This window comes from Brevundimonas sp., from assembly GCF_013912005.1.
GTDB lineage: Bacteria > Pseudomonadota > Alphaproteobacteria > Caulobacterales > Caulobacteraceae > Brevundimonas.
Genome location: NZ_JACESB010000007.1, coordinates 1 through 53,495, shown reverse-complemented (window position 1 = coordinate 53,495; position 53,495 = coordinate 1). Strand labels below are relative to the sequence as shown.

General features: G+C 72.3%; 60 protein-coding genes, 1 tRNA gene and 1 pseudogene (1 of these 62 running past the window's edge). 32 read left to right on the top strand and 30 right to left on the bottom strand.

Annotated elements, in window-relative coordinates; genetic code table 11:
• The 8 genes in view from H2038_RS07070 to lpxB are tightly spaced (at most 40 nt apart) and all read left to right on the top strand, a layout consistent with a single transcriptional unit that may run on beyond the window.
• Positions 1–581, top strand: the 3' end of a protein-coding gene (locus H2038_RS07070) for an RIP metalloprotease (RefSeq protein WP_292110908.1). It extends 634 nt beyond the left edge of the window; only the last 581 of its 1,215 coding nucleotides appear in the window; its start codon lies beyond the left edge, outside the window; it ends in the stop codon at positions 579–581.
• A 32-nt stretch (positions 582–613) separates the two neighbouring features.
• The gene (gene bamA / locus H2038_RS07065; protein WP_292110905.1) at positions 614–3,019 is read left to right on the top strand and encodes an outer membrane protein assembly factor BamA; all 2,406 of its coding nucleotides are present in this window, start codon (positions 614–616) and stop codon (positions 3,017–3,019) included.
• Between the two features lie 40 nt (positions 3,020–3,059).
• Positions 3,060–3,647: an OmpH family outer membrane protein gene (locus H2038_RS07060; protein ID WP_292110903.1), complete on the top strand. Its 588-nt coding sequence runs from the start codon at positions 3,060–3,062 to the stop codon at positions 3,645–3,647.
• Positions 3,648–3,657: 10 nt separating this feature from the next.
• Entirely contained in the window at positions 3,658–4,674 is a 1,017-nt protein-coding gene (lpxD, locus tag H2038_RS07055) for a UDP-3-O-(3-hydroxymyristoyl)glucosamine N-acyltransferase (protein WP_292110900.1), read from the top strand.
• Positions 4,671–5,135 carry a 3-hydroxyacyl-ACP dehydratase FabZ gene (fabZ, locus tag H2038_RS07050; RefSeq protein ID WP_292110898.1) on the top strand — a complete coding sequence of 155 codons (465 nt, stop codon included), beginning with the start codon at positions 4,671–4,673 and terminating at the stop codon, positions 5,133–5,135. Before lpxD ends, fabZ begins: the two co-directional genes overlap by 4 nt.
• Positions 5,132–5,920 (top strand): acyl-ACP--UDP-N-acetylglucosamine O-acyltransferase, encoded by a 789-nt coding sequence (gene lpxA / locus H2038_RS07045; protein WP_292110894.1) that lies wholly within the window; start codon positions 5,132–5,134, stop codon positions 5,918–5,920. Before fabZ ends, lpxA begins: the two co-directional genes overlap by 4 nt.
• Positions 5,917–6,750 carry a UDP-2,3-diacylglucosamine diphosphatase LpxI gene (gene lpxI, locus H2038_RS07040; protein ID WP_292110893.1) on the top strand — a complete coding sequence of 278 codons (834 nt, stop codon included), beginning with the start codon at positions 5,917–5,919 and terminating at the stop codon, positions 6,748–6,750. Before lpxA ends, lpxI begins: the two co-directional genes overlap by 4 nt.
• The gene (gene lpxB, locus H2038_RS07035) at positions 6,747–7,922 is read left to right on the top strand and encodes a lipid-A-disaccharide synthase (protein ID WP_292110890.1); all 1,176 of its coding nucleotides are present in this window, start codon (positions 6,747–6,749) and stop codon (positions 7,920–7,922) included. Before lpxI ends, lpxB begins: the two co-directional genes overlap by 4 nt.
• Here lpxB and H2038_RS07030 read toward each other — a convergent pair.
• Positions 7,919–9,055, bottom strand: coding sequence for a transcriptional regulator (locus H2038_RS07030; protein ID WP_292110888.1), 1,137 nt, complete (start codon positions 9,053–9,055; stop codon positions 7,919–7,921). The genes lpxB and H2038_RS07030 overlap by 4 nt on opposite strands.
• A gap of 86 nt (positions 9,056–9,141) precedes the next feature.
• Here H2038_RS07030 and H2038_RS07025 point away from each other — a divergent pair, with 86 nt between their 5' ends.
• The gene (locus H2038_RS07025) at positions 9,142–9,642 is read left to right on the top strand and encodes a hypothetical protein (RefSeq protein ID WP_292110885.1); all 501 of its coding nucleotides are present in this window, start codon (positions 9,142–9,144) and stop codon (positions 9,640–9,642) included.
• A 16-nt stretch (positions 9,643–9,658) separates the two neighbouring features.
• Here H2038_RS07025 and gltA read toward each other — a convergent pair whose 3' ends face one another.
• Together gltA and gltX are read right to left on the bottom strand one after the other, a co-directional pair.
• Positions 9,659–10,960, bottom strand: a complete 1,302-nt coding sequence (gene gltA, locus H2038_RS07020) for a citrate synthase (protein WP_292110882.1) — start codon at positions 10,958–10,960, stop codon at positions 9,659–9,661.
• 68 nt (positions 10,961–11,028) lie between these two features.
• The gene (gltX, locus tag H2038_RS07015; protein ID WP_292110879.1) at positions 11,029–12,450 is read right to left on the bottom strand and encodes a glutamate--tRNA ligase; all 1,422 of its coding nucleotides are present in this window, start codon (positions 12,448–12,450) and stop codon (positions 11,029–11,031) included.
• Between gltX and H2038_RS07010 the strand changes: the two genes are divergently transcribed.
• Positions 12,449–14,626, top strand: a complete 2,178-nt coding sequence (locus H2038_RS07010) for a ComEC/Rec2 family competence protein (RefSeq protein WP_292110875.1) — start codon at positions 12,449–12,451, stop codon at positions 14,624–14,626. The two genes, gltX and H2038_RS07010, sit on opposite strands and share 2 nt — an antisense overlap.
• A gap of 86 nt (positions 14,627–14,712) precedes the next feature.
• On the opposite strand, the gene lexA is transcribed toward H2038_RS07010, so the two are convergent.
• The 5 genes from lexA to H2038_RS06985 form a co-directional block, all read right to left on the bottom strand.
• On the bottom strand, positions 14,713–15,405 hold the full coding sequence (gene lexA, locus H2038_RS07005; RefSeq protein ID WP_292110873.1) for a transcriptional repressor LexA: 693 nt from the start codon (positions 15,403–15,405) through the stop codon (positions 14,713–14,715).
• A gap of 83 nt (positions 15,406–15,488) precedes the next feature.
• Positions 15,489–15,698: a hypothetical protein gene (locus H2038_RS07000; RefSeq protein WP_292110871.1), complete on the bottom strand. Its 210-nt coding sequence runs from the start codon at positions 15,696–15,698 to the stop codon at positions 15,489–15,491.
• Between the two features lie 114 nt (positions 15,699–15,812).
• Positions 15,813–16,604, bottom strand: coding sequence for an indole-3-glycerol phosphate synthase TrpC (gene trpC / locus H2038_RS06995; protein WP_292110867.1), 792 nt, complete (start codon positions 16,602–16,604; stop codon positions 15,813–15,815).
• Positions 16,601–17,635: an anthranilate phosphoribosyltransferase gene (gene trpD / locus H2038_RS06990; protein WP_292110865.1), complete on the bottom strand. Its 1,035-nt coding sequence runs from the start codon at positions 17,633–17,635 to the stop codon at positions 16,601–16,603. Before trpD ends, trpC begins: the two co-directional genes overlap by 4 nt.
• A gap of 1 nt (position 17,636) precedes the next feature.
• Positions 17,637–18,227, bottom strand: coding sequence for an aminodeoxychorismate/anthranilate synthase component II (locus H2038_RS06985; protein WP_292110863.1), 591 nt, complete (start codon positions 18,225–18,227; stop codon positions 17,637–17,639).
• Between the two features lie 99 nt (positions 18,228–18,326).
• Between H2038_RS06985 and H2038_RS06980 the strand changes: the two genes are divergently transcribed.
• On the top strand, positions 18,327–18,521 hold the full coding sequence (locus H2038_RS06980) for a hypothetical protein (protein ID WP_292110860.1): 195 nt from the start codon (positions 18,327–18,329) through the stop codon (positions 18,519–18,521).
• Here H2038_RS06980 and trpE read toward each other — a convergent pair.
• Positions 18,497–19,990, bottom strand: a complete 1,494-nt coding sequence (gene trpE / locus H2038_RS06975; protein ID WP_292110857.1) for an anthranilate synthase component I — start codon at positions 19,988–19,990, stop codon at positions 18,497–18,499. The two genes, H2038_RS06980 and trpE, sit on opposite strands and share 25 nt — an antisense overlap.
• Positions 19,987–21,924, bottom strand: coding sequence for a peptidyl-prolyl cis-trans isomerase (locus H2038_RS06970; RefSeq protein ID WP_292110854.1), 1,938 nt, complete (start codon positions 21,922–21,924; stop codon positions 19,987–19,989). Before H2038_RS06970 ends, trpE begins: the two co-directional genes overlap by 4 nt.
• Positions 21,925–22,051: 127 nt before the next feature.
• Between H2038_RS06970 and tpiA the strand changes: the two genes are divergently transcribed.
• From tpiA to H2038_RS06955, 3 genes are all read left to right on the top strand, one after another.
• Complete coding sequence (gene tpiA / locus H2038_RS06965; RefSeq protein WP_292110851.1) at positions 22,052–22,801, top strand: triose-phosphate isomerase; 750 nt, start codon at positions 22,052–22,054, stop codon at positions 22,799–22,801.
• A gap of 78 nt (positions 22,802–22,879) precedes the next feature.
• The gene (gene secG, locus H2038_RS06960) at positions 22,880–23,293 is read left to right on the top strand and encodes a preprotein translocase subunit SecG (protein ID WP_292110849.1); all 414 of its coding nucleotides are present in this window, start codon (positions 22,880–22,882) and stop codon (positions 23,291–23,293) included.
• Between the two features lie 89 nt (positions 23,294–23,382).
• Positions 23,383–25,035, top strand: a complete 1,653-nt coding sequence (locus H2038_RS06955; RefSeq protein WP_292110847.1) for a CTP synthase — start codon at positions 23,383–23,385, stop codon at positions 25,033–25,035.
• A gap of 4 nt (positions 25,036–25,039) precedes the next feature.
• Here the strand turns inward: H2038_RS06955 and H2038_RS06950 are convergent, their stop codons facing one another.
• From H2038_RS06950 to H2038_RS06905, 10 genes are all read right to left on the bottom strand, one after another.
• The gene (locus tag H2038_RS06950) at positions 25,040–25,186 is read right to left on the bottom strand and encodes a hypothetical protein (RefSeq protein WP_292110845.1); all 147 of its coding nucleotides are present in this window, start codon (positions 25,184–25,186) and stop codon (positions 25,040–25,042) included.
• 65 nt (positions 25,187–25,251) lie between these two features.
• A complete protein-coding gene (locus tag H2038_RS06945) occupies positions 25,252–25,428 on the bottom strand; it encodes a hypothetical protein (protein WP_292110842.1) in 177 nt (58 codons plus the stop codon).
• 37 nt (positions 25,429–25,465) lie between these two features.
• Positions 25,466–26,077 (bottom strand): bifunctional phosphoribosyl-AMP cyclohydrolase/phosphoribosyl-ATP diphosphatase HisIE, encoded by a 612-nt coding sequence (gene hisIE, locus H2038_RS06940; RefSeq protein WP_292110839.1) that lies wholly within the window; start codon positions 26,075–26,077, stop codon positions 25,466–25,468.
• The gene (hisF, locus tag H2038_RS06935; RefSeq protein ID WP_292110836.1) at positions 26,074–26,841 is read right to left on the bottom strand and encodes an imidazole glycerol phosphate synthase subunit HisF; all 768 of its coding nucleotides are present in this window, start codon (positions 26,839–26,841) and stop codon (positions 26,074–26,076) included. Before hisF ends, hisIE begins: the two co-directional genes overlap by 4 nt.
• Positions 26,838–27,563 (bottom strand): 1-(5-phosphoribosyl)-5-[(5-phosphoribosylamino)methylideneamino]imidazole-4-carboxamide isomerase, encoded by a 726-nt coding sequence (gene hisA, locus H2038_RS06930; RefSeq protein WP_292110834.1) that lies wholly within the window; start codon positions 27,561–27,563, stop codon positions 26,838–26,840. Before hisA ends, hisF begins: the two co-directional genes overlap by 4 nt.
• Positions 27,560–28,162, bottom strand: a complete 603-nt coding sequence (gene hisH, locus H2038_RS06925) for an imidazole glycerol phosphate synthase subunit HisH (protein WP_292110832.1) — start codon at positions 28,160–28,162, stop codon at positions 27,560–27,562. Before hisH ends, hisA begins: the two co-directional genes overlap by 4 nt.
• Positions 28,159–29,589: an imidazoleglycerol-phosphate dehydratase HisB gene (hisB, locus tag H2038_RS06920; protein ID WP_292110829.1), complete on the bottom strand. Its 1,431-nt coding sequence runs from the start codon at positions 29,587–29,589 to the stop codon at positions 28,159–28,161. Before hisB ends, hisH begins: the two co-directional genes overlap by 4 nt.
• Positions 29,586–30,908, bottom strand: coding sequence for a histidinol dehydrogenase (hisD, locus tag H2038_RS06915; protein WP_292110826.1), 1,323 nt, complete (start codon positions 30,906–30,908; stop codon positions 29,586–29,588). The genes hisB and hisD overlap by 4 nt, the downstream gene beginning before the upstream one ends.
• Entirely contained in the window at positions 30,908–31,789 is an 882-nt protein-coding gene (gene hisG, locus H2038_RS06910) for an ATP phosphoribosyltransferase (RefSeq protein ID WP_292110823.1), read from the bottom strand. Before hisG ends, hisD begins: the two co-directional genes overlap by 1 nt.
• A gap of 9 nt (positions 31,790–31,798) precedes the next feature.
• Positions 31,799–32,110: a YerC/YecD family TrpR-related protein gene (locus H2038_RS06905; protein ID WP_292110820.1), complete on the bottom strand. Its 312-nt coding sequence runs from the start codon at positions 32,108–32,110 to the stop codon at positions 31,799–31,801.
• A 164-nt stretch (positions 32,111–32,274) separates the two neighbouring features.
• Here H2038_RS06905 and H2038_RS06900 point away from each other — a divergent pair, with 164 nt between their 5' ends.
• Complete coding sequence (locus tag H2038_RS06900; protein ID WP_292110818.1) at positions 32,275–32,739, top strand: peptidase S1; 465 nt, start codon at positions 32,275–32,277, stop codon at positions 32,737–32,739.
• A 98-nt stretch (positions 32,740–32,837) separates the two neighbouring features.
• Positions 32,838–33,479 (top strand): hypothetical protein, encoded by a 642-nt coding sequence (locus H2038_RS06895; protein ID WP_292110816.1) that lies wholly within the window; start codon positions 32,838–32,840, stop codon positions 33,477–33,479.
• Here the strand turns inward: H2038_RS06895 and H2038_RS06890 are convergent.
• From H2038_RS06890 to H2038_RS06870, 5 genes are all read right to left on the bottom strand, one after another.
• Entirely contained in the window at positions 33,476–34,132 is a 657-nt protein-coding gene (locus tag H2038_RS06890; RefSeq protein ID WP_292110812.1) for a hypothetical protein, read from the bottom strand. The two genes, H2038_RS06895 and H2038_RS06890, sit on opposite strands and share 4 nt — an antisense overlap.
• A gap of 92 nt (positions 34,133–34,224) precedes the next feature.
• Positions 34,225–34,848, bottom strand: coding sequence for a DUF1190 domain-containing protein (locus H2038_RS06885; RefSeq protein WP_292110810.1), 624 nt, complete (start codon positions 34,846–34,848; stop codon positions 34,225–34,227).
• A gap of 5 nt (positions 34,849–34,853) precedes the next feature.
• The gene (locus H2038_RS06880; protein WP_292110808.1) at positions 34,854–35,264 is read right to left on the bottom strand and encodes a DUF350 domain-containing protein; all 411 of its coding nucleotides are present in this window, start codon (positions 35,262–35,264) and stop codon (positions 34,854–34,856) included.
• A gap of 24 nt (positions 35,265–35,288) precedes the next feature.
• A complete protein-coding gene (locus tag H2038_RS06875; protein ID WP_292110806.1) occupies positions 35,289–35,936 on the bottom strand; it encodes a YjfK family protein in 648 nt (215 codons plus the stop codon).
• Positions 35,937–35,945: 9 nt separating this feature from the next.
• Positions 35,946–36,989 (bottom strand): potassium channel family protein, encoded by a 1,044-nt coding sequence (locus H2038_RS06870; protein WP_292110804.1) that lies wholly within the window; start codon positions 36,987–36,989, stop codon positions 35,946–35,948.
• A 331-nt stretch (positions 36,990–37,320) separates the two neighbouring features.
• On the opposite strand from H2038_RS06870, the gene H2038_RS06865 reads away from it, so the two are divergent.
• Genes H2038_RS06865 through H2038_RS06855 form a run of 3 tightly spaced genes read left to right on the top strand, consistent with a single transcriptional unit; the run spans position 37,321 to position 39,696 of the window.
• Positions 37,321–37,767, top strand: a complete 447-nt coding sequence (locus H2038_RS06865) for a DUF2170 family protein (RefSeq protein WP_292110801.1) — start codon at positions 37,321–37,323, stop codon at positions 37,765–37,767.
• Positions 37,768–37,784: 17 nt separating this feature from the next.
• The gene (locus H2038_RS06860; RefSeq protein WP_292110800.1) at positions 37,785–38,528 is read left to right on the top strand and encodes a PspA/IM30 family protein; all 744 of its coding nucleotides are present in this window, start codon (positions 37,785–37,787) and stop codon (positions 38,526–38,528) included.
• Between the two features lie 4 nt (positions 38,529–38,532).
• A complete protein-coding gene (locus tag H2038_RS06855; RefSeq protein ID WP_292110797.1) occupies positions 38,533–39,696 on the top strand; it encodes a glutathionylspermidine synthase family protein in 1,164 nt (387 codons plus the stop codon).
• A gap of 20 nt (positions 39,697–39,716) precedes the next feature.
• Here the strand turns inward: H2038_RS06855 and H2038_RS06850 are convergent, their stop codons facing one another.
• Together H2038_RS06850 and H2038_RS06845 are read right to left on the bottom strand one after the other, a co-directional pair.
• Positions 39,717–40,508 carry an SDR family oxidoreductase gene (locus H2038_RS06850; RefSeq protein ID WP_292110795.1) on the bottom strand — a complete coding sequence of 264 codons (792 nt, stop codon included), beginning with the start codon at positions 40,506–40,508 and terminating at the stop codon, positions 39,717–39,719.
• Positions 40,505–40,831: a nuclear transport factor 2 family protein gene (locus H2038_RS06845; RefSeq protein WP_292110792.1), complete on the bottom strand. Its 327-nt coding sequence runs from the start codon at positions 40,829–40,831 to the stop codon at positions 40,505–40,507. Before H2038_RS06845 ends, H2038_RS06850 begins: the two co-directional genes overlap by 4 nt.
• A gap of 55 nt (positions 40,832–40,886) precedes the next feature.
• Here H2038_RS06845 and H2038_RS06840 point away from each other — a divergent pair, with 55 nt between their 5' ends.
• Positions 40,887–41,345, top strand: coding sequence for a winged helix-turn-helix transcriptional regulator (locus H2038_RS06840; protein ID WP_292110790.1), 459 nt, complete (start codon positions 40,887–40,889; stop codon positions 41,343–41,345).
• An 83-nt stretch (positions 41,346–41,428) separates the two neighbouring features.
• On the opposite strand, the gene H2038_RS06835 is transcribed toward H2038_RS06840, so the two are convergent.
• Positions 41,429–41,515: transfer RNA gene (locus H2038_RS06835), tRNA-Ser, on the bottom strand.
• Positions 41,516–41,786: 271 nt separating this feature from the next.
• On the opposite strand from H2038_RS06835, the gene H2038_RS06830 reads away from it, so the two are divergent.
• The 5 genes from H2038_RS06830 to H2038_RS06810 are packed head-to-tail and all read left to right on the top strand — an operon-like array spanning position 41,787 to position 45,805.
• Positions 41,787–42,566, top strand: a complete 780-nt coding sequence (locus tag H2038_RS06830; RefSeq protein ID WP_292110788.1) for a septal ring lytic transglycosylase RlpA family protein — start codon at positions 41,787–41,789, stop codon at positions 42,564–42,566.
• Positions 42,567–42,604: 38 nt separating this feature from the next.
• Positions 42,605–43,231 carry a dTMP kinase gene (tmk, locus tag H2038_RS06825; protein ID WP_292110786.1) on the top strand — a complete coding sequence of 209 codons (627 nt, stop codon included), beginning with the start codon at positions 42,605–42,607 and terminating at the stop codon, positions 43,229–43,231.
• Positions 43,228–44,208, top strand: coding sequence for a DNA polymerase III subunit delta' (locus H2038_RS06820; RefSeq protein ID WP_292110783.1), 981 nt, complete (start codon positions 43,228–43,230; stop codon positions 44,206–44,208). The genes tmk and H2038_RS06820 overlap by 4 nt, the downstream gene beginning before the upstream one ends.
• Positions 44,205–44,993 carry a TatD family hydrolase gene (locus tag H2038_RS06815; protein WP_292110780.1) on the top strand — a complete coding sequence of 263 codons (789 nt, stop codon included), beginning with the start codon at positions 44,205–44,207 and terminating at the stop codon, positions 44,991–44,993. The genes H2038_RS06820 and H2038_RS06815 overlap by 4 nt, the downstream gene beginning before the upstream one ends.
• Positions 44,990–45,805 (top strand): MBL fold metallo-hydrolase, encoded by an 816-nt coding sequence (locus H2038_RS06810; protein ID WP_292110778.1) that lies wholly within the window; start codon positions 44,990–44,992, stop codon positions 45,803–45,805. Before H2038_RS06815 ends, H2038_RS06810 begins: the two co-directional genes overlap by 4 nt.
• Here the strand turns inward: H2038_RS06810 and H2038_RS06805 are convergent.
• Both H2038_RS06805 and hemB read right to left on the bottom strand, forming a co-directional pair.
• Positions 45,792–46,853 carry an AI-2E family transporter gene (locus tag H2038_RS06805; protein ID WP_292110775.1) on the bottom strand — a complete coding sequence of 354 codons (1,062 nt, stop codon included), beginning with the start codon at positions 46,851–46,853 and terminating at the stop codon, positions 45,792–45,794. The genes H2038_RS06810 and H2038_RS06805 overlap by 14 nt on opposite strands.
• Before the next feature lie 53 nt (positions 46,854–46,906).
• Complete coding sequence (hemB, locus tag H2038_RS06800; RefSeq protein ID WP_292111141.1) at positions 46,907–47,914, bottom strand: porphobilinogen synthase; 1,008 nt, start codon at positions 47,912–47,914, stop codon at positions 46,907–46,909.
• Positions 47,915–48,126: 212 nt separating this feature from the next.
• Between hemB and H2038_RS06795 the strand changes: the two genes are divergently transcribed.
• The 7 genes and pseudogenes from H2038_RS06795 to H2038_RS06765 all read left to right on the top strand — a co-directional run.
• On the top strand, positions 48,127–49,266 hold the full coding sequence (locus tag H2038_RS06795; protein WP_292110772.1) for an isobutyryl-CoA dehydrogenase: 1,140 nt from the start codon (positions 48,127–48,129) through the stop codon (positions 49,264–49,266).
• A gap of 8 nt (positions 49,267–49,274) precedes the next feature.
• A complete protein-coding gene (locus H2038_RS06790) occupies positions 49,275–50,327 on the top strand; it encodes an enoyl-CoA hydratase/isomerase family protein (protein WP_292111139.1) in 1,053 nt (350 codons plus the stop codon).
• A gap of 62 nt (positions 50,328–50,389) precedes the next feature.
• A complete protein-coding gene (locus H2038_RS06785) occupies positions 50,390–51,175 on the top strand; it encodes a hypothetical protein (RefSeq protein WP_292110770.1) in 786 nt (261 codons plus the stop codon).
• 12 nt (positions 51,176–51,187) lie between these two features.
• On the top strand, positions 51,188–51,745 hold the full coding sequence (locus H2038_RS06780; RefSeq protein ID WP_292110765.1) for a hypothetical protein: 558 nt from the start codon (positions 51,188–51,190) through the stop codon (positions 51,743–51,745).
• Positions 51,742–51,978, top strand: a complete 237-nt coding sequence (locus tag H2038_RS06775) for a hypothetical protein (protein WP_292110762.1) — start codon at positions 51,742–51,744, stop codon at positions 51,976–51,978. The genes H2038_RS06780 and H2038_RS06775 overlap by 4 nt, the downstream gene beginning before the upstream one ends.
• 66 nt (positions 51,979–52,044) lie before the next feature.
• A pseudogene (mmsB, locus tag H2038_RS06770) lies at positions 52,045–52,953 on the top strand (3-hydroxyisobutyrate dehydrogenase); the annotation flags it as partial.
• 125 nt (positions 52,954–53,078) lie between these two features.
• On the top strand, positions 53,079–53,495 hold a 417-nt coding region (locus H2038_RS06765), incomplete at its 3' end, for an aminotransferase class I/II-fold pyridoxal phosphate-dependent enzyme (RefSeq protein WP_292110756.1).

Below are 53,495 nucleotides of genomic sequence, written 5' to 3'. Positions count from 1 at the left end.
CCCTCACCGCGACCCCCGAGCGGCGGCTGGAGCAGGACGAGATCGCCGGCCGGGTGCGCATCGCCCGCATCGGCCTGGGCATGTACCCGCTGCCGCAGGACTACAGCTTCCGTCGCCTCAATCCGATCGAGGCGGCCGGGAAGGGCGTCGAGACGATCGGCCGGGTCGTGGGCTCGACGTTCCGGTACCTCGGGCGGATCTTCGTCGGGAAGGAATCCGGCGATCTGCTCAACGGGCCGCTGGGCATCGCGAAGGCCGCCGGCGGGGTGACCCAGCAGGCGGTGTCGGTCGAGGCGGCGCCGCCCCTCGTCGCCGCCTACCTCGCGCTCACCCTGGTCCAGTTCGCCGCCATAGTTTCGGTCGGAATGGGGATTGTTAATCTCCTGCCGATTCCGGTTCTCGATGGAGGGCATCTGATGTTCTACGGCTACGAAGCCGTGGCGCGCCGTCCCGTGCCCGCCCGCGTGCAGGAGGTCGGCTATCGCGTCGGTCTTGCTTTGCTGGCGGGATTGATGTTGTTCGCAACCTGGAACGACCTGCAGAAGCTGAGTCTGTTCAAATTCCTCGGCGGGCTCGCCTGATGAGCCGACGCCAGCCCCCGATGGTTCCCCGCATGATCCGAAAAGACGCGTCCGCCCTTCGTTTCGCCCGCGCCGCGAGCCCCAGCCTGCTGGCCCTGGCTGTCGCCGCCGGTCTGGCCGGCCCTGCGCTGGCGCAGACCCCGCCCGATCCGGCGGCGGCCGAGCCCGTCCAGACCGCCCCGGCGGCCCCCGAGCAGCTCCGTGTCAACCGCATCCTGGTGCGGGGCAACCAGCGCATCGACCAGACGACGGTCCTGTCCTACCTCCCGATCCAGCCCGGGGACGCGGTCGATCCGGCCGTGCTGGACGTGGCGGTCCGCACCCTGACCCGGACGCAGCTGTTCGCCGACGTGCAACTGGGCGTGCAGCCCAACGGCGACCTGGTGGTCGAGATCGTCGAGAACCCGATCATCAACCAGGTCGTGTTCGAGGGGAACAGCGCCGTCGGGGACGACAAGCTGGAGGAGGAGGTCACCCTCCGTCCCCGCGGGATCTACACCCGGGCCCGGGTGCAGGAGGACGTCGGCAAGATCGTCGAGCTGTACCGGCTCTCGGGCCGCATTTCGGCGACCGTGACGCCGAAGATCGTCCAGCTGGAGCAGAACCGCGTCGACGTGGTGTTCGAGATCGACGAGGGGCCGGAGACCGGCGTTCGCGCCATCACCTTCCTCGGCAACGAGGCCTTCCCGGACAACGACCTGCGCGAGGTGATGGTCACCAAGCAGTCGCAGTGGTGGCGGCTGTTCACCAGCAACGACAACTACGACCCGAACCGGCTGGACTACGACCGCGAGCAGCTGCGGAAATTCTACACCAACCGCGGCTACTATGACTTCCGGGTCGTGTCGGCGATCAGCGAACTGGCGCCGGACGACGGCTCGTTCGCCATCACCCTGACGCTGGACGAAGGCGACCGCTACAACTTCGGCAAGGTCGAGGTGGTCACCGAAAACGACCGGCTCAACGCCGACTTCCTGCGTCTCCTGCTGCCGATCCGCGAGGGCGACCTCTACGAGAGCGACAAGATCGAGTCGGCCGTCGACGCCCTGACCTTCGCGGCCGGTTCGGCCGGTTACGCCTTCGTCGAGATCGAGCCGAACTACCGGGCCAATCCGGAGACCGACACGGTCGACGTGACCTTCAACATCCGTGAGGGCCAGCGGGTCTACGTCGATCGCATCAACGTCGTCGGCAACACCCGCACCCTCGACCACGTGATCCGCCGGGAGATGATGCTCAGCGAGGGCGACGCCTTCAACCGGACCCTGCTGGAGCGCTCGCGCAACAACCTGCGCGGCCTGGGCTTCTTCAAGGACGTCACCGTGGAGGAGGCGCGCGGCTCCGCCCCTGATCGCTCGGTCGTCAACGTCACCGTGACCGAGCAGCCGACCGGCGAGCTCTCCGTGGGCGCCGGCTTCAGCTCCGTCGACTCCTTCGTCGTCAACCTCGGCGTGACCGAGCGGAACTTCCGCGGGCGCGGCCAGAACGTGGTGGCGCGGCTGGAATGGGGCTCGCTGCGCCAACAGATCGACTTCCGCTTCACCGAGCCGAGATTCCTCGGCCGCGATCTGCGCGCGGGCTTCGACGCCTTCCACTCGCGCTACGACCTCAGCGAGTACTCGTCGTACGACTACCGCTCGACTGGCGGCGGCCTGCGTCTCTCGTACCCGCTGAACGGCTACACCCTGCTCAGCACGCGCTACTTCCTGAAGAGCGACGAGATCATCGTTCCCACGAACTACTGCGGCGCCAGCGGCTCGGGCTCCAACGCCCTGTGCGACCAGGTCGGGTCCTTCCTCAATTCCTCGGCCGGCTACACCCTGTTCGTCGACCGGCGGAACGATCCCGTTCGCCCGACGCGGGGATGGACCGGCTCCCTGCGCCAGGACTTCGCCGGCATCGGCGGCGACGTGAACTATGTGCGCACCGAGGCGGACGTGTCGGCCTACTGGGGGATTTCGCCGGAGTGGGTGGTCAGCGCCAGCGCCTCGACCGGCTACGTCACCGGCTGGGGCGGCGATCCGATCCGGATCAACGACCGCTTCTTCAAGGGCGGCAACAGCTTCCGCGGCTTCGAGACCGCCGGCATGGGACCGCGGGATCTGACCACGACGGACGCCCTCGGCGGCAACTTCTACGCCATCGGCACCCTGGAGCTCACCGTCCCCAACGGTCTCCCGGAAGAGTACGGCATCCGCACCTCCCTGTTCGCCGACGTCGGGACGCTGGGCCTGCTTGACGATCGCTACACGGTCAACTCGCAGGGGCTGCCGGACTCCAACATCGTCGACGAACTGGCGCTTCGCGCCTCCGCAGGCGTCAGCATCCACTGGCGCTCCCCGATGGGGCCGATCCGCTTCGACCTCAGCCACATTCTCGGCAAGGAAGACTACGACAAGACCGAGACCTTCCGCTTCTCGACTTCCACCCAGTTCTAGGCACGCGGCCCGCAGGGTCCGTCAAACAGGCAGACTACCCATGAAAATCCTCACCATCGGCGCGGCCCTCGCCGCCATGGCCCTGGCCGGAACCGCCCAGGCCCAGGAAGCGCAGCAGCTCCGTCACGGCGCGCCCATTCCGGGCCTGTGCGTCCTCAACCTGCAGGGCGTCTTCGGCCGTTCGACGGCCGGCCAGGGTCTGGCCTCCCGCCTGCAGCAGCTGCAGCAGGAAGTGGCCGGCGAACTGGCGCCGTACCAGCAGGCGATCGAAACCGAAGGCCAGGCGCTGGAGACCAGCGGCGCCAGCCTGTCCGAGGCCGAGCGCCAGCAGCGCGCCGGCGCGCTTCAGCAGCGCTATACCGAATACCAGCAACTGCGCCAGACGCGCGTGCAGGAGCTCGAGTACACGGAGTTCGTGCAGCGCCGGGCCCTCGCCGCCGCCGCCGATCCGATCGTTGCGGCGGTCTACCAGGAGCGCGGCTGCAGCATCCTCCTGAACCGCGCCGAGGTGTTCCAGCTGAACCCCGAGATGGACATCAGCGAACTCGTCCTCCAGCGCCTGAACAGCCAGGTCCCGAGCCTGCCGGCGTTCAACCGCATGCCGGTCCCGGTTCAGCAGCAGCAGTAATCGACGCACCGTGCCCGATCCGCGTTTCTTCGAAAGCCTGCCGGCGCGGCGCGTCGACGAGCTCGCGGAGCGGATCGGGGCGGAGGTCGCGCGCGGCGGAGACCGGATCGTCTCCGCCGTGGCGCCGCTGGCGGTCGCCGGCCCGGCCGACGTCGCCTTCCTGGCCGACCGGCGCTTCCTCGACCAGGTGGGGGCGACCGCCGCCGGCTGCCTGATCCTGCCGGCCGCCGCCGTCGAGGCGGCCCCGGCGGCCGCTGCGGTGGTGGTGTCCCGTGAGCCGCAGGCCGCCTGGGCGCGCGCCTCGGCCCTCCTGCACCAGCCTCTCGAAATGACGGCCATTCCGCTGGCGGAAGCGGCCGAGGACGACAGCGTCGTCGCCGATCCCGGCGTGGTGATCGGGCGGGGCGCCCGCATCGGCCGCGGCACGCGCATCGGCGCGAACACGGTCATCGGGCCCGGCGTGCAGATCGGCCGCGACTGCCGCATCGGCCCCAACGTCAGCATCGCCTGCGCCCTGGTCGGCGACCGGGTGAAACTGTACGCCGGGGCCCGGATCGGCGAACCCGGCTTCGGCGCGGCGGGATCGGCCGGGGGGCCGATCGACATCCCCCAGCTCGGCCGGGTGATCCTGCAGGACGGCGTGACCGTCGGCGCCAACAGCTGCATCGATCGCGGGGCCTACGACGACACCGTGATCGGCGAGAACACCAAGATCGATAACCTGGTGATGATCGGCCACAACTGCGTCATCGGCCGGAACTGCCTGCTGGCGGGGCACACCGGCATCGCGGGGTCGGTCAAGGTCGGGGATGGCGCCGTCTTCGGCGGCAAGGCCGGCGTCGGCGACCACATCGCCATCGGCGCGGGGGCCCGCGTGGCGGCCGGCGCAGGCGTGCTGTCCGACATCCCGCCGGGCGAAACCTGGTCCGGCTATCCGGCCCGGCCCCTGCGTCAGTTCTTGCGCGAGACCGTCTGGGTGTCCAAACAGGCGTCCGCAAAGGCCCGCGCGGGAAAGACGGACGAATGAGCGACGACGGAAAGATCGACTACGCCGAGGTGATGCGGCGGCTGCCGCACCGGTATCCCTTCCTGCTCATCGACAAGGCCGAGGATTTCGTCGCCAACACCTCCATCGTCGGCATCAAGAACGTCAGCCACAACGAGCCCTTCTTCCCCGGCCACTTCCCGATCGATCCGGTGATGCCGGGCGTGCTGATCGTCGAGGCCATGGCCCAGACCGGGGCCCTGCTGATGTCCAAGACGCTGGACGTGTCGGTCGAGGGCAAGGTGATCATGTTCATGTCCATCGACGGCGTGCGCTTCCGCAAGCCGGCGCGGCCGGGCGACCAGCTGCGCATGGAGGTGAAGGTGACCAAGGCGCGGGGCGACGCCTTCAAGTTCCGGGGCGAGACCTTCATCGACGGCAAGCTGGCGGCCGAGGCCGAGTTCATGGCCATGGTGGTCACAGTGGCGGAGCCGGCGGCGTGAGCATCCATCCCACCGCCACCGTCGACGCGAAGGCGGAGCTCGCCGACGGCGTCGAGATCGGCCCCTGGTGCACGGTCGGGCCGGGCGTGATCCTGTCGGAGGGCGTGCGGCTGGTCAGCCATGTGGTGGTTCAGCAGGACACCACTGTCGGGCCGCGCACCGTCATCCACCCCTTCAGCGTCATCGGCGGCGACCCGCAGCACGGCGGCTACAAGGGCGAGCCGGTGCGGCTGGAGATCGGCGCCGACAACGTCGTGCGCGAGCATTGCACCTTCAACCGCGGCACGCCCGGCGACCGCAAGCTGACGACGATCGGCTCGAACGGCCTGTTCATGACGGGCGCCCACGTGGGCCACGACGCCATCGTCGGCGACCACGTGACCATGGCCAACCACGCCACGCTTGGCGGCCATTCGCGCGTCGGCAGCCGGGTCTTCCTCGGCGGCCTGTGCGCGGTGCACCAGTTCGGCCGGGTGGGGCAGGGGGCGATCGTCGGCGGTCTGGCGGCGGTGACCCGCGACGTCATCCCCTACGGCTCGGCCTGGGGCAATCACGCCAGCCTGCACGGGCTCAACCTGGTCGGGCTGAAGCGCAAGGGCTACGGCAAGGACGCCATCCGCCGCCTGCTGGCCGCCTATCGCGACCTGTTCGAGCGCGACGACGCGCCCTTCGCCGAGCGGCTGGACGCCGTCGAGGCGGGCTACGCCGATCTGCCGGAGATCATGGACATCGTCGCCTTCATCCGCGACGGCGGCCGGCGGCCGCTGTGTCTGCCGGAACAATGAGCGGCAAGCTGGGCCTGATCGCCGGCGGCGGCGCCCTGCCGCTGTCCGTCGCCGCCCGCTGCGAGGCCGAGGGACGGCCCGTGTTCGTGGTCCGGCTCGCCGGCTTCGCCGACCCGCATCTCGCCCATTATCCGGGCATCGACGCCGGCATGGCGGAGATCGGCCGCATTCTCTCGGCGATGAAGAAGGCCGACTGCCGGGCGGTCTGCCTCGCCGGCATGGTCAACCGGCCGGACTTCCGCACCCTGAAGCCCGACTTCAAGGGCGCGACCCTGCTCCCCGGCATCATCAAGGCGGCCAGCCAGGGGGACGACGCCCTGCTGCGCAAGATCCTGTCGGTGTTCGAGGCGGAAGGCTTCGCGGTCGAAGGGGCGGACGACATCCTCGGCGGCGAAACCCTCCCCGCCGGCGCGCTCGGCGCCCTGCAGCCGACGGCGGAGCAGCTTTCCGATCTCAGGAAGGCGCTGCATGTAGCGGAAAAGTCAGGCGAACTGGACATCGGCCAGGGGGCCGTCGTGTGCGAAGGCCTGGTGCTGGCGGTCGAGGCGCAGGAGGGCACGGACGCGATGCTGATGCGCGTGGCCGGCCTGCCGGCGGACCTGCGCGGCGCGCCGGGCGCGCCGAAGGGCGCCCTCGCCAAGGCGCCGAAGCCGATCCAGGACCTGCGGGTCGACATGCCGGTCATCGGGGCCCGCACGGTCGAGCTGGCGGCGGCGGCGGGTCTGGCCGGGGTCGCCGGGATCGCCGGCAAGCTGATCGTCATCGACCGGCCCGCGATCATTGCGGCGGCCGACCGGCTGGGCCTCTACGTCTGGGGCGAGACCCGGTGAGCCGGCCGCTGAAGATCATGCTGGTCGCCGCCGAGGCCTCGGGGGACGACCTCGGGGCCGGCCTGGCCCGTGCGCTGAAGGCCCGGCTGGGGGACGACATCGCCTTTGTCGGCGTGGGCGGGGCCAAGATGGCGGCCGAGGGCGTGGCCAGCCCGTTCGACATCCGCGAGCTCTCCGTCCTCGGCTGGCTGGAGGGGCTGAAGGCGTACGGCGCGGTGAAGCGGCGGGTCGCCGACACCGCCGCCCTCGCCGTTTCCGAGGCGCCCGATGCGGTCGTGCTGATCGACAGCTGGGGCTTCACCATCCGGGTCGCCCGGGCGATCCGCGCCGCCCTGCCTGACGTGCCGCTGATCAAGTACGTCGGCCCCCAGGTCTGGGCGTCCCGGCCGGGGCGGGCGAAGACCCTCGCCGACAGCGTCGACCACCTGCTGGCCCTCTACGCCTTCGACGCGCCCTGGTTCGAGCGCGAGGGGCTGCCGACGACCGTGGTCGGCTCCCAGGCCCTGCACGTGGACATGAGCGCCGCGGATCCGGCCCGCTTCCGGGCCGAGCGGGGGATCGATGCGGACGCCGATCTGCTGCTGGTCCTGCCCGGCAGCCGGCCGTCGGAGATCCGGCTGATGACGCCGGTGTACGAGGGCGCGGTGGCGCGGCTGCGCCAGGGCGATCCGGCGCTGGAGATCGCCGTGGTGGCGGCGGGCCCGGTGGTCGGGGAGGTCGCCGGCCGCGTGGCCTCCTGGCCGTTTCGGGTCCACCTGGTGCAGGAGGCGGAGAAGTACGACGCCATGCTGGCGGCCACGGTCGCGCTCGCCACCAGCGGCACGGTCTCCTCCGAACTGGCGCTGGCCGGCGCGCCCATGGTCATCAGCTACCGCTTCCAGCCGCTCAGCTACGCGATCATGAAGCCGTTCTTCACGGGCAAGTACGCGACGCTGTTCAACCACGCGGCGGACGAGGAGATCGCCCGGGAGCTGATCCAGAAGGATGCGACGCCGGAGAAGCTGGCCGCGGAGGCCGCCCGGCTGCTCGGCGATCCGGAGGCGCGGCGGGCGCAGGCGATCCGCCAGACCCGGGCCCTCGACCTGATGGGGCGCGAGGGCCGCCATCCGTCGGAGATCGCCGCCGATGCGGTGCTCGCGGTGATCCGCCAGAAGTCCGGCCGGACCCTCTAGTCGACCGGGGTGGGGCGCAGCAGGGCGCGCCAGCCGTCGCCGTGCAGGGCGCGCCGGGCGAGGATCATCGCCGCCACGAGGCAGGCGCTGAACAGGGCGCCTTCCAGGGCGCCGGTCAGGCTCTGGCTGACCGGGCCGTAGCCCGTCTCCCCGACCAGCGCGCCGATCTGGTCGAGGCGCAGGCGCGATCCGGGGAAGCGGCCGGCCAGCTGCGCCAGACTGCCGCCCATCAGGGCCCCGCCCGTCAGCGGGATGACGGCTCCCGCCGCGCCCCCCGCGAGGGCCGCCGCGGTCACGCTGCGACGCAGGCGCAGGGCGTCCGGGCCGCGGTTCGCCAGCCAAGCCCCCACGCCCACCGCCGCGCCCAGCAGGGCCCCCTCGGGCGCGCCGGTGATGTTCCCCGGCGTCTGCCCGAACAGCAGGCTGAAGGCGTCGCCGGCCACCAGCTTGACCGCGGCGCCGACCACCAGTCCGCCGAGGGCGCCGCCGAGGATGCTCCACGGCCCCGGGCGGCCGGCGGCGAAGCCCGACCAGGCGATGCCGAGCCCGACGCCGAGACCGCCGATCAGGCCCACGAAGACGGTCAGGCAGATCAGCACCAGCAGGATCGACACCGCCCCCATGCCCGCCTGCAGCGGCTGGGAGGCCCCGATGAAGCCGTAGAGCAGCCCGCCCAGCACCCCGGCGCCGCCGCCGCCGGCCATGCCCGCGGCCGCGAGCAGGGCGATCAGCGGCGCGGGGGCGATCCGCTCCGCGGCCGGCGGTCCGGCGGGCGGCGACGCTGTGGTCGACGGGACCGGGGCGGGGGCCTCGTCAACCCGCTCCACCGCAGCGATGAAGCGGTAGCCGTGCTTGGGCACGGTCTCGATGAAGCGCGGCCGGCCGGCGTCGTCGCCGAGCTGCCGGCGCAGGGTGCGGATGCACTGCGTCAGCGCCTCGTCGGTGACCGGGACGCCGCGCCAGACCTCCTCCAGGAAACGATCCTTGGAGACCAGACGGCCGTGCTCGCGCACCAGCAGGGCGAGGGCGTCGAGATAGCGGGCGTTCAGCTCGACGGATTCATCGTGCCGACGCAGCTGGCGGTCGTGCGGGTCGAGCAGAAAGCCCTCGAAGCGGAACCGGCCCGGCGCCATGTTTCAGCACAACCTCATCACTTGCTCATGCCGCTCAGCGGGCGCGAAGGCAGGCTCGAACCTCCCCCAGCGACGGAGGCAAGGCAATGCTTGATCAGGCGGAAATCGGCGGATTGAGAGAGGGACGGCGGTGGACCATCGCCAGCGCCGAGGGCGGCGCGGGGCTGCGGGGGCTTTCGATCCAGGTCGACCCGGTCGGAACCGAGCGGGACGACCTCATACTGGTCCCCGGGCCCGTGCGCCGCGCGGCGTCCGGATCCCTCGTCTGGTGCGGCGACCTCAGGAGCCGCGCGCGGGACGTCTGCCACCATGTGGCGGTGGAGATCCGCCTTCTCGACCGGTGCGGCCGCCGCGTCGGCGGGCTGGAGGCGCGTGCGGCGCATCTGGCCCCCGGGGCCGGACTGGCGCTCGAGACGCCGCTCGACCGGGAGGCGACGCGCCTTCAGGTCCGCCTGCTCCGCTGGCGAACGCGCGACATCGGCGTCGAGCTGGGGCCGCTTCCGCCGCAGGATCTGCCCCTGCCGCACCGCCGGGACGTCCGGAACGACGAAGGCGCCGGAGCTCCCGCTCCGACGCCCTCGTTCTGAGCCTGGCCGCAGGCGATCAGCCGCGGTTCTGGATCGGCACGTAGTCCCGCTCCGTCGGGCCGGTGTACAGCTGACGCGGGCGGCCGATCTTCTGCGACGGGTCCTCCATCATCTCCTGCCACTGGGCGATCCAGCCGACGGTGCGCGCCAGGGCGAACAGGACGGTGAACATCGAGGTCGGGAAGCCCATCGCCGACAGGGTGATGCCCGAGTAGAAGTCGACGTTCGGGAACAGCTTGCGCTCGATGAAGTACTCGTCGTTCAGCGCGACCTTCTCGAGCTCGCGGGCGACCTGCAGCAGCGGGTCGTTCGGATCGCCGACGGCCTCCAGCACCTCGTGGGCGCTCTGCTGCATCACCTTCGCGCGCGGGTCGTAGTTCTTGTAGACCCGGTGGCCGAAGCCCATCAGCTTGTATTTCTTGGCCTTCACGCCCTCGATGAACTCGGGGATCCGGTCCGGCGTGCCGATCTCCTTGAGCATGTTCAGCGCCTCCTCGTTGGCGCCGCCGTGCGACGGGCCCCACAGGCAGGCGATGCCGGCGGCGATGCAGGCGAACGGATTGGCGCCCGACGAGCCCGCCAGGCGGACGGTCGAGGTGGAGGCGTTCTGCTCGTGGTCGGCGTGGAGGATGAAGATGCGGTCCATGGCCCGCGCCAGCACCGGATTGACCACATAGTCCTCGGCCGGCACGGCGAAGCACATGCGCAGGAAATTCTCGGCGTAGTTCAGGTCGTTGCGCGGCGACACGAACGGCTGCCCGACCGAGTACTTGTAGGCCCGGGCGGCGATGGTCGGCATCTTGGCGATCAGGCGGATGGCCGAGATGTTGCGCTGGACCGGATCGTGGATGTCCAGGCTGTCGTGGTAGAAGGCCGACAGGGCGCCGACCGTGCCGACCATGATCGCCATCGGGTGGGCATCGCGGCGGAAGCCCTCGAAGAAGCGGTCGAACTGCGAGTGCAGCATCGTGTGCATGGTGATGCTGTTCTCGAACGACTCGTACTCCGCCGCCGTCGGCAGCTCGCCGTGCAGCAGGAGGTGGCAGACCTCGACGAAGTTCGACTTCGAGGCCAGCTGGTCGATCGGGTAGCCGCGGTGCAGCAGCACGCCCTTGTCGCCGTCGATGAAGGTCAGGGCCGACTCGCAGCTGGCGGTCGAGGTGAAGCCCGGGTCATAGGTGAAGGCGTCGGTGGCGCCGTACAGCTTGCGGATGTCGATGACGTCGGGACCGGTGGAGCCCGAGAGCACCGGCAGATCGACGGACTTGTCGCCGTAGGTGAGCTTCGCCGTGCCGGCGGCCTTGGCTTGTTCGGTCATATGCGCCCCTTCGCGATTCTGCGGCGGCCCGGCGCGGGGAGGCGCCGGCCGCGTTTCGATTGTGAACGTCACTTAGTCTGTTGCAGCGCATCGTCCAAGCGCCCGAGGGCTTCTTCCCGCCCCAAAGCCGCCAACGTTTTCGCGATATCCGGCGACGGGGACCCGCCGGCAAGGGCGGCGCGGACGGCCGGGCCGATCTTGCCGAAGCCCACGGCCTCCTCCCCGGCGAAGGCCTTCAGCTCCGCCTCGAGAGCGAAGACGTCCCAGCTCGCGAACAGCGCCAGCCGATCGCGCAGTCGCCCGATCCGCTCGCCGGACTCGCCGGACAGCAGGGCGCGGCCCTTGTCGTCGAGGGCGAGCGGGCGGGACTTCAGCACGAAGGCGGTCTGGTCGGCGAGTTCGAGGGTGGTCTTCGCCCGGTCCTTCACGAAGGGCATGGCCTGCAGCAGCCGGGCTTCGTCGTTCTCGCCGAGGGCGTGGCCGCGCGCGAGGTGGACGTCCAGCGTGAGCTTGGCCAGGCGATCGTCCTCGGCCATGCGGATCCAGTGGGCGTTGACGTGGGCCAGCTTGTCGAAGTCCAGCCGGGCGGGGGCCTTGCCCACGCCGGACAGGTCGAACCACGCCCGGGCCTGCTCGTCCGAGAACAGCTCGTCGTCGCCGTGGCTCCAGCCGAGCCGGGCGAGATAGTTGCGCATGGCCTCGGGCAGGTAGCCCATCTCGGCGTATTCGTGCACCGCCTGCGCGCCGTGGCGCTTGGAGAGCTTGGCGCCGTCGGGGCCGTGGATCAGCGGGATATGGGCGAACACCGGCCGCGGCCAGCCGAGGGCGTCGTAGATCAACGATTGACGAGCGGCGTTGTTGAGGTGGTCGTCGCCGCGGATGACGTGGGTCACGCCCATGTCGTGGTCGTCGACCACCACGGCGAGGTTGTAGGTCGGCGCCCCGTCGGAGCGCAGGATCACCAGATCGTCCAGGGCCGCGGAGTCCCAGCGCACCTGTCCCTGCACGGCGTCCTCGACGACCACGGCGCTGTCGAGCGGCCGGCGGAAGCGGACGGTGTGCGGGCGGGCGAGGTCGTCGACGGTCGGCTCGCGGTCGCGCCAGGGCGACTCGAAGGGCCGGCCCTCCGCCTTGGCGGCGTCCCGCAGGGCGCCGGTCTCCTCGGCGGTCAGGAAGTCGCGGTAGGCGCAGCCGCTTTCCAGCAGCAGGTCGACGACTTGGCGGTGCCGGTCGGCGCGGGAAGCCTGGAAGACCGGTTCCTCGTCGGCGAACAGCTCCAGCCAGGCCAGACCGTCGAAGATCGCCTTCACCGCCGCGTCGGTGGAGCGCTCGCGGTCGGTGTCCTCGATGCGGACGAGAAACTTTCCGTTGCGCCCGCGCGCGTACAGGTAGTTGAATAACGCCGTTCTGGCGCCGCCTATGTGAAGATAGCCGGTCGGCGAGGGGGCGAAGCGGGTGACCACTTCGGGCTTCGGGTCAGGTGAGGTCATGGCGGGTCGGTCCGTTCGGGCGGCCCTTATAGCGCCCGACGCGGCGAAGCCCACCCCGGCGGCGCGGGCGCGGCGCTTCCTGCGGGACCAGATCGCCGCCCAGGCCCTGCGCTGGCGGCTGTGGGCCCCGGTGGCGTTCGGCGGCGGCTGCGCCGTCTACTTCGGCCTGCCGTCCGAGCCGCCGGTCGCGCCGCTCGTGATCGTGGCGGCGGCGGCGGCCGGCGTCTGGCAGGCGGTCCGGCGGCGCGGGGCCGGACGGGCGTGGACCCTGCCGCTGATGCTGCTGGCCTGCCTGGCCCTCGGTCTGGCGACGGCGCGGCTGCGCACCGAATCCGTCGCCGCCCCCGTCGCCCCCGCCAGCGACGGCCCGACGGTCATCGAGGGCTGGGTGGTGGACGTCGACAGCCCCGGGGCTGCCGGACCCCGCGTCGTGCTGGCGCCGGTGCGGATCCGCGGCCTGGCGCCGGAGGCCACCCCCGTCCGCCTGCGCGCCACCCTCCGCGGCGAGGCGCCGCCGCCGGGGACGCCGGTGCGTCTCTACGCCATCCTCAATCCGCCGCCGGCCCCCGCCAGCCCCGGGGCCCACGACTTCGGGCGGGCCGCCTTCTTCCAGCGCATCGGCGGCGTCGCCCTCGCCGTCGGCGAGACCCGGCCGGCCCTGCTGCCGGAGCCGCCGTGGCGGCTGCGGCAGGTGATGGCGGTGAACGCCGTCCGCTACGATCTCGCCCGGCGGATCGTGGCGCGCCTCGGCCCCCGGACAGGCGGCGTCGCGGCGGCCATGACCACGGGTCACGAGGCCTGGCTCGACCCGGACGAGGTCGAGGCGATGCGCGACTCCGGCATCGCCCACATCCTGTCGATCTCCGGCCTGCACATGGCGGTGGTCGGCGGCTTCGCCTTCTTTCTCGTGCGGCTGCTCGTCGCGGCCTGGCCGTGGTTGGCGCTGCGCGCGCCCGGCAAGAAGGTGGCGGCGGTCGCCGGCCTGCTGGCGGTGAGCGTCTATCTGGTGGTCTCCGGCGCTCCGCCCCCGGCCGAACGGGCGGCGATCACCGCGGGCATCGCCTTCGTCGCCGTGCTGCTGGACCGGCAGGCGATCACCATGCACGCCCTCGCCGTCGCCGCCCTCGTCGTGCTGGCGCTGCAGCCGGAGGCCATCGTCACGCCCGGCTTCCAGATGTCCTTCGCGGCCACCGCCGCCCTGGTCGCCCTGGTCGAGGCGTGGCCGCGGCGGCCGAAGGAGATCTCGGCCCCGTGGCCGATCCTGGCGGTGCAACGCATGGGCGCCTGGCTGGGGGCGGCGGTGCTGGCCAGCCTCGTCGCGGGCGCGGCGACCGGACCGTTCGCCATGCAGCACTTCAACCGGGTGGCCATGTACGGCCTGGCGGCGAATCTGACGGTGGCGCCGCTTTCGGACTTCCTGGTCATGCCCGCCCTGGCCCTCGGCGCCCTGCTGGAGCCCGCGGGGCTGGGCGGGCCTTTCCTGTGGCTGGCGGGGCAGGGGATCGACGCGACCCTCGCCGTCGGCCGCCAGGCGGCGGGGCTTCCCGGCGCGGTGCGCACCGTCGCCAGCGCGCCGGACGCCGCCCTGCCGGTCGCCTTCCTGGGCGTGCTGTTCATCTGCCTGTGGCGCGGACCGCTGCGCTGGCTCGGGCTGCCGTTCGCCTGCGCCGTCCTGCTGTGGCCGCGCCCCCCGGCCCCGGACCTGTGGATCGGGGACGGCGGGACCCAGGCCGCCTATGTGAGGGGCCGCGAGGCGGTGGTTGTCCGCCCCGGCGTCCGTGAGTTCGCGGTCGACGTCTGGTCGCGACGGCGGGGCCTGACGGCGGCGGCGCGGCCGGCGGAAGGATGGGCCTGCTCACGCCTCGCCTGCGCGCCGACCGCCCTCGAAGCCGGACCGGTGGCCCTGTGGTGGGGGCGCCGGCCGCCGCAGCCGGCGGAGATCGCCGGGATGTGCCGGTCCGCCGCGGTCGTCGCCGTCCGCGCCGAGGTCGCCGCCCTGCCGGCGGTCTGCGACGGCAGGCTGGTGCTGGACGGCGTCGACTTGGCGCGCGGCGGGGCCGTGGAGCTGTGGCGGGACGGGCCGCCGGCGGCGGGCCGGTGGCGGGCGTCGTGGACGGCGGACGCCCGGGGCGACCGCCCGTGGTCCCGGATGACGGCCGCGCCGTCTCCGGGATGACAAGGGGCCTCCCGCTCGAAGGGAAGCGCCGTCCCTGTCATCCCGGCCGAAGCGCAGCGGAGAGCCGGGACGGGGCCGCAGCGCGATCAGTGGTAGCGGCGGATGAGTCCGACCAGCTTGCCCTGCACCGCCACCTGGTCGGCGCCGAAGATCTTGGTCTCGTAGTTGCGGTTGGCGGGCTCGAGCGCGATCGACGCGCCCTTCTTGCGCAGCCGCTTCAGCGTCGCCTGCTCGCCCTCGACCAGGGCGACGACGATCTCGCCCGAGTTGGCGTGGTCGGTCGATTTGATGATCACCATGTCGCCGTCGAGGATGCCGGCCTCGATCATCGAATCGCCCTCAATCTCGAGCAGGTAGTGCTCGCCGGCGCCGAGCATGGCCTCCGGCACCGGGTAGCGGGCCCGCTCGTGCTCGATGGCGTCGATCGGGGTGCCTGCGGCGATCTTGCCCATCAGCGACAGTTCGCGGGTGTCGTTGGCCGGTTCGGCCGGGGCCGGCCGGCCGCCGCCCTCGATCACCCCCGGGGTGAAGCCGGGCCGGCCGCGCGGGGCGCCGGTCGTCGCCTGCTCGGGCAGCTTGACCACCTCCAGCGCCCGCGCCCGGTGGGCCAGCCGGCGGATGAAGCCGCGCTCCTCCAGGGCCGTGATCAGCCGGTGAATGCCCGACTTCGACGCCAGGTCGAGCGCCTCCTTCATCTCGTCGAAGGACGGGGAGACGCCGGTCTCCTTGATCCGTTCGTGGATGAACATCAGCAGTTCGTGCTGTTTGCGCGTGAGCATGGAGACCTCGAGGCGAATCCCGTTCCGGGAACGCTAACGGAACAAACCGCAAACGTCCACAAGGTGTTCCTGTGCTGTTCCGGTTAAGGTCCGGTTACCGGCTGCGAGGCGGCTTCCCGCCGTCGGCTTCGCCAGCGGCGAACGTGGAGCGCCGTGCGCCAGCCGCTGAGATGGGCCGCCGCCAGCGACGCCCACCCGAAAGCCGCCTCCAGCCAGTCGGCGCCGCCGAGACCGACGGTGAATGTCCGTGCGCCGAACAGAAGAATCGCCAGCGCAGCGAAGGCCAGCGCCATCCGGTCAGGCCTTGGGCCCCGTGCCAGGTGAAGATCGGTCACCGGAGCTCCTGAAGCGATCAGCGTCGGGCAGACTGCAGAAACGGGGGCGGCTGTTCAAGCTGGAGTTGCGCGTCAGGCCAGCAAACTTCGCGTCGCCGCCTCCACGTCCGCCTGGCGCATCAGGCTTTCGCCGACGAGGATGGCCTGGGCGTGGGCCGCCGAGACGCGCGCCACGTCGTCCGGGGTGAAGATGCCGCTTTCGGCCACCAGCAGGGCGCGGACCGGGCTGAGCATGGCCAGCCGCTCCGTCGTCTCGAGGTCGACTGCGAAGGTGCGCAGGGAGCGGTTGTTGATCCCGACCAGGTCGCCGCCCAGACGGCAGGCGCGTTCCATCTCGGCCTCGTCGTGGGTCTCGACCAGGGCGTCCATGCCGAGGCGTTCGGCCTCGGCCAGCAGTTCGGCGGCGAGGGCGTCGTCGATCATGGCGAGGATGATCAGGATGCAGTCGGCCCCCAGCGCCCGGCTCTCGGCCACCTGCCAGGGATCGACGAGGAAGTCCTTGCGCAGGCAGGGCAGGGCGGTCGCCGCGCGGGCGGCGGCGAGGAAGGCGTCGTCGCCCTGGAAGCTCGGCCCGTCGGTCAGCACCGACAGGCAGGTCGCGCCGCCGCGCTCATAGGCCTGCGCCAGGGCCGGCGGGTCGAAGTCCTCGCGGATCAGCCCCTTCGAGGGGCTGGCCTTCTTGATCTCGGCGATCAGCGCCGGCCGGCCGGTGGCCTCGACATGCCGCTCCAGCGCCGCACGGAAGCCGCGCGGGGCCGCCGCCGCGCGGGCGCGCGCCTCGACGGCGTCCTGCGACAGCGCCGCCTTGCGCGCCGCCACGTCCTCCCGCTTGTAGGCGGCGATCCGCTCCAGCACGTCGGTCATTGCGGCGACTCCTCGACCGGCAGGTGGCTCACCTCGATGAGCCGGGTCAGCGCCCGGCGGGCGGCGCCGTCGTCCAGCGCCGTCGCGGCGAGCGCGGCGCCCTCGCGCAGGTCCCCGGCCCTGTCCGCGACCACCAGGGCGGCGGCGGCGTTCAGCAGCACGATGTCGCGATAGGCGCCCGTCGCCCCCTCCAGCAGGGCGCGCAGGGCGGCGGCGTTCGCTTCGGGGTCGCCGCCCCGCAGGGCGCCGATGTCGGCGCGCGGCAGCCCGGCGTCCTCCGGCGTGACGGCGAAGCGGCGCACGCCGCCGTCCTTCCACTCCGCCACCTCGGTCGCGCCGGTGGTGGTCAGCTCGTCCAGCCCTTGGCCGTGCACCGTCCACGCCCGCCGGGCCCCGAGCCGGCCCAGCACCTCCGCCAGCGGCTCCAGCAGGGCCGGGTCGTAGACGCCCATCACCTGCCGCCGCGCCCCGGCCGGATTGCACAGCGGCCCCAGCAGGTTGAACACGGTGCGGAAGCCGATCTCGGCCCGGACGGGTCCGACGTGGCGCATGGCGCCGTGATAGGTCGGGGCGAACAGGAAGGCGATGCCCGCCTCGTCGAGGCAGCGGCGCTGCTGCGCCGGCGTGGCCGCCAGGTTGACGCCCAGCATGGCCAGCACGTCCGACGATCCGGATTTCGAACTCATCGCCCGGTTGCCATGCTTGGCCACCTTCAGCCCCGCGCCGGCGAGGACCAGGGCGGTGGCGGTGGAGATGTTCCAGGTGTGCTGGCCGTCGCCGCCGGTGCCGCAGGTGTCCACCACCTCATACGGGTGGTCCAGGGTCAGCGCCGCCTCGCGCATGGCGGTGGCGAAGGCGACGATCTCCTCGACCGTCTCGCCGCGGATGCGCAGGGCGGTGACGGCGGCCGCCACCTGGCCCGGGGTCGGCTCGCCGCGCAGGCAGGCGGCGAAGAAGGCGTGCGCCTCCCCGCCCGACAGCACGCGGCCGTCGACCAGTTTCGCCAGCAGGGGCTTGAAGGCGTCGGCCACCTCAGACCATCGCCCGGCGCTTCACCGCCGCCAGGTCGAGGAAGTTGGCCAGCAGGTCGTGGCCGTGCTCGGTGGCGATCGATTCCGGGTGGAACTGGACGCCGTGGATCGGCCGGGTGCGGTGCGACAGGCCCATGATCTCGCCGTCGGCGGTCCAGGCCGTGACCTCCAAGGCCTCCGGCAGGGTCTCCCGGCGGACCGCCAGCGAATGGTAGCGGGTCGCCGTGAAGGGCGCCGGCAGGCCGCCGAACACGCCCTTGCCCTCATGCTCGATGGGGGAGGTCTTGCCGTGCATCAGCGCCTTGGCGCGCACCACCTCTCCGCCGAAGGCCTGACCCATCGCCTGGTGACCGAGGCAGACGCCGAAGATCGGCATGGCCTCGGGGGCCGTGGCGAGGAGGTCGAGACAGATCCCGGCCTCGTTGGGCGAGCAGGGGCCCGGCGACAGCAGCACCGCCTCCGGCTTCAGCGCCCAGGCCTCCGCCGCCGTCAGGTCGTCGTTGCGCACCACGCGCGTCTCCGCGCCCAGCTCCGCAAGGTAGTGGACCAGGTTCCAGGTGAAGCTGTCGTAGTTGTCGACGACGAGGATCATGCGGCGCTTCTAGGGGCGAAGGCGCGCGCCGCCAAGGCGCAGATCGGCAAGGCTTCGTTAACCATGATCGTCCGAAGTGCGGTCTCGAGGGAGGGGCTCATGGCCGAGGATGGAATCGCCCGCGCACGCCGGCTGCTGGAGCCGCCGTCGAGAAAGTCCGCGGCGCTGCCGGCGCTCGGGGCCGCGGCCCTGGCCGCGACAGCGGCGGTGATGATGGCGGGAGTCATGGTTCTGGGACCGGGCGTGCGCTTCGACAGGTCGGCGACCGCTCAGCCCCTGTCGCCGAACGGATAGCGCCAGGCCTCGCCCGCCGCCCGCATCGGGGCGCGCGCCTTGGCCTGGGTCTCGGCGTATTCGGCCGCCGGGTCGCTGTCGGCCACCACGCCGGCCCCCGCCTGCACGTGGGCCCGGCCGTCGGCGAACAGGGCCGTCCGCAGCACGATGCAGATGTCCGCCTCGCCCCCGGCCGAGATGTACCCGACCCCGCCGCCGTACCCGACGCCGCGCTTCAGGCTCTCCAGTTCGTCGATGATCTCCATCGCCCGCACCTTGGGCGCGCCCGACAGGGTGCCGGCGGGGAGGGCGGCGAGCAGGGCGTCGACGGCGTCGAGCCTGGGATCGGCCACGCCCTGCACGTCAGAGACGATGTGCATCACCGAGCTGTAGCGCTCGACCACGAAGCTCTCGGTCACCTCGACCGTGCCCGGGGCGGAGACGCGGCCGACGTCGTTGCGGCCGAGGTCGAGCAGCATCAGGTGCTCGGCGCGCTCCTTGGGATCGGCGAGCAGTTCCGCCTCGAGCGCCCGGTCCGCCTCCGGCGTCTCGCCGCGGGGGCGGGTGCCGGCCAGCGGACGGATGGTCACCCGTCCGTCCTTCAGGCGGACCAGGATCTCGGGGCTCGAGCCGGCCAGCTGGAAGCGGCCGAAGTCGAGGAAGAACAGGTAGGGCGACGGGTTCTGGCGCCGCAGGGCGCGGTAGAAGGCGAACGGATCGCCGACCCAGGGCGCCGAGAAGCGGTGGCTGAGCACCACCTGGAAGATGTCGCCGGCGGCGATGTAGTCCTTGGCCCGGTCGACCATGGCCGAGAAGGCCGCCGCATCGACCGGGGTCGTGAACGCCGGGGCCGGCGTCTCCACGGCCGCCGGCAGGGGCGGGAGCGGACGCCGCAGTTCCTGCTCGAACGCGTCCAGCCGCGCGACCGCCGCCGCCTCGACCGCGCCCGCGTCCGCCTCGTCGTCGAACCAGCACGGCGCGACGAGCACGATCTCGTGCTGCACGGAGTCGAAGATCGCCACCACCGAAGGCCGGGTCAGCACCGCGTCCGGCAGGTCCAGCGGGTCGGGATTCGGCGCGCCCAGCGGCTCCAGCAGCCGGACCATGTCATAGCCGAACACGCCGAACAGCCCGGCCGCCATCGGCGGCAGGTCGTCCGGCAGATCCAGCCGGGAGGCGGCCATCAGCCGCCGCAGGGAGGCGAGGGCGTCGTCACCGTCCGGCGCGAACCGCTCCGCCGCGATCGCCGCGCCGCGGGCCAGCTCCGCCCGGCCGTCGCGGCAGCGCCAGACCACGTCGGGATCGCGCGCGATGATCGAATAGCGGCCGTTGACCGCGCCGCCCTCGACCGACTCGAGCAGCAGGGCGTGCGGCCGGCCCCAGCCGACTTTCAGGAAGGCCGAAACCGGCGTCTCGAGATCGTCGACCAGCCGGCGGACGAGGACCCGCGGGCGTCGTGGTCCGGCCGGACCGTCCGTCTCCGGCGTCATTGCGCCGGGGCGGGCGAGCCGGCGGCCGGAGCCGCGTCGGCCGCGGCCGGCGTCGCCGGAAGGCCGAGGGCGCGGCGCGCCTCCTCGAGGTCGTACTCGGCGCCCACCCGGTCCGCGGCGACGCGGATGGCCGTTTCGCCCAGGGCGTTGAGGTTGTCGGAGCCCATGCGGGTGCGGAACTGCTCGGCCATCGGCGCGGCCAGGGTCGGATTCGGCGGGGTGATGCGGTCGGTGCGGCCGATCACGAAGCTGTCGGCGGCCTGCTGCTGCGAGAACACCTCGTTGCGCGCGGTGGTGAACAGGCCGGCCAGCACGCCTTGCCCGCGCGCCTGGTCCTGGCGGCTCACGCCGCTGGCCGAGTTGACCTCGGCGCCGACCGAACGGGCGACCGCGGCGAGATCCTCGCCCCGGCGCACGCGGGCGGCGAGAGCGTCGACGCGGGTGCTCAGCAGGCGGGCGTTCTCGCGCGCCGTCCAGGCGGTCGCCAGCTGGGCGCGCACCTGCGGATCGGACAGGGACGGCAGCGCCGGCGGGGTGATCTCGTCGACCCGCACCACGAAGTACTGGCCGCCGCCGGCCTCGACGACCTCGCTGACGGCGTTGGCGCCCAGCGACCACATCGACTCCAGCAGCTGCGGCGGGGCGGTGAAGCCCGGCTGGGTCAGGCTGCGGCCGTCGCGGGTGACCGGCGGAATCTTCAGGGTGCGGGCGCCGACCTCGGCCACCGCCGCCTCCAGCGACTTCCCTTCCTGGCGGGCCTTGTCGTAGGCCTCGACGCGCTCGTAGACGGCCGCGCGGGCGGCTTCCTGGCGCAGTTCCTGGATCACCTGCTCGCGCACGTCCTCGAGGGTCGCGGGCTGGCCGGGGGTGACCCCCGTGACGCGGGCGACCACGAAGCCGACGCGGGCCTGGACCGGGTCCGAGACCTGTCCCTCGTTGAGGCCGAACACGGCGGCCGCCACGGCCGGATCGCTGACGGCGCTGCGCGGCGTGTCGGCGTACTCCGCCGGCTGCAGGTTGTTGGCCTGGCCGACGGCCGCGGGCGTCTGGCCGGCGCGCAGGGCGGCGGCGATCCGCTCCGCCGCCGCCCGCGTCGGCGCGGTCAGCGTCGTGAAGGTGCGGCGCTCCGGTTGCGACAGGGCTTCCCGCCGGAACTCGAACCGCTCGCGGATGTCCGCTTCGGAGACCGCCGCCGGCGCATCGGCCGGGTTGTCGAACAGCACCAGGGTGCCCGACCGGAACTCCGGCAGGCGCATGCGCTCGGCGTTCTGCTGCATGAAGGCGGCGAGTTGCGCGTCGGTGGGGGCGGGCGCGCGGCCGGCCATGGCCTGGGTGACGGTGAACCAGCGGCCGTCGCGGGTCTCCATCGCCTGGTTGGCGAGCACGGCCCCGTAGATCCGCGGCAGGCGGGCGCCCGCGCCGACCGCAGCCCCGAAGTGCCGCGTCATCACCTCGTCGCGAAGCTGCTCCTCGAACATCTCCGGCGTGGCGTTGTTCTCGGCCAGGACCGAGCGGTACTGCTCCTCGCTGAACCGGCCGGTCACCGAATCGAAGAAGCCGGGCGCCTGGCGGATCTGGCGCAGCACCAGCTCCTTGCCCGGGCGAACGCCGGCGTTCCAGGCCCAGGCCATGAAGCCCAGCTGCTGCGAGCGCTGTTCCAGGTACTGGACCAGCTCGCCGCCTTCGCCGACCAGCTGCTCAAAGCTGACCGCCTGCCCCGACTGCTGCTGGGCCGAGGCGCGGATGCGCTCCATGTCGGTCCGGAAGGCGGCGGCGTCGACGCTGCGGTCCCCGGCGGTGATCACATGCCGCGGGCCGAGGTTGGCGAGGATGTCCATCTGCGAGCCGCCGGTGATGAGCAGACCCAGCGCGAGCAGCACGAGCAGGCCGATGGCCCACGGTGACTTGGCGAAGTTGCGGAACACGCTGAGCATGATCGATCCTGGCGGAAGGGCGGCGAAGGTAAGCCGCTCCGGCCTATAGGGGTTGATCGACCCGCACGGCAAGACGAAGGCGCCGCCGCGGCTTGGCTTCGGCCGCCCGGGCGCCTAAACAGGCCGGATGAAACAATCCGTGAAGCTGATCGCCGGCAACTGGAAGATGAACGGTCTCGGCGCGAGCCTGGCCGAGGCGCGGACCCTGCAGACGGAGCTGGAGGCGCAGGTCCCGGCCTGCCGCGTCGCCCTGTGTCCCCCCGCCACCCTCGTCGAGCGCATGGCCTCGCTGCTGAAGGGCGGCCGGGTCGAGGTCGGCGGCCAGGACTGCCGGGCCGAGCGCGCCGGCGCCTACACCGGCGACGTCTCGGCCGAGATGCTTCGCGACGCGGGCGCGACCCTCGTCATCCTCGGCCACTCCGAGCGGCGGCAGGGCTATGGCGAACGGGACGGCCTTGTCGCCGCCAAGGCGGCCGCCGCCCTCGAGGCCGGGCTGGCCCCGATCGTCTGCGTCGGCGAGACGCTGCAGGAGCGGGAGCAGGGGCGGGCGGTCGAGGTGGTCCGCGAGCAGGTGCTGAACTCCCTGCCGCAGGCGCTGGCCGGGCGCGACTTCGCCGTCGCCTACGAGCCGGTGTGGGCGATCGGCACCGGCCTCACGCCGACCCTGCAGCAGATCGAGGAGGTGCACCGCGCCGTCCGCGCCGCCATCCTGGAGCGCCTCGGCCTCGGCGCCGCCGCCGCCCCGATCCTGTACGGGGGCTCGGTCAAGCCGGACAACGCCGCCGACATCCTGGCCGTGCCGGAGGTGGGCGGAGCCCTCGTCGGCGGCGCATCCCTGAGGGCGGCGGATTTCCTGCCCATCGTGCGCGCCGCCTGACCCCTAGCCCGGGCGCCCTGGCCATGATAGACGCCGCCGCTTGATCGGCGCGGGTCCGCGCCACACATATCGGCCGCCATGCTCCAGACCATTCTCCTCGTCGCCATGATCCTCATTTCGGTCGCGCTCGCCGGCGTGATCCTGCTGCAGCGGTCGGAAGGCGGCGCGCTGGGGATGGGCGGAGGCCCGTCGGGCTTCATGACCGCGCGCGGCGCCGGCAACCTGCTGACCCGCACCACCTGGATTCTCGCCGGCCTGTTCTTCGCCTGCGCCATCGGCCTGACGATCGTCGGCAACCTGGAGCGGGCCAGCCGCTCGATCGTCGACGCGGACGCCGTGGGCGAGTTGGCGGCCCCGCCGCCGTCGACCTCGGCCCCGGCCGCCGATCCGGCCGCCCCGGCCCAGCCGGCCGCGCCGTCGCTGCAGGACCTCGAGTCGAGCCTGACGGGCGCCGCCGCGCCCGCCCCGGCGCAGCCCGCGCCGGCCGAATAAGGGTGGGCGGGGCGTTTATCCCCGCCTTCCTGTCCCGCCCCCAATGTCTCCGGAGTAGCGGCGCCGAATCGGCGCTAAGGTGATTCCCCATGCCTCGTTATGTGTTCATCACCGGCGGCGTGGTCTCCTCCCTGGGCAAGGGCCTCGCCTCCGCCGCTCTCGGCGCGCTTCTCCAGGCGCGCGGCTACAAGGTCCGGCTGCGCAAGCTCGACCCCTATCTCAACGTCGATCCGGGCACGATGTCGCCGTACCAGCACGGCGAGGTCTTCGTCACCGACGACGGGGCCGAGACGGACCTCGACCTTGGCCACTACGAACGCTTCACCGGCGTCTCGGCGGCGAAGTCGGACAACATCACCACCGGCCGCATCTACCAGACCATCCTCGAGAAGGAGCGGCGCGGCGACTATCTGGGCGCGACGGTCCAGGTGATCCCGCACGTCACCGACCAGATCAAGCAGTTCTGCCTGTCCCCGGCGCTGACCGATGAGGGCGAACCGGTGGACTTCGTGCTGGTCGAGATCGGCGGCACGGTCGGGGACATCGAGGGGCTGCCGTTCTTCGAGGCCATCCGCCAGCTGGGCCAGGACCTGCCGCGCGGCCAGTCCTGCTTCGTCCACCTGACCCTGCTGCCGTTCATCAAGACGGCCGGGGAGATGAAGACCAAGCCGACCCAGCACTCGGTCAAGGAGCTGCGCTCCATCGGCATCCAGCCCGACATCCTGCTGTGCCGCTGCGAGCAGCCGATCCCGCCGGACGAGAAACGCAAGATCGGCCTGTTCTGCAACGTCCGCGAAAGCGGCGTCATCCAGGCCATGGACTCGGCGGACATCTATGCGGTTCCGCTCGACTACCACCGCGAGGGCCTGGACGCGGAGGTGCTGGCGCACTTCGGCATCGGCGACGCGCCGGCCCCCGACCTGTCGGGCTGGGAGGAGATCGTCCGCCGCCGTTTGCAGCCGGACGGCGAAGTGACCGTCGCCGTGGTCGGCAAGTACACGGTGCTCAAGGACGCCTACAAATCGCTGATCGAGGCCCTGCACCACGGCGGCGTCGCCAACAACGTCAAGGTCAACATCGACTGGGTCGAGGCCGAAACCTTCGAGGGCGATCGCGAGGCCTGCGACGCGCGCCTGCAGGGGGCGCACGCCATCCTCGTTCCGGGCGGCTTCGGGGCCCGCGGCGCCGAGGGCAAGATCCAGGCGGCCCGCTTCGCCCGCGAGCGCAACATTCCCTATTTCGGCATCTGCTTCGGCATGCAGATGGCGGTCATCGAGGCGGCGCGGAATCTCGCCGGGTTCCCCCGGGCCTCCTCGACGGAGTTCGGGCCCACCGAGGAGCCGGTGGTCGGGCTGATGACGGAATGGACCCAGGGCAACGAGCGGGTGAAGCGCAACGCCGGCGGCGACCTCGGCGGCACCATGCGGCTGGGGGCCTATGACTCGACCCTGCAGCCCGGCTCCCGCATCGCGGAGATGTACGGCTCCACGACCATCAGCGAACGCCATCGCCACCGCTACGAGGTCAACATCAACTACCGGGAAGCGATCGAATCGAAGGGCGGCCTCGTCTTCGCCGGCCTGTCGCCGGACGGCGTTCTGCCGGAAACCGTCGAACGTCCGGATCACCCGTGGTTCGTCGGCGTCCAGTACCACCCGGAGCTGAAGAGCCGGCCGTTCGCGCCGCACCCGCTGTTCGCCGGCTTCATCGCCGCGGCGGTGGTGCAGAGCCGGCTGGTCTGATCGATCAGCGGGTCGCTTCCGTCGGCGGCTTCTTCAGGCCCTCGAAGGGCTCGCGCAGCCGGCAGCGGGTGCAAACCTTGGTGCCGGGCGTGCTGCGGCTGTCCACGAAGACATGGCCCTTGATCAGGCAGCGAAGCGCGTTGAGCTGCATGGCGAGGTCCCCCGGAGACACACTGCGCGCTCGTCACGCTCCAGGCAAGCGTTGCCGTAACGCTGTTACGGGCCGCCGGCCACACTGCCGGCGACGGCCATGGCCAGCGCCTCGAGATCCAGTTCGCCCGCGACCGCGACGCGGCCCGATTCGCCGGGCGTCAGCGTCAGCCGTCCGTCTCCCTCGGCCTGCCGCCCCAGCTCGGTGCGAAGGGCGGCGACGATCTGGGCTTCCATGTCCATGGAGCGGGAACGGAGCCGACGGGCGCGCGGTTCCGCGTCAGCCCGCCCGCGCCCGCTGCGCCAGCACGTCGAGCACGTCCGACAGCGCCATGCCGCGGGCGTGCAGGAGGACCAGCAGGTGGTAGACCAGGTCGGCCGCCTCGGACGCCAGTTCCTCGTCGGGCCCGGCCGCGCCGGCCAGCGCCGTCTCGACGCCTTCCTCCCCGACCTTCTGGGCGACCCGCTTCGGCCCCTCGGCCAGCAGCCGCGCGGTCCAGCTCTGCGCCGGATCGGCGGCCGCGCGGGCGGCGATCGTCGCCTCCAGCCGCGCCAGCCCTCCGACGCCCGGCGCATCGGCCGCGCCGAAGCAGCTGGGGGTCCCGAGGTGGCAGGCGGGGCCGAGCGGCCGGACCGCCAGCACCAGGGCGTCGCCGTCGCAGTCGGCGGTGATCGCCGCGACCTTCAGCCGGTTTCCGGAGGTCTCGCCCTTGCGCCAGCGTCCGCCGCGCGAGCGGGAGAAGAAGGTCGCCTCGCCCGAGGCGACGGTCTCCTCCAGCGCCGCCCGATCCATGTAGGCGAGCGTCAGCACCTGCAGGGTGGCGGCGTCCTGCACCACCACGGGCACGAGGCCGCCGCCCTTGGCGAAGTCCACCCGGTCGATGTCGATCATGGTCTCACCTCCACGCCGGCGCAGCCGAGGAACGCCTTGAGTTCGGGGATGGGCAGGGCCCCCGAATGGAACACGCTCGCGGCCAGCGCCCCGGACACGTCCGCCTGCTCGAACGCCTCCAGGAAGTGCCGGGCCTCGCCGGCGCCCCCCGAGGCCACCAGCGGAATGGTCAGCCGGCTTCGCGCGGCCTGCAGCTGCGGGATGTCGTAGCCGCGGCGCACCCCGTCCTCGTCCATGCAGTTGAGCACGATCTCGCCGGCCCCGAGCGTCTGCGCCTCGACGATCCAGTCGAGCGTCCGCCGGCCGGCCCCGCGGCTGCGGTTCGGGTCGCCGGTGTACTGGTGCACCATCCAGACATCGCCCACGCGGCGGGAGTCGACGCCGACCACCACGCACTGGGCGCCGAACCGCTCCGCCATCTCCGCGATCAGTTCCGGCCGCTCCAGCGCCGGCGTGTTGATCGACACCTTGTCGGCGCCGTTGTCGAGGCAGCGGCCGGCCTGCTCGACCGTGCGGATGCCGCCGGCGACGCTGAAGGGAATGTCCAGCAGCCGGGCGATGTCGCGCACCCAGCCGTAGTCCAGGGTCCGGCCCTCGGGGCTGGCGGCGATGTCGTAGAAGACCAGCTCGTCGGCCCCGGAGTCGCGGTAGCGGGCCGCCAGCTCGGCCGCATCGCCCATGTCGCGATGGCCCTCGAAGCGGACGCCCTTGACCACGCGGCCGTCCTTGACGTCGAGGCAGGGAATGATCCGGCGCGCCGTCACGCCGCGAGCGCCTGTTCGACGGTGAAGCGGTTCTCGTACAGGGCGCGGCCGACGATCGTCCCGGCGCAGCCGGCGTCGCGCGCCGCAGCCAGGTCGGACAGGGCGGCCACCCCGCCCGAGGCCTGCACCTGCAGGTCGGGGCGCCGCCGCACGATCTCGCCGAGCAGGTCGATGTTCGGCCCGGTCAGGGCGCCGTCGCGGCCGACGTCGGTGACCAGCAGGTGCCGCGCGCTGCCCGGCGGGTAGCGGTCGAGCGCGGCCCACAGGTCGACCTCCGCCGCCTCGGTCCAGCCCTTGAGGGCCGGCACGTAGCGGTCGCCGTCGGCCTTGACGTCGAGGGCGAGGGTCAGCCGGTCCGGTCCGAAGCGCGCCAGCCAGGCGGCCACCGTTTCCGGCCGGCTCACCGCCAGGGAGCCGACCACCACCCGGGCCACGCCGGCCCCGAGCAGGGCCTCCACGTCCGCCTCCGAGCGCACCCCGCCGCCGGACTGGATGCGCACGGCGACCGAGCCGGCCAGTTCGCCGATCAGCCGGTGCTGCACCGCGCGCCCGGCCTCGGCCCCGTCGAGGTCGACGATGTGGACCCAGCCGGCCCCGGCCGCGGCGAAGGCCGCGAGCCGCGCCGCGGGACGGTCGTCGTAGCGGGTCGCCTGGTCGAACCGCCCGTGCAGCAGGCGGACGCAGGCGCCGTCCCTCAGGTCGATGGCGGGGTAGACGATCACGCGGTCAGCTCCAGGAAGTTCTCGAGAATGCGGGCCCCGGCAGCGGCGGAGCGCTCGGGGTGAAACTGGCAGCCCATGCGCCGGCCGCTGCGGACCACCGCCGGGACAACCCCGCCGTAGTCCGCCGCCGCCACCGTGGCCGGGCCGTCGGGACAGACGTAGCCGTGGACGAAGTAGGCCCAGCTTCCGGCCGGCACGCCCGTCATCAGCGGGTCGTCCCGCCGCAGGTCGAGCCGCGACCAGCCCATGTGCGGAACCGGCAGGGCGGGGCCCGGCTCCAGCCGCCGCACCCGGCCGGGGATCAGGCCCAGCAGCTCCACGCCGCCGCCCTCGTCGCTGGCCTCGAACAGCAGCTGCTGGCCGAGGCAGACGCCGAGCAACGGACGGTCGAAGGCGCGGATGGCCTCGTCCAGCCCCAGTTCCCGGAGCCGCGCCATGGCGTACCCGGCCTGTCCGACCCCCGGCAGGATCAGGCGGGGCGCATCGGCGACCGCCTCCGGCGTGTCGACCAGTCGCACCTGCGCCCCCAGCCGCTCCAGCGCGAACTGCACCGAGGCGATGTTGCCGGCGCCGTAGCTGACGACCGCGACCTCGCTCACAGGACCCCCTTGGTCGAGGGCACGGCCTCGCCCTCGACGCGGATCGCCTGACGGAGGGCGCGGCCGAACGCCTTGTAGACGGCCTCGGTCTTGTGGTGGTCGTCCTCGCCGGTGACGGAGACGTGGATGGCGGCGCCGAGGTGTTCGGCCAGCGAGCGGAACACGTGCGCCGTCAGGTCGGTGCGGTAGTCGCCGAGGAAGGCGGTGTCGAAACGCCCCACGAACACCGGATAGGGCCGGCCGGACAGGTCGATCGACACCTTCGCCTCGGCCTCGTCCATGGGCAGGACGAAGCCGTAGCGGGCGATGCCGCGCCGCTCGCCCAGCGCCTGCTTCAGCGCCTGGCCCAGCGCGATGGCGCAGTCCTCGACCGTGTGGTGCGGATCGATGTGCAGGTCGCCCTCGCATGCCAGCCGCAGTGAGAAGCCGCCGTGCGCCGCCACCTGTTCGAGCATGTGGTCGAAGAAGCCGACGCCGGTGCCGATCCGCACGGGGCCGGGGGAGTCGAGGTCCACCGCGCAGACGATGCGGGTCTCCCTGGTGTCGCGGACGACCTCCGCCGTGCGGCGCGCGCCCGGCGCCGCCGCCGCCGCCCCCAGGGCCAGCAGGAGTCGGTCGTTGACCTCGGCCTTCGCCGACACCGGCAGGCGGAGCGCGTCGCCGTCCCGCTCCGCCGCGACGCCGTACCGGGCGAGGGCGGCGGTCGCCGCCCCGGCGTCCGCCGGCCGCAGGCGGATGGCGGGGCCGGGCTCTTCCTCCGCCGGGGCCGCCAGCGCCAGCGCCTTCGCCAGCCGGGCCCGCTCGGCGCGCACCGTGGCGATCCGCGCCGTCGTCTCGGCCATCCGCGACGGATCGAGCGCCTGCAGCGCCAGCCGGATCGACGGGGCGGGCAGGGCGTGCGGCTCCAGCATGGCCGCCAGCCGGGCCAGGGTCCCGGGCTGCGCGAGCACCGCTCCCACGCGCGCGCCGGCCAGGCCCCAGGCCAGCGACAGGCTGCGCAGCACCACGAGATTGGGCCGCTCCGGGATGATCGTCGCGGCCGAGACGGCGCCGGAGAATTCGACGGCGCCCTCGTCGACCACCAGCAGGGCGGGCGCCACGGCGGCCGCCTGCGCCGCCGCCGCCGCCGGATCGCCGCCGCCGCGGATCACGACCGCGCCCGCGCGGGCGTCGGCCGGCGCCGGGTAGATGGCCGCAAGCGCCCGGTAGGGGGCCTCGTCCGGCGCCTGCACGGCTGCGCCCTCGCGTCCGGCGAGTCGCCACACCAGCTCCAGCCCGTGGGTCGCTCCGCGCACCGGCAGGATGCTGTCGACCGGCGCGCCGTAGATCTCCGCCATGCGCGCGGCGAGCGTCGCCGGCGTTCCGGGGTAGGTATCCAGCCCGACGTCGCCGCTGACGAGGGGCGGGAAGGGAGCCGGGAGGGTCATTGGCCCGCCTCCGTCGCCAGGGCGCGCAGGTCGGCGGCCCGGGCGTGCGCCTCCAGCCCCTCCAGCCGCGCCAGCACCGCCGCCGCCGGCGCCAGCGCCCGGGCGCCGCCGGCGTCGACCCGCTGCACCGACATCGAGGTCATGAAGCTGGCGGTGGTGATGCCGCCGAGGGTGCGGGCGCCCCCGTCGGTGGGCAGGACGTGGCTCGGCCCCGCGGCGTAGTCGCCCAGGGTTTCGGCCGCGTACCGCCCGACGAAGACCGCGCCCGCCGCGGTCAGGCGCGGCACCAGGGCCTCGGGGGCCGCCGTCTGCAGCGACAGGTGTTCCGGGCCATAGGCGTTGGCGACGTCGCAGGCCTCAGCCAGATCACGCACCCGGATGAGCCGCGCCTCGGCGAGGGCGGCCCGGGCGATCTCCGCCCGGGGCAGGCCGGCGAGCTGGGTCTCGACCTGGTCGAGCACATCGACGATCCGCCCCTCGCTGTCGCTGACCAGCAGCACCTGGGCGTCGGCGTCGTGCTCGGCCTGGCTGAGCAGGTCGGCGGCGACGAGGACCGGATCGGCGTGGCGGTCGGCGATCACCATCAGCTCCGAGGGGCCCGCCGGCATGTCGACCGCCGGCCCTCCGGGCCGCGCCGCCGCCTGCTTCTTGGCCTCGGCCACCCAGGCGTTGCCGGGCCCGAACAGCTTGTCGACCGGCGCGATCTCCCCGTCGTCGAACGCGGCCCCGAAGGTCAGGGCGGCGATGGCCTGGGCCCCGCCGATCAGCCACAGGGCGTCGAGCCCCGCCTCGGCGGCGGCGACGATCATCGCCGGATGGACCTCGCCCTCGCGCGGCGGCGGCGTCACCGCCACCCGCCGCCCGACGCCCGCGACGGCGGCGGGAATGGCAAGCATGAGGAGGGAGGAGAACAGCGGCGCCGTGCCCCCCGGGACATAGAGCCCCGCCGCCCGGATCGGCCGCCACACGAGGCGCGAGCGCACCCCGGGGGTGGTCTCCACCTCGGCGGAGTCCTCCGGTCGGGTCGCCTCGTGGAAGATCCTGACGTTCTCCGCCGCGATGCGCAGGGCTCGCGTCGCCGCCGGGGGGAGGGCGGCGCGGGCCGCGGCCTCCGCCTCCGGCGTGATCGCGATGCGGCGGGGCGGGGCGCCGTCCAGCCGGACGCTCCAGTCGGCGACGGCTGCGCCGCCGCGGGCCTGCACGTCGTCGAGGATGGCGCCGACGCGCTCCACCAGGGCGGCGTCGCTGCGATTCGAAGGCCGCGCCAGCGCCGCCCGCCGGCCGTCCGCGTCGAGGCTGTTCCAGTCGATCCGCCGCATCACATCATCTTCTCGATCGGGAGGACCAGAATGGCCGAGGCCCCGGCCGCCTTGAGCTTCTCCAGGGTCTCCCAGAACACCGCCTCCTGGCAGACGGCGTGCACGGCCACCGCGTCGTCGCGGCCCGAGAGCGGCATCACCGTCGGCGCCCCGGCGCCCGGCAGGATGGCGGCGATCTCGTCCAGCGCGCCCCGCGGCGCATTGAGCATCACGTACTTGGCGCCCTGGGAGGCGACCACCCCGGCCATCCGCTCGACGATGCTGTCCAGCAGGTCGCCCAAGGCCGGCTCGGGGGCGGCCGGGGCGCGAATCAGCACCGCCTGGCTGTCGAGCACGGTGTCGTGGGCGACCAGGCCGTTCGCCTCGAGGGTCGCGCCCGTCGACACGAGGTCGCAGATAGCGTGGGCCAGCTTCAGTCGCGGCGCCACCTCGACCGCCCCGCGCATGGTCACGATGTCGGCCTCGACGCCCTGCGACTGCAGCCACCGGCGCAGCACGCGCGGGTAGGAGGTCGCGATCCTCTTCCCGGCCAGCGACGCCGGGCCCGCATAGTCGGGCGACGGCGGCGTCGCGATCTTCAGGGTGCAGCGTCCGAAGCCGAGGGGCATCACCACCTCCGCGTTGGGCCCGCCGTTGCGACCCTCCTCCAGAACGTTCTCGCCGACGATGCCGAGGTCGCAGACCCCGTCCGCCACGAAGGTCGGGATGTCGTCGTCGCGCACCCGCAGCAGGTCGATCGGATAGTTCTCGACCCGGTAGAGCAGGTCGTTGTTGCCCTTGACCACGCGCAGGCCCGCGTCGCGGACAAGGTCGAGGCTGCGCTCGGCCAGGCGGCCGGATTTCTGGACGGCGATACGCAGCCGCCCTTCGACAGTGCTCATGATTGGAACTCAGGCTTTCAGACGGTCCAGCACCAGGCGGTAGCCCTGGTGCGGCATTTCCTTGAGGAACCGGGCGACCCGGACGACGGTGGTGGGGCTGGCGTGCGCCTCGGCGGCGATCTCGCGGTAGGAGCGGCCGCCGCGGTCGAGCAGGCGCGCCACATGCCAGCGCTCCGCGAAGGCCCGCAGCTCCGCCGGCGTGCACAGATCGGTCAGGAAGGCGTCGACCTCTTCGCGGGTCTTCAGCGTCAGCAGGGCGTCGTAGAGATCGATCCGGCTGCGCGCCGCAGTCGCCGCGCCGGCGGGGAGGGTGTCGGTCATGGCGTTCCACTATGCTGTAACAGTGAAACATGCAAGCGCCTTTTGCACCTGCGGCGGAATTCGGCATGCGCAGCGACGCCAGCCGCGTGCGCGTCTTGACGCCCGGCTCCGCGGAAGCCAGACGTAGCGCTGTTCGGCCGCTGAGGGCCGAGGGGGAATCCAACATGAAGTCCATCGTCTGCGGCCTCGTTCTGGCCGCTGCCCTGTCGCCCGCCGTCGCCCACGCGCAGAACGCCGGCCTGACCGCCAACTTCGGCGAGATCCGCCTGAACGCCGGCTTCACGCCGGATCCGTACCGGGTGTCCATCACCGCCGGCGGTTCGATCGACGCCTATGACGACACCGACCTGCCGGGCGCCTGCGTGGGCAACATCAGCGCCGCGCCGGACTTCGAGGTGACCTACAGCGCCGGCAGCCTGCCGCTGGTGTTCCGCACCCGCTCCTCGACCGACACCACCCTGATCATCAACGGCCCCGACGGCCGCTGGTACTGCGACGACGACAGCTGGGGCGACGGCGACGCCGAAGTCCGCTTCAACCGGCCGCAGAGCGGGACCTACGACATCTGGGTCGGCACCTTCGGCGGCGGCACCGCTTCGGCCACCCTGCTGATCACCGAAACGCCCTGACGGCGCGGCGGCGGGACGGACCACGCGCCGTCCCGCCCCTTCGCCAGGCTCCTCAACAGGGGTGCGAGAATCGGCGACGCTGACGCTATCGTCCGCCGATGGTTCCGCTCGCCGCCCTGCTGATGCGCCGGCTTCGGTCGTCGCGCCCCGCTGCGCCGGCGGGCGCCGACGAGGTCAGGCTTCTGGCCGACCCCGAGGCCGAAACCCTGGCCCGGTCCGCGGCCGTACTGGCCGCCATCAACCAGTCGGCCGCCGCCCTCCGCCTTGTCCGGAGCGGCGCTTCCGCAGCGGACCCGACCTCGCCGCAGGCGCTCACCCGGCTGGCCCTGCTGCGCTACGGCGTCGTCCAGTTCGTCGATGCGCTCGAGGCGGCCGAGGGCGGCGCGCCAGATCCCCACGCGGTGATCGCCGGCGTCGCCGGCGGCGAGGCCTTCCACCGCCACCTCCGCGCCTTCCGCGAGCAGCTGGACGGCTGCCATCCCCGGACGGTCGGCGAAACAGAGGCCGTGGCCCTGCTCCGGCGGGTGCAGGGACAGCCGGTGCTGGTCGCCGTCGCCACCCGCACCCGGCGGCCCGACCGGTTGACCCGCGCCGAGCTGGCGCAGATGTCAGCCTTCGTCGATCAGGTCCGCGCGGCCTGGGCAGGGGAGGTCGAGGCGCTGCGGGCGCGCCTCGCCGAACGGACCCGCGACCTCCCGCCGCAGGCCCTCGAGAGCCTGCCGGAGGCTCCCGCTCCCTAGGAGCCGTCGCCTGCGGCCAGTTCGAGTTCCGCAAACTGCAGGCGGGCGGCGCGGGCCGCGGCGCCGAAGCTGGCCGCGCAGTTCAAACCGCTCCGGGGGCCGGCCGCGATCCGCAGCCGCGCCTCGTAGGCCGCCAGGCTGTCCGGCGGGGCCTCCGCCAGCGTGCGGATCGCCGCGAGACCGAGCTGCCTCTCGGCCATGCTGCGCTGGCAGGCGTCCCGCGCCTGTTCCAGCAGCATCCGGACGCCCGGACGATCGACATCGGGCAGGGGAGTCGCGCCCACCTCGACGATGGCCGCGCCGCAGAGGTCGCGGGCCGTCTCCAGATCCTCCGCCCGCGGCGGTTCTCCGGAGGCCCGCCAACGCAGTTCGCTCGCCGACGCCGCCCGGTCGCACGCCGCCATGGCCGCCTTCACGCCGGACCACGCCCCGTCGAACCCGGCCTGGGTGAGGCGCCGCGCCGCCGGCGCAGGCTCCGCCTCGGGGCGGGCCGCCGGCGGTCGGCGAGCCGCCGACCACCAGGCCCGGGCGGCGGCCGGCGCCGAGGACAGCGTCGCCTCCGGCACGGCCGACCCGGGCAGGGCGAGGCCGAGCGCGACTGCGCTGCACCAGACGAGCGGGCGAAGCCGGCGGCGATGTCTGCGAGCGGCCATCCCTTTCCCCCTGACGGCGTGGGGGCGGCATAGCACGGATCGGCGGAGCGCGCGCGGGCGGTCAGGGGCGGGAAGAAGCCCCTTTCGCGCCGTCAGCCGCCGTAGCCTCGTCCGCCGCCTCCGAATCCGCCGCGGGACACCACCGCGGTGCGGCTCTGCACCCGGGTCGGCGCCTGGCGGGCCACCGGCGTGTGCTCACGCGCGTTGGTGACGGTCCGGCCGGTCCGGTAGTCGCGGGACAGGTAGCCGCCGCCGTAGCCGTTGGAGTACTGGCCCTCGCGGTCGCGGTACAGCGGTCCGCCGCCGCGGTAGCCGCCGTTCATCATCTGGCCGATGATGAAGCCGGTGGCGAGCGGGCCGAAGAAGGAGCCGCCGCCGGTGTTCAGCGGCCGGCACTGCTCCGGCCCCCACTGGCCCTCGCACTCGGCCCGGGTGGCGTAGCGCGGCGCGGTTTGCTCGGCCTCGGCCTGGGCCGCGGCGTAGGCGGTCTCGCACTCCGCATCGGGGACGACGTCGGCGGTCTTGCAGTCGTCGATCGAGGTGTAGGCCAGGGCCGGCTCCGCCGGCTCGGGCGCGGGAACCGATTGCGGCGACCCGCAGGCCGACAGCGAAAAGCCGACCGTGGCCATCAGGCTGGTGACCTGCAGCGACCGCGATCGCTTGAGCCGGCGAAGGGTGGTGGTCTCGGGCAGGGCGGCGGGAGTGTCCTGGGTCATGCCGCTCACGCCGTCATGCAGGCGGCGTTGAGCAGGCCCACGCCGATGGAGATGGAGGCGATATAGACGCCGGCCGCCAGCTCGCCCGCCTCGATCCGCGAGGCCAGCGCCCGGTAGACCAGCCGGCTGACGACGATGAAGGAGACGATCTGGATGACGCCGGCCAGCAGCGCCCAGGCCGCGAACTCGGGCAGGCTGACGGTGTGCGACAGGGCCGAGGCCAGCGGCAGGACGTAGCCGATCAGGGCGCCGCCGAGGGCCACGGCGGCGGCCGTGTTGCCTTCCCGGATCAGGGTGCGCTCATGGTAGGGCGTGACCATCTGATAGATGAATTTGAAGGCGACGAAGAACAGCACCGCCGCCACGAAGGCGATGATGAAGGCCGTCGCCCCGGTCTGAAACGCGAACCAGTCCATGTGCAGCTTCCCCTCGGTGTGCGCCTAGGCGCGGAACTCGGCCATCTCCAGCGGAATGCCGATCATGATTTCGTGCGTGGTCTCGCCCCCGTCCGGCTGCATCTCGAGGGCCAGCATCAACTCGCGTCCGCCGGCGAGGTCGCGCGCGTACAACATGCACGTCTGGAATATGCGCGCATAGGGCGTTGTCGCCGCCCGGTCGTCATAGATCGTTTCCCACAGGGTCACCGGCGGCTGGCGTGCGTCGCTCTCGGCGAACCAAAGGCGGGGGAAGTCGGGCAGGTCCTCGGCGGCGCCGTGGAAGACCGGCTCGGACAGCCGGTCCGCCCACAGCCGGCGCTCGCGCTCGCCTGGCGGATAGGCGGACGACCACGGGGTGAACAGGGTGAAGTCATAGGCGGCCCGACCCTCGGGATCGTCGCTCATGGCCTGAAGCATCACGTGGTCGTCGGTGTAGAAGCGATGCACGAACTGGCCGCCGTCGAGGGTGATCACGCCCTGGGCCGTGATCTCCAGGGCGTCGCGGTCGAGGGTGAAGCGGGTCTCGTCGCCCAGCCGGCGCCAGGCCAGCGGATCCAGCGAGACGGTGCGGCCGACGGTGATGTTGCGCACCTCCGCCAGACCCGGGGCGGGGGCGGGCTTATCGCCGGAGCCGAACAGGCGTTTGAACATGCCGCGAGCCTACCCCGCCAGCGCGGCGGCATCGAGTCGGGACGCCGCGACGTAGAACAGGCGGTCGCCGCGGCCGACCGGGCGGTCCATGGCCGGATTGAACCTCGGCGCCGTCTCCCGCGCCGGCTGGATCGCCAGCAGGGTCGCGCCGCGCTCGCGCAGGTCGCGGGCGAGATCGCCGAAGTCCCGCGGGGGGCGGTCGGGCCAGGTCAGGCTGAACAGGGTCGCGTGATCGTCCAGGTGGCTGGTCAGGGTGCTGATGACCTGGCTGGCGCCCGGATCCTTGCAGGCCCGGGCGACGAGCTCCGGCCCCGCCGACAGGATGACCTCGACCTCCGGACAGTGCTGGTCGATCAGCCGGGCGTGGTCCTGGTCCTCGAAATAGCAGACCAGGTGCGCGTCGGGCGGCGCGAGGGCGGCGGCGGCCAGGGTGGCGGCCAGGGTGTCGGCGTCGGAATCGGTGAAGATCAGCACGCGGCTGGCCTCGGGCACGCCCGCCCGGGTCAGGGCCGCGGTGGAGGTCAGGGTCTCGGACTGCACATAGCGGATGCGCGGATCCGGATCCGCGATCGTCTGCCGGGTGAGCAGCACCAGCGTCTGGTCCCGGGCGAGGTCGGCGCACAGTTCGTCCACCATCTTGGCGGTGCGGGCGGGGTGGTAGCCGATCAGGACGATCGAGGCGGTCATGCTGGAATAGTCTCCCTTGCCGGAGCGGCGCACGCGCCAGACCTCGCCGATGGCGGCCAGGACCTTGGCGACGATGGTGGTGAAGGCGGCGATGGCCCCGGGGAAGACCCACAAGGCCGTGATCAGCCGCCCCGCGTCAGTCTGCGGGCTGAGGTCGCCATAGCCCACGGTGTAGGCGGTGGTGGCGTACCAGTAGAAGAAGGTGGCCGGCGGCGTCAGGCCCGCCTCGCCGGCCAGCCCCATCAGGCCCCAGGTCAGAAGGGCGTGGACAAGGATCAGGGCGAACAGCAGGGTCCAGTGCAGGTCCGCCATGGCGTGGAACGCCCGGTCGAACAGGCGCGCGAGCTTCATTCGCGGCAGCAGCATGTCGTCTCGCAAGGACCCGGGCCAGCCCCGGGGCGGCGACCAGACATCGCAGACACCTAGCCGATGTCAACCGTTCCTGTTACGCGTTACATGAAACATGCGTAACCCCGCCTCAAATCCCTTGCCGTCGGCGAACGATCGTATACGTGCTTGGCGGCAAGCCCGGCGCGACGCCGGCATGATCAAGGTGGAATTCTGGATCCCCCACTCGACGCGGGACGATGTGAGGGCGGCGGTCCACGCCATCGTCACCGAGTCCACCCGCGGTCCCGTCCCTGCCCGGCGGGGGCGCCGCAACCCCCTGAACGATCCTTCTGGAGTGAGACATCCCATGGACGCCGTGATCGAAACCGCCTGGACCGTGCCCGCCATCAAGGCCGCGCTTGAGGCGTCGGAACTCGTCCGCGAGGGCGAAATGACCCTGCGCGTGCTCGAGGGGGCCGACCCTGTCCTGCTGGCGACCATGCACGAATACGGCGACCTGCCGATCTATCTGAGCGTCGGCGGCTCCCAGATCGTGGCCTCGGTCCTGCTCTGGCCCGTGGCGGAGCAGAAGGACGCAGCGCGCTTCAACGAGTTCCTGCTGAAGGCCCAGCGGGTGGTGCCGCTGTCGAACTTCGCCATCACCACCGTCTCCGGCGAGGACGTCTATGAACTGATGGGCGAGCTGTCGTGCAAGACGACGCTGCAGACCATATTGATCGAGCTGCGCACCCTGGCGGAGAACGCCATCGACGCCAGCAGCCTGCGTGAAACCTTCGGCGCCGAAGCCGCCTGATCCGACGGAGACGAACCATGTCCATGCTCGCAAAGCTCTCGGCCTTGTTTCGCGGCACGGCCCACGAGGCCGGTCAGGCGGTGGTCGACGCCAATGCGCTGAAGATCCTCGACCAGGAGATCCGCGACGCCGACAACGCCCAGGGCAAGGCGCGCGACGACCTCGCCGGCCTGGTGGCCCGCCGGCGCATGGCCGAGAACGAGATCAAGAGCTTCGGCGACCAGATCGCCAAGTACGAGAGCTCCGCCCGCACCGCCCTGGCCCAGGGCAAGACCGACCTGGCCCGGGAGGTGGCGCAGCGGATCGCCGAGCTGGAGACCGAGATCGGCACGCGGGGTCCCCTGATCGAGAGCATGAAGGAGGCCGAGGCCCGCCTGCGCACCGCCATCGCCGCCACCGACCAGAAGATCGAGACGCTGCGGCGCGAGATCGACATCGTGAAGGTCAATGACTCGGTGCAGAAGGCCCAGACCTCCGTGGCCCTGCAGTCGGCCGGCGCGCATTCGCGCATCGGCTCGGCCGCCGACAGCCTGCAGCGCATCAAGCAGCGCCAGGCGGTTCAGGAGGAGCGGCTGCGCGCCGGCCAGGAGCTTGAGGACAAGCGCACCGGGGCCGATCTGGACGCCAAGCTGAAGGAAGCCGGCATCCTGCCGGGCCACGCCTCGGCCGACGACGTGCTGGCGCGTCTGACGGCGCAGGAGGTCCGGGTGGTGACGCCGCAGATCGGGACCTCGGTCCCGGCCTCGAAGGACCCGGCCTAGACGCATGGAAAGGTTGAAGCTCGACCCCCGGCCCGACTGGCAGGCGCGCGCGGAGGCCGTGGGCTTCACCTGGCACCACGACTCCGGCGAACGCTACTGGGACGAAAGCGCCGCCTACGCCTTCACGCTCGAGGAGATCGAGGACGGGCTGGAGGCGCCGACGGCCGAGCTGCACCAGATGTGCCTGGACCTCGTCGCCGATGCGGTGAAGTCCGAGCGGCTGATGGCCCTGCTGGAGATCCCCGAGGCGTCGCGCGACTATGTCGCCGAAAGCTGGAGCCGGGGCGACCCGTCCCTCTACGGCCGGTTCGACTTCGCCTACGACGGGCGCGGCCCGGCGAAGTTGTACGAGTACAACGCCGACACCCCCACCAGCATCTTCGAGACGGCGGTGTTCCAGTGGCTGTGGCTGGAAGACCGGATGGCCGACGGGACGCTGCCGGCCGATGCGGACCAGTTCAACAGCCTGCACGAAAAGCTGGTCGACCGCTTCCGCGCCATCTTCCCGGACGGCGGCTTCGTGCATTTCAGCTCCGACGCCGATTTCGTCGAGGATCGCCAGACGGTGCGGTTCCTCGAGGATCTGGCCCGCCAGGCCGGGCTGGACCCGAAGTTCGTCGCCATCGACCAGATCGGCCTGAACGCCGACGGCCGGTTCGTCGACGACGAGAACTGGCTGATCCAGGCCATGTTCAAGCTCTATCCTTGGGAGCAGATGCTGCGCGACGACTACGCCGAGCCGCTGCCGAACGCCCAGGTCACTGTTATGGAGCCGGCCTGGAAGGCGCTGCTGTCGAACAAGGGCGTCCTGCCCCTGCTCTGGGAGCGGCACGCGGGCCACCCCAACCTGCTGGAGTCCTGGTTCGAGAGCGACCCCGGGCATGCCGCCCTGGGCGCCGACTATGTGCGCAAGCCGCTGTTCTCCCGCGAGGGGGCGAACATCTCGATCCGCGAGGGCGACGCCACGGAAGAGGGCGAGGACGCGGGCTACGGCGGCGGCAGCCACATCCGTCAGGCGGTCCACGCCCCGCCGCGGTTTGACGGCCAGCACGTCATCGTGGGCTCCTGGGTCGTGGGCGACGAGCCCGCGGGCATCGCCTTGAGGGAGGACGCCGGCCGGATCACCCGCAACACCTCGCGCTTCGTGCCCCACTTCATTCGCAGCTGACGACCGTGTCCCGCCGGGACCTAGACGGTCGGTATCGTGCCTCCGTCGATGACGAAGTCGCCTCCGTGGACGGCGGCGGCCCGGTCCGAGGCCAGAAAGGCGATCAGTTCGGCGACCTCGTCCGGCTCGGCCGGCCGACCCAGGGGGATCCCGCCCAGACCCGCCAGCACGGTCTGCCGCGCCTCCTCGATCGTGCCGCCGGCGCCTTCGGCGATCCGCTCGAGCAGCCGGCCTGAAGCCTCGGTCATGATCCAGCCGGGCGACACCACATTGACCCGCACGCCGCGGGGACCGACCTCCTTGGACAGCGCCTTGCTGTAGGTGCTCAGGGCCGCCTTGGCCGCGGCGTAGGCGGTGGTGGACTCCGGCAGCGGCAGCCGCCCCTGGATCGACGAGACGTGCACCACGGCGCCCGAGCCGCGTTCGAGCATCTGCGGAAGCAGCAGCCGGTCGAGGCGAACGGCCGGCATCAGGTTGATGTCCAGCTCCGCGCGCCAGTGATCGTCGGTCAGGGCCGCGAAACCGCCGGCCGGCGAGGACGAGCCGCCGACCACATGCACCAGCACGTCGACGCCGCCCAGCCGATCCAGCGCCGCCGCCGCCAGCGTCTCGCAGCCCTCCGGGGTGGTGAGATCGGCCTGGACGAAGGCCGCGCCGCCGGGGCTGTCCGGCGCCGCGCGCGCCGCGGTGATGACGCGGGCCCCGCCGGCCAGGAAGCGCTCGACCGTGGCGCGGCCGGCCCCCTTGGTCCCCGCGGTGACCAGAACGCGGCGGCCTTCGAACTCGGCGGGATCGGGACGGGCCATGGTCATCCGATCTCCAGCGCGCGGATGGCGTCGCCGGCCAGGGTGAAGCGGAAGGTGAAGCGCAGCGGGCTGCCCTTGAAGTCGCCGGCGGTCAGGCCGTCGACGATCACCTGGCCGTCTTCCTCGCGGCAGGCGTCGGGGGTGAAGACGGCGCGGGCGGCGAGGCTTGCGTCCTGGATCCAGGTCCGCAGTTCGGCGTGGCCCCGGTGTTCTCCGCCGTCGTCCCGCACCACTGCGTCGGGGGCGAAGGGCTGCAGCATCCCGTCCGGATCGAGCCGGGCGTTGGCCGCGACATAGTCGGCGATGGGCTTGGGCAGGACGGGCGTCATCTGCGTCTCCGGTTCGGCGGTTGCGTCCGGTCGAAGCTGGAACTAGGCTGCAGGTATGGCAAGTACAGACGAAAAAGTAAGGTACTCACCTGACAGTGAGCGCGTCGGCTACACGCCGCAGACTGCGGCCTCGAGCGCGCAGAACGTCATCAGGATTCTTGAGGGGCGGTGGAAGCTGGTCATCCTGTTCCAGCTGTTCGGCTCGAACGTGCGGCGGTTCTCGGAGCTCGAACGGGCCATTCCCGGCGTTTCGCAGAAGATGCTGATCCAGCAGCTGCGTCAGCTCGAACTCGACGGGGTGGTGGCCCGGATCGTCCACCCGCAGGTTCCGCCCAAGGTCGAGTACCGCCTGACGGAATGGGGGCAGGCGCTCTGTCCCGTTCTCGACAGGCTGCTCACCTGGGCGGAGGCGGCCCCCGCCGAGGTTCGGGACAGGCTGATCGAAGGCGCCGGCCCCGCCGGCCAGGACCCCACATCCGCCGACCGGCCGGGGGGGAGGGCGCTCGGGGCCTGAGGGTCGATGAGGCGGTCGCGGCCATCCGCCGGCGCCGCCTCGACCGTTGTCCGACGGCGGATGCGGAGAATGTCGGAGACCGGCGGAAGCGGTGGGATTCGAACCCACGGACGGCTTGCACCGTCGCTGGTTTTCAAGACCAGTGCCTTAAACCACTCGGCCACACTTCCTCACCCGGTCTCGCCTGTCGCCCGGACAGGCCTGCGGGGTGGTTCAGGCCCCGCACCGGCCGCAATGTTGTCAGGCGAACCGGCTGCAACAGGCTCCTATTGGCCGGGGCCGTCGTCTTCAAGGGCGAAACCCCTGCAGCCCTCACGGCCGCGGCCCTGAACCAGGCGGCCAGCCTGCCGCGCCGCGCGGACCGGCCGCATAGCGCAAGAGCGGTCCGTTAACCAAAGCGGAAATCCTGCCGGGCATGCTTTCCGCAAACGGAGCGGGAGCATGATCGCCAGACTCGTCAGGATGTTGTTCGCCGCCGGCCTTCTGTCGCTGGTCGCCGCCTGCGCGGGCGGCCCCGCGGGCGTGGCCGGTCGCGGCGGAGCGCCGGTGGTGACGGATCCCGCCCCGATCGTCTCCGGGACCATGCGCCCCTACCAGATCCGCGGCCGCTGGTACCGGCCGGCCGAGCAGCCGGGCTACGACGAGACCGGCCTGGCCTCCTGGTACGGCGACGCCCACCACGGCCGGCCGACCGCCACCGGCGAGCCGTTCGACATGAACGCCCTGACCGCCGCCCACAAGACCCTCCCGCTGCCGGGGCTGGTGGAGGTGACCAACCTCGCCAACGGCCGCCAGGTGGTGGTGCGGGTCAACGACCGCGGCCCCTTCGTCGACGGCCGGATCATCGACCTGTCGCGGGGCGCCGCCGACGCCCTCGGCCTGCGCCAGGCCGGGGTGGGGGAGGTGCGCGTTCGCTATCTCGGGCGGGCGCCGCGGCTGGGCGCGCCGGTGCAGTACGCCCGGGCGGCGCCGGCGCAGGTCCCGACGGCCGCGCCCGCGGGTTACTGGGTCCAGGCCGGGGCCTTCTCCGATCGTCGGGCGGCGAGGCAGGTGGCGGATCGGCTCGGGGACCGCGCCACGGTCGACGCGGCGGATCGCGGCGGCGCGACCCCGTACCGGGTGCTGGTGGGTCCGTGGCCCGATCCCAACGCCGCCGAAACCGCGCGCCAGGCGGTGGTCGCGCGGGGCTACGCCGACGCCCTGTTGATATCGCGGCCCTAGACCTTGCCTCGACGCCCGGCGTCGCCATTGTGCGCCGGGTGAGCCAGGGCAGATTCATCACCTTCGAAGGCGGCGAGGGGGCCGGCAAGTCGACCCAGGTCGCCACCCTGGTCGAGCGGCTGCGGCTGCGCGACATCGAGGTGGTCAAGACCCGCGAGCCCGGCGGGTCGCCGGGCGCCGAGGAGATCCGCGCCATCGCCCTGAATGGCGACGCCGGGCGCTGGTCGCCGATGACCGAGACCCTGCTCATGTTCGCTGCGCGCTCTGACCATATCGAGCGCACCATCCGCCCGGCGCTGGAGGCGGGCCGCTGGGTGGTCTGCGACCGCTTCGCCGACTCCAGCCGGGCCTACCAGGGCGCGGGCGGCGGCGTCCCCGCGGACTTCATCGAGAGCCTCGACGCGGCGGTGGTGGGCGCGACCCAGCCGGATCTGACCCTGATCTTCGACCTGCCGGTAGAGGAGGGACTCCGGCGCGCCTTCGGCAGGGGCCTGTTCGAGACCCGTTTCGAATCCAAGGGGCTCGCCTTTCACGAAAGGCTGCGGCGGCGATTTCTTGAAATCGCACAGGAAAACGCCGATCGTTGCGTGATCATCGACGCGGTCGGCGACGAGGCGACGGTGGCCGCCCGGGTGTGGGCCGCGGTCGAGGACCGGCTGCTGTGAGCGACCATCCCCGCGACCGTTTCGATCTCGTCCCGGACGCCGCCGCCGAGGCGGCCTTCCTCGACGCGCAGCGCAAGGGCCGGCTGCATCACGCCTGGCTGCTGTGCGGGGTCGAGGGCGCGGGCAAGGCCACCTTCGCCTACCGCGCCGCCCGGCGCCTGCTCGGGGCCGCGCCCGACCCGTCGCGCGGCCTGCTCGGGACCGACCCCGCCGATCCGGTGGCCCGTCTCGTCTCGGCCCAGTCCCACCCCGACCTGCTGGTGCTGGAGCGGGCGGTCGAAGGCGGCAAGACAAAGAAGGCGATCTCGGTCGACCAGGCGCGCGAGCTGCCGGAGTTCTTCTCCAAGAGCCCGTCCCGGGCCCCGGCCCGGGTCGCGATCATCGACGCCGCCGACGACCTGAATCTCAACGCCGCCAACGCCTTGCTCAAGGTTCTTGAGGAACCGCCGGAGAGGGGTGTGCTGTTCCTCGTCACCCATGCGCCGGGGCGGCTGCTGCCCACCATCCGTTCCCGCTGTCGCCGGCTGGCCCTTCCGGTCTGGCCGGTCCACGCGCTCGAGGAGCTGGTCCGCAACCGCACCGGCGTCCCGCCGGCCGAGGCCGCGCGCATCGCCGCCATGGCCGCCGGTTCGCCGGGGCAGGCCCTCGCCCTCGCCTCGGGGGCGACCCTGGAGGCCGACCAGCTTGCGCAGCAGTGGGTCGCCGCCGCCGACATCGACCGGGCCGAGGCGCTCGCCGTCGCCGACCGCTTCCGCGGCGCCGAGGGCCAGGCCCGCTTCGAGACCCTGATGGACCGGCTGATCGCGGCGGTGAAGGTGCGCGCGCTGGAGGAGGGGGCCGCCGGCGCCCGCTGGGCCGAGCTGTGGAGCCGGTTGTCGGAGCTGCCGGACCGCGCCGCCGCCATCAACCTGGACCGCGGCGACGTGCTCGCCGGCGCCCTCGCCGACCTCCAGCGCACCAAGGCTGCCCGCGGATGATCATCGACAGCCACGTCAACCTGCACGCGCCCCAGTTCGACGAGGATCGCGACGCGGTGATCGCCCGGGCGCGGCAGGCGGGCGTCGGCCTGATGGTCGAGATCTCGGACCGGCTGGCGACCTTCGAGGCGACCCACGGCCTGGCCATGGCCCACGCGGACATCTGGTGCACCGTCGGGGTGCATCCGCACGAGGCGCGCCACTACGCCGACCTCGACGATGACCGCCTGGTCGAACTCGCCGCCCGGCCGAAGGTCGTCGGGATCGGCGAGTGCGGCCTCGACTTCCACTACGACCTCAGCCCGCGCGAGGTGCAGGCGCAGGTGTTCCGCCAGCACGTCGAGGCCGCCCGCCGCACCGGCCTGCCGCTGGTCGTCCACACCCGCGAGGCGGACGCGGTCATGGCCGACATCCTCGCCGAGGAACAGGCCCGCGGCGGCTTCCGCTTCCTGATGCACTGCTACACCTCCGGTCCGGAACTGGCTGAAAGGGCGGCGGAACTCGGCGCGTGGTTCTCCGTTTCCGGCATCGCCACCTTCAAGGCCGCCGAAGAGGTGCGCGAGGTGATCCGCGCCATGCCCGCCGACCGCATCATCGTCGAGACCGACTGCCCCTACCTCGCCCCGGTCCCGCACCGCGGACGAAGGAACGAGCCGGCCTTCGTCGGCCATGTGCTCGACAAGCTGGCGGAGATCCGCGGCTGGACCCGGGAGGAGGCCGAGGCGCGCACCACCGACGCCTTTTTCCGCCTGTTCGACTGCATTCCCCGACCGGCCGACGCATGAGCGGGCCGGCGGGCGATCTGGAGGTGGTGATCCTCGGCAGCGGCTCGTCCGGCGGCGTGCCGCGCGGCGACGGCGACTGGGGCGCGTGCGATCCCGCCGAGCCGAGGAACCGCCGCCTGCGCTGCTCGCTGCTGATGCGTCGCCACGGCCCCGACGGCGTCACCACCGTGCTGGTCGACACCTCTCCCGACCTGCGGCAGCAGATGCTGGACGCCCGGGTCGAGGCGGTCGACGCCGTCCTCTACACCCACGACCACGCCGACCAGACCCACGGCATCGACGACCTGCGCGTCTTCGCCCTGCGCGCGCGGCGGCGCATTCCGGCGTGGATGGACGGGGCCACCCGCGCCGCCCTGACCGGCCGCTTCGGCTACATCTTCGAGAGCGTGAACGGCTATCCGGCCATCCTGGAGGCGCGGCGCCTGCCCCCGCACGGCGAGCCATGGGCGGTCGACGGCCCCGGCGGCTCCGTGCCGGTCGTCACCTTCGACCAGGGGCATGGCCCGATCCGCTCGGTCGGCTACCGACTGGCCGGCGTCGCCTATTCGCCCGACGTGTCCGATCTCGACGAGGCGGCGCTCGAGGCGGTGCGGGGCTGCGACCTGTGGATCGTCGACGCCCTGCGCTATGCGCCGCATCCGACCCATGCCCACCTCGACCGCGCCTTGGACTGGATCGCCCGCGCCGGCGTCCGTCGCGCCGTGCTGACGAACCTCCATCTCGACATGGATTACAATGAGTTGTCAGCCATTGTTCCGGCGAATGTTGAGGTCGGCTTCGACGGCTGGACCACCCGGCTCAGCCTGGCGTGACCTCGCCGGGCACGGCGATGTCCTCGTCCAGGGTCCGGCGCAGGTAGAGCAGGCGGACGTTGACGAACAGCACCACCATCAGCGGCGTCGCCACGAACACGCCGAGGAAGCCGAACAGCGTGCCGAAGCCGAGGATGCCGAACAGGGTGAGCACCGGCGGCAGCTTCACCGCCCGCTTCTGGATGAAGGGGTAGATCAGATTGCCCTCGACCTGCTGCACCACGACGTAGACGAGCAGGGTCCAGGCCATCAGCTCCCAGCCGCCCTGGGCGGCGACGAGCAGGGCCGGGATGGCCCCGGCGATGGAGCCGACGATCGGCACGAAGGCGAGCAGACCCGCGATCAGGCCCAGCGCCAGCGGCGAGGGCAGGCCGATCAGGGCCAGACCGACGCCGGTCATCACCCCGACCACCGCCATGTCCGTGAGCTGGCCGACGAGCCAGGCCTTCAGCGCGCGTCCCGTGGTGTCGGCCGCCTCGCGCAGGCTGGCGCGGCGTTCGGGCGGAAACAGGACCACCAGGCCGTCGCGGTAGACCCGGGGGCTGACCGCCAGGAAGACCCCGGCGATGATCACCAGCACCAGGCTGGTGGCCACGCTGACGGTGGACATGGCGTAGCCCCCGACCCGGCCGACGACGCCGCTCGCCCCGCCCATGAGCCCGGAGCCGTCGATGCGGGTGATCTGCTCGCTGAACGGCAGGCCGGAGACCATCGTGCGCAGCTCGGCCGCCGACGTCGGGATGTGCGTCACCAGCTGCCGCGTCTGCTCCGCCAGCACCGCCCCGAACAGCCACAGGGCCCCGGCGATCACCGCCACCACCGTCAGCCCGGCGAGGGCGACGGCGACCCCGGCCGGCAGAGGGGTGCGCGCCGCGATCGGGTCGGCGATGCTGCGCAACAGCACCGCGACGATCACGGCCGAGAACACCAGCAGGAGCACGGCGCTCAGTTGCCAGACGAGGAAGAGGGCGGCGGCGAGTGCGAAGACGAACAGCGTCCGCCGGGCGAATCCCGCCTCCACGCCGGCGTCTCGGGAGGAAGTGGCCATCCCCCTAAACCGCGCAGCTCGCCTCCGGGTTTCAGCCGGGCGTGCGGCGCAGGTCAGCCCCGCTGCATCAGCCGCGCCGCCTGCGGGGCGAAATAGCTCAGCACCCCGGCGCTGCCGGCCCGCTTGAAGGCGTGCAGGCTCTCGAGGACGGCCCGCTCCTCGTCCAGCCAGCCGTTGGCCATGGCCGCCCGCATCATCGCGTACTCGCCCGACACCTGGTAGGCGAAGGTCGGGACGCGGAAGGTTTCCGACACCCGCCGCACGATATCCAGATACAGCATGCCCGGCTTGACCATCACCGCGTCGGCGCCCTCGGCGATGTCCATGGCCACCTCGCGCAGGGCCTCATCGGTATTGGCGTAGTCCATCTGGTAGGTCTTCTTGTCCCCGCTCAGCGCCTTCGCCGAACCGACGGCGTCGCGGTAGGGGCCGTAGAAGGCCGAGGCGTACTTGGCGGCGTAGGACAGGATCAGCACGTCCTGCAGGCCGTTGGCCTCCAGCGCCTCGCGGATCGCCTGCACCCGACCGTCCATCATGTCCGAGGGCGCGACCACGTCGGCGCCCGCGTGGGCGTGGATGAAGGCCTGCTCGGCCAGCCGCTCGAGGGTGGCGTCGTTGACGATCCGCCCGTCCTCCAGCACCCCGTCGTGGCCGTGGTCGGTGTAGCAGTCCAGCGCCACGTCGGTCATGACCCCGATCTCCGGCGCCGCGTCCTTGATCGCCTTGATGCAGTCCGGGATCAGGCCGTCCGGATCCGTGGCGCCCGTGCCGACCCCGTCCTTGATCGCCGCGTCGACGTTGGGGAACAGCGCCACCATCGGGATGCCGAGGTCGCGGGCTTCGACGGCCGCCGCCGCCGCCGCCTTCGGCGACAGCCGGAACACGCCGGGCATGGACGCCACCGGCACGCGGTCCTCCGCGCCATCGTGGACGATCAGCGGCCAGACCAGGTCGGCCGGGGTCAGCGTCGTCTCCGCCACCAGCCGGCGCACCCAGGGGCTGGCCCGCAGGCGGCGCGGACGGGCGTAGGGGAAGGCGGCGGGGGCGAAGGGCTGGGTCATGGCACGGCTCATACCGCCCTTCTCGAACGGGGAGAAGGCGACTGCCGACTGCGTTGAGCGGGTGAAGAGTGCTAGTGAGCGGAGGAGTGAGCCGCCGTCCGCCCCACGCACGGTCCGGCTCACCTCTTGCTCACTGCCACTATTCACCGGGGGGCCTCCCGATGCGTCCTTGTAGGCGTTAGAACGCCCGGCCAGACTCAAGGACTCGCCCCATGGACTTCGCCCTCACCGACGACCAGCGCGCCATCCAGGACGCCGCCCGCGCCTTCGCCGAGGCCGAGCTGGCGCCGCATTCGGCGGAGTGGGACGAGCGCAAGCATTTCCCGGTCGAGGTCATGCGCCACGCCGCCGAAATGGGCTTCTGCGGCATCTACACGGGCGAGCAGCACGGCGGCATGGCCTTGGGCCGGGTCGAGGCGGCGGTGATCTTCGAGGAGCTGTCGCGGGGCGACGTCTCCACCGCCGCCTTCATCTCGATCCACAACATGGCGACGTGGATGATCGACAGCTTCGGCTCCGACGACCTGCGCGCCCGCTATGTCCCGTCGCTGGTGTCGATGGAGAAGATCGCCTCCTACTGTCTGACCGAGCCCGGCTCCGGCTCCGACGCGGCCGCCCTGCGCACCTCGGCGCGGCTGGACGGCGACCACTGGGTGCTGAACGGCTCCAAGGCCTTCATCTCCGGCGCCGGAACGTCCGACGTCTACGTCGTCATGGCCCGCACCGGCGCCGACGGCCCGAAGGGCGTCTCGACCTTCGTGGTCGACAAGGACGCCCCGGGTCTGTCCTTCGGCGCGCAGGAGAAGAAGATGGGCTGGAACAGCCAGCCCACCGCCATCGTCAGCTTCGACGACTGCCGCATCCCGGCGGAGAACCTGCTGGGCAAGGAGGGCGACGGCTTCCGCTACGCCATGATGGGGCTGGACGGCGGCCGGCTGAACATCGCCGCCTGCTCCCTGGGCGGCGCCCGCCTCGCGCTGGAGACGGCGCAAGAGTACGTCGCCACCCGCAAGCAGTTCGGCCGCCCGATCGCCGACTTCCAGAACACCCAGTTCAAGCTGGCCGACATGGCCACCCAGCTGGAGGCGGCGCGGCTGATGGTGCTGCGCGGCGCCTGGGCCATCGACACCGGCCATCCGGAGAAGACCAAGTGGTGCGCCATGGCCAAGCGGCTGGCCACCGACGCCTGCTTCCAGATCGCCGACGAGGCCCTGCAGCTGCACGGCGGCTACGGCTATCTGAAGGACTATCCGCTGGAGCGCATCGTCCGCGACCTGCGGGTGCATCGGATCCTCGAGGGCACCAACGAGATCATGCGCGTGATCACGGCGCGGGAGATGATGCGGCAGTGAGCGACGACATGACCCTCGAACCTGAAGTCCTCGCCCGCGTCGAATCCGGCGTCGGCCGTCTGACCCTGAACCGCCCGAAGGCCCTGCATGCGCTGAACCGCGCCATGTGCGGGGCGATGATCGAGGCCCTGCTGGCCTGGCGGACCGACGACGCGGTCAAATCCGTCCTGATCGACCACGCCGGCGAGCGCGGCTTCTGCGCCGGCGGCGACATCCGGATGATCGCCGAGAGCGGCAAGGGCGACGCCTCGGAGGCGAAGGCCTTCTTCGATACCGAGTACAGGCTCAACCACCTGCTGTTCGACTATCCCAAGCCGGTGACGGCGCTGGTCGACGGAATCGTCATGGGCGGCGGTGTCGGCATTTCCGAGCCGGCCGACGTGCGCATCGCCACCGAGCGGACCACCTACGCCATGCCGGAGACCGGGATCGGCCTGTTCCCCGACGTGGGCGGCGGCTGGTTCCTGCCGCGCCTGCCGGGCGAGGTCGGAACCTGGCTGGCCCTGACCGGGGCGCGGCTCAAGGCGGCGGACACCGTCTTCCTCGGCATCCACAGCCACTATCTGCCGACCGACGCCCTCGAGGCCTTCCGCGCCATCCTCGCCGCCGACCCGGCCCACCCGGTCGACGTCGCCGACGGGCTGGAGGCCGACCCCGGCGAGGCGCCGGTCGAGCCGCACCTGCCGGCCATCGACCGGCTGTTCGCCCACGACCGGGTGGAGGACATCCTCGTCGCCCTCGAGGCCGACGGCTCCGAATGGGCGCTGGCCCAGCTGGCGACGCTGAAGACCAAGTCGCCGCAATCGCTGAAGGTCACCCTGCGCCAGCTGCGCATCGGTCGGGGCCTCGACCGCTTCGCCGACAACATGGCCATGGAGTACCGCCTCGGCGGGCGGGTGGTGCGCACCCACGACTTCCAGGAGGGCGTGCGGGCGGTGATCGTCGACAAGGACAACGCTCCGCGCTGGTCGCCGGCGACGGTGGACGGCGTGTCCGACGCCGACGTCGAGGCCCTGTTCGCCCCGCTGCCGGCCGGGGAGGAATGGACGCCGCTGGCCTGAGGACTTGCATCCGGCGCGAAAGCGGGGGCGTATCTCCGGTCTCAGACCTCCGGGGGCCCGCCATGCGCCGTATCTCGACCTTCGTCCTGCCGCTCGCCGCCGCGGTCGCCCTCTCGGGGTGCGTGGTGATCGCCAGCGAGGGCGGCGAACGCACCGTCGTCCACCAGGCCGCGCCGCCCGCGCCCGACGCCTACGCCGCAGCCCTGGCCGGTCCCAACCGGCCCGAGGCGGACCGCGCCCGCGATTCCCTGCGCCGGTCCGCGGACATGCTGGCCTTCATGCGGCTCGGACCGGGCGACGTGATCGCCGACATCCGGCCGGAGGAGGGGTTCTTCTCCCACCTGTTCGCGCCGGTGGTCGGCCCGACCGGCCACGTCTACGCCTTCGTGCCCAACCAGACCTCGGCCCGCGAGAACGCCTACGCCGACAGCCTGGCGGCCACCTACGGCAACGTCAGCCGGGTCACGGGGGCGCTCGAGACGATGAGCTTCGACCGTCCGCTGGACGTCGTCTTCATGGGCGAGGAGTACCACGACTTCGTCATCCCCCGCTTCGGCGTCGACGTCCCGGCGATGAACGCCGCCGTCTTCCGCGCCCTGAAGCCGGGCGGCCTCTATGTCATCCTCGACCACGAGGCGGCGCCGGGGACCGGGATCTCCGTCGCCGGGACCCTGCATCGCATCGACTCGGCCGAGCTGCGCCGGCAGGTCGAGGCCGCCGGCTTCGTCTTCGACGGCGCGACCGAAGTGGTGCGCAACCCGGATGACGACCGCAGCCGCAGCGTCTTCGACGAGTCCATCCGCGGCCGCACCGACCGCTTCGTGTTCCGCTTCCGCAAGCCCGCCTAGGGAGGAGCCCGCATGAACCGCCTTCTCGCCGCCGCCGCCGCCGGCCTGACCCTCGCCGGCTCCGCGGCCGCCCAGACCCCGCCGCCGCTGACCGTCCCCGAGCCGGTGCAGACCCTGCCCGGCGGGACCGACTACGCCGCCGTCCTCGCCTCGCCGGTCCGCACCGACGAGGATCGCGCCCGCGACGCCGCCCGCATGACGGAGCAGACCCTGCGCTTCACCGGCGTCCAGCCCGGCTGGAAGGTCGGCGACATGATCATGGGCGGCGGCTACTTCACCCGCGCCTTCTCCGCCGCGGTCGGGCCGGGCGGGCAGGTCGTCGCCTGGCAGCCGGCCGAGTTCATCGCCTTTCAGGCCTCCTACGGCGAGGCCGCCGACGCCGCCGACCGCCTGGCCAATGTCGACGTGATCCGCTCGCCGATCGGCGCCCCGGAGGCCCTGCCGGGCTCGATCTCGTCTTCACCGCCCAGAACTACCACGACCTGCACCTCGAGCCGTTCGCGACGGACACGGCGGCGAAGGTCAACGCCGCCGTCTTCGAGGCCCTGCGGCCGGGCGGCTGGTACGTGATCATCGACCATCACGCCGTCGACGGTTCGGACCTGTCGGTCGCCGACACCCTGCACCGGATCGACCGCGCCACCGTGGTCCGCGAGGTGGAGGCGGCGGGATTGGAGCTCAGCTCCGAGGCGGCGGCCCTGTGGAACGACGACGACCCGCGCACCGCCAACGTCTTCGACGGGTCGATCCGCGGCCGCACCAGCCAGTTCATGATCGCCTTCCGCAAGCCGGAGCAGGAGTAGGCCGCGGCGGCGCTGGCGCATCGCCGCCGCCCGCGCTAACCCCTCCCGCAATCAGACGGGAGAGACGCCATGACCCAACGCATCGCCTTCATCGGCCTCGGCAACATGGGCGGCGGCATGGCCGCGAACCAGGCGAAGGCCGGCCGCGCGGTCATGGCCTTCGACCTGTCGCAGGCGGCGCTCGACCGCGCCGCCGCCGCCGGCTGCACCCCGGCCGCCTCCGTGGCCGAGGCGGTGAAGGACGCCGACGTCGTCATCACCATGCTCCCGGCCGGCCCGCACGTGCTGAAGGTCTACAGCGAGCAGATCATCGGGGCCGCGCCGACCTCGGCCCTGCTGCTCGACTGCTCGACCATCGACGTCGACACCGCCCGCAAGGTGGCGGCGCTGGCGAAGGACGCCGGCTACGCCTTCGCCGACGCCCCGGTCTCCGGCGGGACCATGGCGGCCGACGCCGGGACCCTGGCCTTCATGGTCGGCTGCGACGAGCCCGACTTCGCCCGCATCGAGGCGGCGCTGGAGCCGATGAGCCGCGCCGCGTTCCGCGCCGGCGACCACGGGGCGGGGCAGGCGGCCAAGATCTGCAACAACATGATCCTCGGCGTCACCATGCTGGGCACCTGCGAGGCGATCGGCCTGGCCGAGAAGCTGGGTCTCGATCCGGTGAAGATGTTCGACATCGTCGCCAAGTCGTCGGGCCAGAGCTGGAGCGTGACCACCTACTACCCGTGGCCCGGTCCGGTGCCGACGGCGCCCTCGAACCGCAACTACGAGGGCGGCTTCGCGGCGGCGATGATGCTCAAGGACCTGAAGCTGGCCCAGGACGCGGCGGCGAAGGCCGGCGCCTCGACCCCTCTGGGGGCCCAGACCGAGGCCCTGTTCCAGATGTTCAACGGCCTCGGCTACGGCGACCGCGACTTCTCGGCCATCCTGCAGATGCTGCGCGGCCGGCTGGACGAGCTGCCGCGGGGCTGACCGGAGAAAATATTGCGAACCGTTATCAATTAAGGCCTTGCGGCGATTTGTCGGGCCGTTCGCGTGGACAAATCGGCCTGATCGGCGCATCAGGCGGGAGATTTTCACCGCGCAGAGCCGACGCGTTGTACGACTACCGGGCCGCATTCGAGACCGCCGTTGAGCAGGTGAGGGGGGAGGGGCGCTATCGCGTCTTCGCCGACCTGAAGCGCGTGCGCGGGCAGTTCCCGAAGGCGATCCGCCGGCGGGCGGACGGTTCGGAGCAGGAGGTGGTGGTCTGGTGCTCCAACGACTACCTGGGCATGGGCCAGCATCCGGCGGTGCTGGAGGCGATGAAGGCCGAGGTCGACGCGGTCGGGGCCGGGGCCGGGGGCACGCGCAACATCTCGGGGACGACGCGGTCGGCGGTGGACCTGGAGGCGGAGCTGGCGGCGTGGCACCGCAAGGAGGCGGCGCTGCTGTTCACCTCGGGCTATGTGGCCAATGAGGCGACCCTGTCGACGCTGCAGCGCATCCTGCCGGGGCTGGTCATCTTTTCGGAC

Bases quoted from the DNA above. Each gene is read 5' to 3' on its own strand.
- bamA (WP_292110905.1), top strand. From the start codon at position 614: ATGATCCGAAAAGACGCGTCCGCCCTTCGTTTCGCCCGCGCCGCGAGC.
- H2038_RS07060 (WP_292110903.1), top strand. From the start codon at position 3,060: ATGAAAATCCTCACCATCGGCGCGGCCCTCGCCGCCATGGCCCTGGCC.
- fabZ (WP_292110898.1), top strand. From the start codon at position 4,671: ATGAGCGACGACGGAAAGATCGACTACGCCGAGGTGATGCGGCGGCTG.
- lpxI (WP_292110893.1), top strand. From the start codon at position 5,917: ATGAGCGGCAAGCTGGGCCTGATCGCCGGCGGCGGCGCCCTGCCGCTG.
- H2038_RS07030 (WP_292110888.1), bottom strand. From the start codon at position 9,055: ATGGCGCCGGGCCGGTTCCGCTTCGAGGGCTTTCTGCTCGACCCGCAC.
- H2038_RS07025 (WP_292110885.1), top strand. From the start codon at position 9,142: ATGCTTGATCAGGCGGAAATCGGCGGATTGAGAGAGGGACGGCGGTGG.
- gltA (WP_292110882.1), bottom strand. From the start codon at position 10,960: ATGACCGAACAAGCCAAGGCCGCCGGCACGGCGAAGCTCACCTACGGC.
- H2038_RS07010 (WP_292110875.1), top strand. From the start codon at position 12,449: ATGGCGGGTCGGTCCGTTCGGGCGGCCCTTATAGCGCCCGACGCGGCG.
- gltX (WP_292110879.1), bottom strand. From the start codon at position 12,450: ATGACCTCACCTGACCCGAAGCCCGAAGTGGTCACCCGCTTCGCCCCC.
- lexA (WP_292110873.1), bottom strand. From the start codon at position 15,405: ATGCTCACGCGCAAACAGCACGAACTGCTGATGTTCATCCACGAACGG.
- H2038_RS07000 (WP_292110871.1), bottom strand. From the start codon at position 15,698: ATGGCGCTGGCCTTCGCTGCGCTGGCGATTCTTCTGTTCGGCGCACGG.
- trpC (WP_292110867.1), bottom strand. From the start codon at position 16,604: ATGACCGACGTGCTGGAGCGGATCGCCGCCTACAAGCGGGAGGACGTG.
- H2038_RS06985 (WP_292110863.1), bottom strand. From the start codon at position 18,227: ATGATCCTCGTCGTCGACAACTACGACAGCTTCACCTGGAACCTGGTC.
- H2038_RS06980 (WP_292110860.1), top strand. From the start codon at position 18,327: ATGGCCGAGGATGGAATCGCCCGCGCACGCCGGCTGCTGGAGCCGCCG.
- trpE (WP_292110857.1), bottom strand. From the start codon at position 19,990: ATGACGCCGGAGACGGACGGTCCGGCCGGACCACGACGCCCGCGGGTC.
- H2038_RS06970 (WP_292110854.1), bottom strand. From the start codon at position 21,924: ATGCTCAGCGTGTTCCGCAACTTCGCCAAGTCACCGTGGGCCATCGGC.
- tpiA (WP_292110851.1), top strand. From the start codon at position 22,052: ATGAAACAATCCGTGAAGCTGATCGCCGGCAACTGGAAGATGAACGGT.
- secG (WP_292110849.1), top strand. From the start codon at position 22,880: ATGCTCCAGACCATTCTCCTCGTCGCCATGATCCTCATTTCGGTCGCG.
- H2038_RS06955 (WP_292110847.1), top strand. From the start codon at position 23,383: ATGCCTCGTTATGTGTTCATCACCGGCGGCGTGGTCTCCTCCCTGGGC.
- H2038_RS06950 (WP_292110845.1), bottom strand. From the start codon at position 25,186: ATGCAGCTCAACGCGCTTCGCTGCCTGATCAAGGGCCATGTCTTCGTG.
- H2038_RS06945 (WP_292110842.1), bottom strand. From the start codon at position 25,428: ATGGACATGGAAGCCCAGATCGTCGCCGCCCTTCGCACCGAGCTGGGG.
- hisIE (WP_292110839.1), bottom strand. From the start codon at position 26,077: ATGATCGACATCGACCGGGTGGACTTCGCCAAGGGCGGCGGCCTCGTG.
- hisB (WP_292110829.1), bottom strand. From the start codon at position 29,589: ATGACCCTCCCGGCTCCCTTCCCGCCCCTCGTCAGCGGCGACGTCGGG.
- hisD (WP_292110826.1), bottom strand. From the start codon at position 30,908: ATGCGGCGGATCGACTGGAACAGCCTCGACGCGGACGGCCGGCGGGCG.
- hisG (WP_292110823.1), bottom strand. From the start codon at position 31,789: ATGAGCACTGTCGAAGGGCGGCTGCGTATCGCCGTCCAGAAATCCGGC.
- H2038_RS06905 (WP_292110820.1), bottom strand. From the start codon at position 32,110: ATGACCGACACCCTCCCCGCCGGCGCGGCGACTGCGGCGCGCAGCCGG.
- H2038_RS06900 (WP_292110818.1), top strand. From the start codon at position 32,275: ATGAAGTCCATCGTCTGCGGCCTCGTTCTGGCCGCTGCCCTGTCGCCC.
- H2038_RS06895 (WP_292110816.1), top strand. From the start codon at position 32,838: ATGGTTCCGCTCGCCGCCCTGCTGATGCGCCGGCTTCGGTCGTCGCGC.
- H2038_RS06890 (WP_292110812.1), bottom strand. From the start codon at position 34,132: ATGGCCGCTCGCAGACATCGCCGCCGGCTTCGCCCGCTCGTCTGGTGC.
- H2038_RS06885 (WP_292110810.1), bottom strand. From the start codon at position 34,848: ATGACCCAGGACACTCCCGCCGCCCTGCCCGAGACCACCACCCTTCGC.
- H2038_RS06880 (WP_292110808.1), bottom strand. From the start codon at position 35,264: ATGGACTGGTTCGCGTTTCAGACCGGGGCGACGGCCTTCATCATCGCC.
- H2038_RS06875 (WP_292110806.1), bottom strand. From the start codon at position 35,936: ATGTTCAAACGCCTGTTCGGCTCCGGCGATAAGCCCGCCCCCGCCCCG.
- H2038_RS06870 (WP_292110804.1), bottom strand. From the start codon at position 36,989: ATGCTGCTGCCGCGAATGAAGCTCGCGCGCCTGTTCGACCGGGCGTTC.
- H2038_RS06865 (WP_292110801.1), top strand. From the start codon at position 37,321: ATGGACGCCGTGATCGAAACCGCCTGGACCGTGCCCGCCATCAAGGCC.
- H2038_RS06860 (WP_292110800.1), top strand. From the start codon at position 37,785: ATGTCCATGCTCGCAAAGCTCTCGGCCTTGTTTCGCGGCACGGCCCAC.
- H2038_RS06855 (WP_292110797.1), top strand. From the start codon at position 38,533: ATGGAAAGGTTGAAGCTCGACCCCCGGCCCGACTGGCAGGCGCGCGCG.
- H2038_RS06850 (WP_292110795.1), bottom strand. From the start codon at position 40,508: ATGACCATGGCCCGTCCCGATCCCGCCGAGTTCGAAGGCCGCCGCGTT.
- H2038_RS06845 (WP_292110792.1), bottom strand. From the start codon at position 40,831: ATGACGCCCGTCCTGCCCAAGCCCATCGCCGACTATGTCGCGGCCAAC.
- H2038_RS06840 (WP_292110790.1), top strand. From the start codon at position 40,887: ATGGCAAGTACAGACGAAAAAGTAAGGTACTCACCTGACAGTGAGCGC.
- H2038_RS06830 (WP_292110788.1), top strand. From the start codon at position 41,787: ATGATCGCCAGACTCGTCAGGATGTTGTTCGCCGCCGGCCTTCTGTCG.
- H2038_RS06815 (WP_292110780.1), top strand. From the start codon at position 44,205: ATGATCATCGACAGCCACGTCAACCTGCACGCGCCCCAGTTCGACGAG.
- H2038_RS06810 (WP_292110778.1), top strand. From the start codon at position 44,990: ATGAGCGGGCCGGCGGGCGATCTGGAGGTGGTGATCCTCGGCAGCGGC.
- H2038_RS06805 (WP_292110775.1), bottom strand. From the start codon at position 46,853: ATGGCCACTTCCTCCCGAGACGCCGGCGTGGAGGCGGGATTCGCCCGG.
- hemB (WP_292111141.1), bottom strand. From the start codon at position 47,914: ATGACCCAGCCCTTCGCCCCCGCCGCCTTCCCCTACGCCCGTCCGCGC.
- H2038_RS06795 (WP_292110772.1), top strand. From the start codon at position 48,127: ATGGACTTCGCCCTCACCGACGACCAGCGCGCCATCCAGGACGCCGCC.
- H2038_RS06790 (WP_292111139.1), top strand. From the start codon at position 49,275: ATGACCCTCGAACCTGAAGTCCTCGCCCGCGTCGAATCCGGCGTCGGC.
- H2038_RS06785 (WP_292110770.1), top strand. From the start codon at position 50,390: ATGCGCCGTATCTCGACCTTCGTCCTGCCGCTCGCCGCCGCGGTCGCC.
- H2038_RS06780 (WP_292110765.1), top strand. From the start codon at position 51,188: ATGAACCGCCTTCTCGCCGCCGCCGCCGCCGGCCTGACCCTCGCCGGC.